The sequence below is a fragment of the Xanthomonas sontii genome (assembly GCF_040529055.1).
GTDB lineage: Bacteria > Pseudomonadota > Gammaproteobacteria > Xanthomonadales > Xanthomonadaceae > Xanthomonas_A > Xanthomonas_A sontii.
The window spans coordinates 57,672-114,595 of record NZ_CP132342.1 but is presented as its reverse complement, the minus strand read 5'-3'; the positions used below and the strand labels follow the sequence as shown (position 1 = coordinate 114,595).

Sequence of the window (56,924 nt, the reverse complement as noted above, 5' to 3'; positions counted from 1 at the left end):
GACACTGCGGGTGGCCACCGCCGGTGGCACCGCGGCGGCGCGGCGTGCGGGCGGCAGCACCGCGAGCTGGCCGAGCAGCCACAGCACCACCGCGCCGACCGGCAGGTACCACAGCGGCAGCCGCGGCAGTTCGTAGGCGCTCATCAGGTACAGGTTGGCGGCGTAGGCCAGCAGCATGCCGAGCACGATGCCGGTACTGGCGAGCAGGAAATTCTCCAGCTGGAAATGCCGCAGGATCTGCGTGCAGGTAGCGCCGAGCGCGCGGCGGATGCCGATCTGCTTGGTGCGCTGCTGCACCCAGAAACTGGTCAGGCCGACGATGCCCAGGGCGGTGACCAACAGCAGCAGGACGCAGACGCCGACCAGGAGCCAGGCCATCGCCTGGTCGTCGCGGTAGTAGTCCGCGCGTGCTTGTTGCAGGGTCTTGCCGCCGTTCACCATCCGCCGTGGACCGTGTTGCGACAGCGTCGCCTTGGCTTGCCGCAACACTGCCTCGCGCTGCGCCGGATCGCGCACGCGCAGCAGGTAGGTGCCGCGATCGTAGGGAACGTTCACCGGGAACAGCATCGTGTCCTCGTAGTGGCCGACGTTCCCTCCTTCGCGGGGTTGCACCAGGCGTTGCACCACGCCGACGATGCGGTGTTCGCCGTAGACGTAGATGGTGCGGCCCACCGCGTTCTGGCCGGGGAACAGGCGTTGCGCCAGCGACTGGCTGAGGATGACCGAGGGCGGGATGCGCTTGGCCACCGGATCGCGCAGTTGCGCGTCGTCGATGAACTCGTCGTCCGCGAAGCGGCGCCCTGCGACCAGATGCAGCCCCAGGGTATCGAGCAGCCGCGCGTCGCCGAAGTACTGCACCGCGTGCAGGGTGCTGCGTTCCTGGCCAGGGCGCAGCGACACGCCGCTGTAGCCGAGCGAGTCGCCGAACAGCGGCTGGTTGATGATGCTGGCCTCGCGCACACCCGGAATGCGTCGCAGCGCGTCCAGGTCGGCGCGAGTCTGCGCGGCGCTGTTGCCGTCGCTGACCACGCTGCGGCTGCGCAGTTGCACCAGTTCCTGCTCGGCGGCACCGCTGGGCCGCTGCATGCGTTCGAGCCGCTGGTCGATCAGGAACAGCGCGTTGCAGACGACGGCGCAACTGAAGGCGATCTCCAGCACGATCAGGCCGGCGGCGACGCGGTGCTTGCGCAGACTGGAGAGGATGGGATGGAGGGACACGGTGGGAGTTCCTGGCGGAGAGGGCGCGCGCGGCGCGTCATTGCGACTTGAGCTGCAGGGCGGTGGACACGCGCATCGCCTGCCAGGCCGGCAGCAGGCCGGCGAGCAGCGCGCTGCCCAGGCTCATCGCCAGGGCGAGCAGCAGCATGCGGCCGTCCAGGTGCGCCAGCGCGGCGTAGTCCGCCGGCTGCTGCCGCACCAGCCAGGTGCCGATCCAGGCCAGCAGCAGGCCGCCGGCACCGCCGGCCAGGCCGATCGCCGCCGCTTCGATCAGGTGCTGGGCGAAGATCGTCCGCCGCGAGGCGCCGAGCGCGCGGCGCACGCCGATCTCGCCGCTGTGGCGCAGGAACTTGGCCAGCATCAGCCCGGCGGTGTTGAGCAGGCAGATGCCCAGGAACGCCAGTGCCAGCCCCACCTGCAGACGCACGTCGGAGGGCACGGCGTGGTTGCGGTCCAGCCAGGTCATCACGTCGCTGAGGCGGATGTCCGGCGGATGGCGGAAGCGTCCCGCGTCGCGCTGCTGCCGCGCATAGGCCTGCAGCGCGTCCAGGTAGGCGGCGCGCTTGCCGGGGCTGTCCAGTTCCACCCAGTACTGGATCCAGGCGCAGGGGGCGTTCGCGCTGGTCCTGTTGCCGGCATGGTCGCCCCAGCAGGACATCGAGCCGCTGACGTCCAGGTCCAGGTCGCGCGCGGTGGAGAACGGCACGAACACGTCCTCGCTGTCGCCATATTCGGTGTTGGTCAGGTCGTAGAAGCGCGGGTTCATGTCCCAGACGTCGATCACCCCGACCACGCGCAGCACGGCATCGCCGAGCTGGAGCTGGCGGCCGACACTGTCCACGTCGCCGAACAGCTGGGTATTGAGCCGCCGCGAAATCACCGCGACACGTGCGCGCCGGGCATCGTCGTCCGCGGTCCAGGCGTGGCCGTAGCGCATCGGCACGGCGAACATCGGGAAGAAGTCGGCGCTGGTGTAGCGCGCTTCGGCGCCGAACGGGGTCAGCTGCGGCTGCGCCGGCACCACCGTCACGCTGCCGGCCGACATCATCGCCTGGCGGTCGCCGCGCCGGTCGCGCAGCAGCGCCTCGGCATCGCGGCGGGTCAGTTGCTGCGGGTCGGTGTCGTTCGGATCGTAACGGTCGTCCGGTTCGACGTTGAGTTCGACGTTGAACAGCTGCCCGCTCTTGCCGGGAATGGGATCGGCCGCCAGCACGTGGAACACGGTCAGCGTGGTCATCGATGCGCCAATGCCGACCGCGATCGCCAGCACCATCAGGGCGGTCAGCAGGCGGTTGCGGCCGAAGCTGTGCAGCGCCAGTTTGCAGTAGTAGCCGAACATCGTGGCGTCCTGGAGAAGGGGGCGGTGGCGGGCGATGGAAGGACGGGATCAGAGGCTGCGGGTGGCCACGGCCGGCGGCACCGCCGCCGCGCGCCGCGCCGGCGCGAGCACCGCGCACTGGCCGAGCAGCCACAGCGTCGCCGCGCCGAGCGGCAGGTAGGACAGCGGCAGCCGCGGCAGTTCGTACCGGCCCATCAGCCACTGGTTGATCGCGTACGCCAGCAGCATGCCCAGCGCGATGCCGGCGCTGGTCAGCAGGAAATTCTCGGCCTGGAAGTCGCGCAGGATCTGGTTGCGGGTGGCGCCGAGGGCGCGGCGGATGCCGATCTGCCGGGTGCGCTGCTGCACCCAGAAACTGGCCAGGCCGACGATGCCCAGCGCGGTGACCACCAGCAGCGCCACGCACACCGCGCCGAGCAGCCACACCATGGTGCGGTCGCCCTGGAAGTAGGCGTCGCGGATCTCGCTGTAGGTCTGCTGATCGAGCACCAGCCGGCTGCTGTCCACCTGCATCAGCGCCGCGGTCGCCGCGGCGAGCACGGCCTGGCGTTGCGCCGGGTCGCGCACGCGCAGCACGTACAGCCCGTCGGTGTAGGGCATGCGCAGCGGAATCAGCAATGCGTAGGGCGCCTGCGCCGGGCCGACCAGGTCCGGGTTGGGGCGGGCCAGGGCGTCGACGATGCCGACCACCTGCGCCGGCACGGTGCCACGGTAGACGGTCCTGCCCAGCGCGTTCTGTCCGGGGAACATCTTCTCCGCCGCCGCCCGGTTGAGGATGACCGCGCCGCCAGCGTTGCGCAGGCGCTCGTCGTTGCGCAGGGCGTCCAGGTCGAGGTATTCGTCGGCGCGGAAATCGCGCCCGGCGATCAGGCGCAGGCCCAGCGTGCGCAGCGTGGCGTCCTCGGCCTTGTACTGCGCGGCATTGAGCGTGGGCCATTCCTGGTCGGGGGTCAGATTCAGGCCGACGTTCCAGGCGGCGTCCCCGAACGGCATCTGGTTGACGACGGTGGCGTTGCGCACGCCGGGCAGCGCGCGCAACGCAGCCAGGTCTTCGCGGGTGCGTGCCGCCGCGTCGACCTGCCGGCCGATGCCGCCGAGGGCGATCGTCACCAGTTCCGCTTCGGCGACGCCGCTGGCGCTGCGCAGGGTCGCGATGCGGTTGCCGATCAGGAACAGCGCGTTGCAGACGATCGCGCAGGCCAGCGCGATCTCCAGCACGATCAGCGTCGCCGCGGTGCGGTGTCGGGACAGCGTCGAGAGCATCGGACCCAGTGCCATGGCGGCGACGTTCAACGGCCGCGCCGCACCGGCGCCGCCAGGCCGATCGGGCACGGCTGCGGCCACGCAGGCGCGTGGCGCAGGAGACCGGAGGACGGCAGTGGGCGATGGTTGCGGGGCATGGCGCGCTCGATGAAAAAAGGCCGGCCGGAGCCGGCCAAGGGGATGGATCAGGTGCTGCGGGTGGCGACGGCCGGCGGCACGTCGGCGGCGCGGCGGGCCGGCGCGAACACCGCCAGCTGGCCGAGCAGCCACAGCGCCACCGCGCCGATCGGCAGGTAGGACAGCGGCAGCCGCGGCAGTTCGTACTTGCCCATCAGCCACTGGTTGATGGCGTAGGCCAGCAGCATGCCGAGCACGATGCCGGTGCTGGCCAGCAGGAAGTTCTCGGTCTGGAAGTAGCGCAGGATCTGCCCGCGGGTGGCGCCGAGCGCGCGGCGGATGCCGATCTGCTTGGTGCGCTGCTGCACCCAGAAGCTGGCCAGGCCGACGATGCCCAGCGCGGTGACCACCAGCAGCGCCACGCACACCGCGCCGAGCAGCCACACCATCGCGCGGTCGCCCTGGAAGTAGGCGTCGCGGATCTCGCTGTAGGTCTGCTGCTTGAGTACCAGGCGGCTGCTGTCGACCTTCATCAAGGCCGCGGTCGCCGCGTTCAGCACTTCCTGGCGCCGCGCCGGGTCGGTGACGCGCAGCACGTACAGGCCGTCGGTGTAGCTCAGGCGAAACGGCAGCAGCATCGCGTAGTCGATCTCGGCCAGGCCGCTGGCGGCGGTGGGCCGCGCCAGGGTCTCGACGATGCCGACCACGCGGGCGCCCACCGGCCCGGTGTACACGGTCTTGCCCAGCGCGTTCTGCCCCGGGAACATCTTTTCCGCGGTGGCGCGGTTGAGGATGATCGCGGTGCCTTTCTCCTGGATCCGCTTGTCGGTCTGCGCCGCTTCCAGATCCATGTACTCGTCGGGCGCGAAATCGCGACCGGCCACCAGCTTCAGGCCCAGGGTCTTCAGCGTGCCCTCCTCGGCCATGTACTGCGCCGCGTTCAGCGTGGGCCGTTCCTGGTCCGGGGTCAGCGACAGGCTGGTGTTCCAGGAGTAGTGCACGAACGGCACCTGGTTGAGCACGGTGGCGTTGCGCACCCCGGGCACCGCGCGCAACGCGGCCAGGTCCTCGCGGGTGCGCGCAGCGGCGTTGACCTGCTGGCCGATGCCGCCCAGCGAGATCGTCACCAGTTCCGATTCGGCGATGCCGCTAGGCCGGTGCAGGGTCTCGATGCGGTTGCCGATCAGGAACAGCGCGTTGCAGACGATCGCGCAGGCCAGGGCGATCTCCAGCACGATCAGCGCGGCGGCGGTCTTGTGCCGGCGCAAGGTGGACAGGATGGGGCGGATATCCATGGCGATGACCTTGTGAGAATGCGTGGAAGGCGCAGGGCGCGCAGGATCAGGACTTGAGCTGCAGGGCGGGCGCGACCTGGATGGCGCGCCACGACGGCAACAGGCCGGCGAGCAGGCTGGCGCCCACCGCCATCGCGAAGGTCAGTGCCAACATGCTCGGATCCAGGTGCGCCAGCTTGGCGTAGCTGGCCGGCTGCTGGCGCACGGCCCACAGCCCGAGCGTGGCCAGTCCCAGGCCGGCCACGCCGCCGGCCAGGCCGATGGCGCCGGCCTCCACCAGGCATTGCGCGAAGATCGCCCCGCGCGAGGCGCCGAGCGCGCGGCGCACGCCGATCTCGCCGCTGCGGCGCAGGAACTTGGCCAGCAGCAGGCCGACGGTGTTGAGCAGGCACACCAGCAGGAAGCCCATCGCCAGCCACAGCTGCAGGCGCACGTCGCCGGGCACCACTTCGTTGTGGTCCAGCCACTGCATGACGTTGCGCAGGCGCACGTTGTTGGGGCGCTGGAAGCGGCCGGCGGCGCGCTGCTGGGCCGAATAGTTCTCGAGGTAGGCCTTGTAGTCGGCGGCCTGCGCCGGGCTCTCCAGTTCCACCCAGTACTGCACCCAGGTGCAGGGCGCATTGAGCGCGGTCTGGTCGCCGTTGCTGTCGCCGAAGCAGTTCATGCTGCCGTTGCGGTCCATCTTCAGGTCCATCGCCACCGAGAACGGCAGATACGCCTGTTCGTCCGACCCATAGGTGTTGGTGACGTCGTAGAAGCGCGGCTTGGCCTCCCAGGCGTCGAGCACGCCGACGATGCGGAAGGTGTTCTGGTCCATGCGCAGTTCGCGGCCGACGCTGTCGGCGCCGTCGAACAGCTTCTCGTTGAGTTTCCGGCTGATGACCACCACGCGGTCGTGGCGTTTGTCTTCGGTGCCGGTCCAGCCGTGGCCGTACTGGAACGGCGTGTCGAACATCGGGAAGAAGTCCGCGGAGGTGAAGCGCACTTCCGACTTGAACGGTTTCAGGCCGCTCTTGGTCGGTTCGATCGCCACGCTGCCACCGGTCATCAGCGCCTGGCGCTTGGCGCGCTTCTCGCGCAGCAGGGCCTCGGCATCGAACCGGGTGTTCTGCGAATCCGGTTCCTCGCCCGGCTGGTAGCCGGACTTGGGCTGCGCATCCACCTGCACGTAGAACAGGCGGTCGCTCTTCTGCGGGATCGGGTCGCCGGAGAGCACGTAGAACACGGTCAGCGTGGTCATGCTGGCGCCGATCCCCAGGGCGATGGCCAGCACCATCAGCGCGGTGAGGACGGTGTTGCGGCGGAAGCTGCGCAAGGCGAGGCGGACGTAGTAGCCGAACATGGGAACTCCGGGGTCAGGCGCTGCGGGTGGCGGTGGCGGGCGGGACGGCGGCGGCGCGCAGGGCCGGGCCGAGGACGGCGAGCTGGCCGAGCAGCCACACCGCGACGATGCCGGTGAGCACGGTCGGCGAGGACAGCCGCTCCAGTTCGAAGCGCTGCATCAGCCACTGGTTCATGACGTAGGCGAGCACCGCGCCGAGCAGCGCGCCGGCGCCGACGATCAGCAGGTTCTCGGCCTGGAAGTAGCGCAGGATGTCGCCGCGGGTGGCGCCGAGCGCGCGGCGGATGCCGATCTGCCGGGTGCGCTGCTGCACCCAGAAACTGGCCAGCCCGCCGATGCCCAGCGCGGTGACGGTGAGCAGGATCAGGATGATCGCCAGCAGCATCCGCGCCACCGCACTGTCGCTCTTGAAGTAGTCGGTCCGCAGCTCCTGCATGGTGCTCACGCGCTGCTGCACGTAGGTCGGGTTGGCGCGCTGCATCGCCGCGGCCGCGCGCGGCAGCACCTGCGCCAGTTGCCCCGGCGTGCTGCGGATCACGTAGCCGCCGCCCCAGCCTTCGCTGCCGATGCGGATCTCGGTGAGCAGTGCATCGGCATCGTCGTCGTGGCCGGTGATGTCGCCGCGCACCGGCGCCATCACCCCGACGATGTCCAGGCGCACCGGCTGGTTGAACGTGCTGGTGTAGAGGGTGCGCCCCAGCGGCGACGTGCCGGGGAACAGTTTGGCCGCCAGCGACGGCGTGATCAGGGCCGGCAGGCGCCGCTCGATCTCCGGTGGCGCACCGAACAGGTCCGAGGCGCCGGTCAGTTCCGCGTCGCGCAGGTCGCGACCGGCGACGATGCGGATGCCCAGCGTGCGGTTCAGGCCCTGGCTGCCGAGGAACAGGCGCGCACGGGCGACCGGTTGCGTGGCCTGCGGCTGCAGGAACAGTTGCGCCTGCGTCGGGCCCCACAGTGGCGGCGTGCCGAACGCCGCCGCTTCCACGCCGGGCACCGCCTGCAGCAGGTCCAGGCTGCGGCCGACGCTGCTGACGCTGCCCGGTTCGCCGACCACGCTGATGCTCTGGATCAGGCCGATGTCCTGCTCCATCACCCCGGTCGGGGTCTGCACGCGCTGGTAGGTGCGGGCGATGATGAACACCAGGTTGCACAGCACCGCCAGGGTCAGGGCGATCTGCAGCGCCATCAGCACCACCGCGGCGCGATGGCTGCCCAATGCGGACAGGATGGGACGCACGGGAGGCAGCGGGGTCATAGCGATTTCACCTGCAGGGCGGGGGCGATGCGCGAGGCGCGCCAGGCTGGCCACAGGCCGGCGGCCAGCGCCGAGAGCGTGGCCACGGCCAGGGCGATGCCGAGGATCGCGGGATCGGCATGCGCCTGCTGCGCGTACGCCACCGGTTGCTGGCGCACCAGCCACAGGCCGATCCAGGTCAGCGGGATGCCGAGCAGGCCGCCCAGGCAGCCGATCAGCGCCGATTCGGCCAGGCACTGCGCGAACACCGCGCGGCGGCTGGCGCCGAGCGCGCGGCGCACGCCGATCTCGCCGGCCTTGCGCATGAACTTGGCGACCAGCAGGCCCACTGCATTGAGCAGGCACACCAGCAGCACGCCGAAGGCGATCCAGGTCTGCATGCGCACCGTGGCCGGCACCACCCGCTTGTAGTCCAGCCAGTCGACCAGGCCGCGCAGGCGGGTGTTGGGGGCGCGTTCGAAGCGGCCGAGCTGGCGCTGCTGCGCGCTGTAGGCCTCCAGCGCCGCGCGATAGCGCCGCGCCTGCTCCGGCGTGTCCAGCCGCGCCCAGTACTGCACCCAGGTGCACTGCGCGGCCTTGGGATCGTGCAGGCCGGCCTCGCCGTCCTTGCCCCAGCACTGCATCGGCCCGTAGCCATAGTCCTGCGGCAGGTCCAGCCAGGTCTCGAACGGCATGTACAGTTCCTCCGGCGGCGTGTACGCGCCGGAGTTGAGATCGTAGAAGCGCGGCTGCGCGTTCCAGGCGTCGATCACTCCGATCACCCGGAACGGGCGTGTGGCGATGGTCAGGGTCTTGCCGACGCTGTCCGCGCCGCCGAACAGCGCGTCGTTGAGCTTGCGGCTCAGCACCACCACCGGCGCGCGCTGGCTGTCGTCGCGCCGGCTCCAGCCGCTGCCGTACACGAAGCGCATGCCGAACATGCCGAACAGGTCGGCCGTGGCGGCACGCGTGGTCAGCATGCGCAGGGGGCTGTTGGGCACGGTCTGGCGCACCGGCAGCCAGTTCGCGCTGGTCATGGTCTGCGCCGGCGCCGCCTGCGCCCGATACAGCGCGGTCGCGTCCTGCCAGGTCAGTTCGTCCGGCGGCTCGGGGTCGGCGCTGGGCAGGTTGCGCGGACGCGGATCCAGCTGCGGATGGAACAGCGTGGCGCTGCGCCCGGGCAGCGGGTCGCCGGAGAGCGTGTGCAGCACGGTCAGCATGGTCATCGACGCGCCGATGCCCAGCGCCACGGCCAGCACCATCAGCCCGGTGAGGATGCGGTTGCGGCCGAAGCTGCGCAGCGCCAGGCGAAGGTAGTAAGCGAACATGCGGGCTCCGGGTCAGGCGCTGCGGGTGGCGATGGCGGGGGCGACGGCGGCGGCGCGCAGCGCCGGGCCGAGGACGGCGAGCTGGCCCAGCGCGCACAGCAGCAGCGCGCCGACCGGCAGGTAGCTGGCCGGCAACCGTTCCAGTTCGAAGACCCGCATCAGCAGCACGTTGCCGCCGTAGGCCAGCAGCATGCCCAGGGCCACGCCGGCGCCGACCAGCAGCAGATTCTCGGTCTGGAAATAACGCAGGATGTCGCGGCGGGTGGCGCCGAGCGCGCGGCGGATGCCGATCTGCTTGGTGCGCTGCTGCACCCAGAAACTGGCCAGGCCGACGATGCCCAGCGCGGTCACCAGCAGCATCGCGACGATGATCGCGACCAGCAGCCCGGTCATCGCCCGGTCGCTCTGGAAATACGTTTGGCGCAGGTCGTCCAGCGGCTTGCTGTTGGCGTTGTCCAGCACCGCCTCGGGCACCGCCCGTGCCACTGCGGCGCGCGCCTGCGCCAACACCCGCGGCAACTCGCGCGGATCGGCACGCAGCACATAGGTGCCGGACTGCGCGGCCTCGCGCACCGGGATCACCACCGACCAGTCGCTGCCGATCACGCCATCCTCGCTGCGGCCCGGATCCGGGCGCGCCAGGTGCGCCAGCGTACCGATCACGCGGAAATGGCCGCCGGACCAGAATTCCTTGCCCAGCGGATCCTGGCCCGGCCACAGTTGCGCGGCCAGCGCTCGCGTGATCCACACGCCGGCCGCGGTCGGGATGCCGTTGTCGAGCGGCTGGTAGTCGGCCTCGCCGAACGCGCGGCCGTTGTCCGGCTGCAGCGCCAGTGCCGCGACGGCGCCCGGGCTGACCATGTAGAAGTGCGGCACGCCGCCGACCCGGGTGCAGTCCTGGTCCAGGCACAGCCCGTTGTTGAACACCGGCGGCGCGAACGGGACGGTGTTGATGGCACCTGCCGCGCGCACGCCGGGCGTGCGCCGCACCGCATCCAGCGCGCGGGCGTTGACGTCGGCGGCGTTGCAGCCGTCGCAGCCGGACAGCGACACCAGGCCCAGCGCGGTCTCGTCGATGCCGCTGCGCAGGTGCACCAGCTCCAGACGATTGCCGATCAGGAAGAAGGCGTTGCACAGCACGGCGCAGGCCAGCGCCACTTCCAGCGCGATCAGCGCCGCGGCGATGCGATGGCGCGACAGCGCGCTGAGGATGGGCGTGATGTGCATCGTCGTGGTGTCCGGTTACAGGCTCTTCAACTGCAGGGCGGGCGCAATACGGCTGGCGCGCAGGGCGGGGAACAGGCCGGCGGCGAGGCTGCAGGCGATCGCCAGTGCGAAGGTGCCGGCGAACGTCGTCGGGTCCAGATGCGCCAGGTCGGCGTAGGCGGTGGGCTGCTGGCGCACGCTCCACAGGCCCAGCAGGGTCAGCAGCCAGCCGCCGGCGCCGCCGAGCAGGCCGATCACGCTGGCCTCGGTCAGGCACTGCGCGAAGATCGCGCGGCGCGACGCCCCCAGCGCGCGACGCACACCGATCTCGCCACCGCGGCGCAGGAACTTGGCCAGCAGCAGGCCGACGCTGTTGAACAGGCACAGGCCCAGAAACGCCAGCGCCAGCCAACTCTGCAGGCGCACGTCGCCCGGCACTACGCGGTTATGGTCCAGCCATTGCGGCAGCGACAGCAGGCGCGCGGTGTCGGCGCGGCCGATGCGCCCGGCGGCGTGCTGCTGCGCGGCGTAGTCGGCCAGCAGCCGGCGGTAGTCGGCGACCTTCGCCGGCGTGTCCAACTGCACCCACAACTGCAGCCACACGCACGGCGCGCTGCGCAGGTCCAGGTTGGCCTCGGGCTTGCTGAAACAGGTCCACGGCTGGATGTGGCCGTCGTTGACCTCCAGGCTGCTGGACAGCGGCATGAACACGTCCTGCGGCCGTCCGTAGAAGCTGGCGGTATCGCCATGGGCGAAGCTGCCGCCGGCCAGCGTGTAGAACAGCGGCGACGGCCGCCACGGTGCCAGCACGCCGACGATGCGCACCGCCGTGCCGCGCACCAGCAGGCTGCGGCCGACGCTGTTGCGGCCCTGGAACAGCTTGGCGTTGAGGTCGGACGAGATCACCGCCACCCGCGCCCGGTCCTGGTCGTCGCGCGCGCGCCAGCCGCTGCCGTAGGCGAACGGCACCTGGAACATCGGGAAGAAATCGGCCTGGGTCATCAACAACTGGGTCATGAACGGCGGGGTGGCGCCATCTGCCGCGTGCACCTTGATCTCGCTCTCGGCGACCATGGCCTGGCGATCGGCGCGCCCGCGCGTCCACAGGTCCATGGCCGAGGGGTAGTCGAGCTTGTCGTACGGCTTCTGGTTGGCGCCGTTGCTGGGGCGCGGATCGAGTTGCGCGAAGAAGATCTGCTGGCTGCGCCCGGGCAAGGGATCGCCGGACAGCAACCGCATCACCGTCAGCGTGGTCATCGCCGCGCCGATGCCCACCGCGATGGACAGCACCATCAGCGCGGTGAGCACCGGGCTGCGGCGCAGGCTGCGTACTGCCAGTTGGATGTAGTAACGGAACATGGGGTCCTTGGCTCAGGCGCTGCGGGTGGCGGTGGCGGGCGGGATCGCGGCGGCGCGCCGCGCCGGCGACAACACCGCGCATTGGCCTAGCAGCAACAGGGCGAGCAAGCCGATCGGCAGGCAGGCGGCGGGCAGCCGCGGCAGCTCGTAGTGCTGCATCAACCAGAGATTGGCGATGTAGGCCAATGGCATGCCCAGGACCACGCCGCTGCCGATGACCACCAGGTTTTCCAGCAGGAAATGCCGCAGGATCTGGCCGCGGCTGGCGCCCAGGGCGCGGCGGATGCCGATCTGCCGGGTCCGCTGCTGGATCCAGAAACCGCTGAGACTGGCGATGCCGATCAGGGTGATGAGGGTGACCACCGCACTGGCGGTGCCGAACAGCCACACTGCGGCGCGGCGCGGCTGGAGCCGTTCGTTGCGCTGGGATTCGTAGTCGTTCGCACGGATCGTGATCCCGCGCAGCAGCGCGTCGCCGAACAACTGCTGCAGACGTTGCGGGATCTCGGCCATCACGGCCGCGCGCCGCTCCGGCGCGGTCCTCACCGCGTAGGTCAGGATCGGCGTCCCGGTGACTGTGCCCGCCGTCAGCATCGTGTACTCGGCCTTGCCGTCGTCCAGCGCGTCGAGCTGGTAGCGCAGCAGGTGGCGGACGATGCCGACCACGACGAAACGCTTGGTCGCGTTCGCCTGTCCGTTGGTGAGCACGCCGCCCAGCGCCGGGCGCGAGCCGAACAGCCGCTGCGCCAGCGCCTGGGTGAGGATGACCGCGGTGGTGCGGTCGGACGCGGTCGCGGCGGGCAGGTCGCCGACCCGCATTTCGTCGGCGCTGAAGTTGCGTCCGGCCACCAGGTCCAGGCCCAACGCATCGATCAGGTCGTCGCCGACCAGCAGGCTCACGCGCTCGGTCGCCGCAGGGCCGGCGACGCGGCCGACCATGACCATGGAGGAACTCATTGGCAGGCCGATCGTCGGCGAGACCGCGGTGACTCCGGGGATGCGGCGCAGCGTGTCGGTGCCGGCGCGGATCTGCGGCGCTTTCCAGCCGCCTTGGCCATTGATCACCTGGTCGACCAGGATGACCTCATCGCGGGCGATGCCGTCCGGGACCAGCATCGGCGCCAGCTTCTGCCACAGCAGGAACAGCACGTTGGTCAGGATCGCGCAGGCCAGGACGGTCTGCACGATCACCAGCAGCGGCATCAGCGGATGCCGCAACAGGGGTGAGAGATAGGGGCGCAGTGGCATCGACGGGCCCTCAGAGGCTTTTCACTTGCAGCGCCGGTTGCAGCAACGCTGCACGCCACGCCGGGAGCAGGCCGACCAGCAGGCCGGTGCCGATCGCCAGCGCCACCATCGCCAGGAACAGGCTGGGCTGGAAGCGTGCCAGGTCACTGTAGGTCTCCGCCTGCATGCGCACGATCCACAGGCCGAACAGCGTGGCCGGCAATGCCAGCACGCCGCCCAACAGGCCGATCGCGCCGGCTTCGGTCAGGCAGCGGACGAACACCGCCGCGCGCGGGGCGCCCAGGACCCGGTGCACGCCGAATTCGGCGGAGCGGCGCAGGAAACGTGCGGCCAGCAGGCCGGCGACATTGACGATGCACAGCCCGAGCAGCGCGAGCGCCAGCCAGACGTTCAGGCGCACGCTGTCCGGGACCACGCGGTTGCGCGCAAGCCACTCGGCCACGCCGTACAAGGCGACCTGCGGCGCGCGCTGGAAAACCCCATCGGCATGGCGCGCTTGCGCGAACGCGGACAGCGCGTCGCGGTAGGCGTTTACCTGCACGGGGGTGGACAACTGCGCCCAGAGCATCAGCCAGCGGCAGGCACCGAGGTCGAGTTCGTTGAAGCGCACGCCGGCGTGGCCGGTGTCGTCGCAGTCCTGGACGAATCCCGGCTTGGCGTCCGCGTCCAGGGCCGCCCGTGCCGGAACGAACACCTCCAGCGGATACTGCTGCCAGGCCGCTTCCGGCCCATTGAGGAAGTAGAAGGCCGGGCGCGGTCTCCAGTCGTCGCTGATGCCGACGACCTGGAACAGCTGCTTGCCCAGTCGGATCTGCCGGCCGACGCCGTTCTCGCTGCCCAGCAGCTTCAGGCTGAGCGCGTGGCTGATGATGGCCACCGGCGCACGGTTGCGTTCTTCTGCGTCCGTCCAGTAGCGGCCGGACCGCAGCGGCAGGCCGAACAGCGCCGGCATCGGTCCCAGCGCGCTGATCGCGTAGGCCTGCTGGTGGCGCGTGCGTGCCTGGTCGCTCACGTCGAACGTGCTCAGCGTAAGCGCCGCCTGCCGCACCTGCGGCAGCGTAGCCATGAATGCCGTGGCATCGTCCAGCTTCCACAGCGCCTGAGGCGGCTCGCCAGCGTCGGGGTCGTCCTGGCGGGCGATCTGCCGCGAGTCCACCCAGCCCAAGTACAGCTGCTGGCTGAGGCCGGGCAGTGGATCGGCGGACAGCATCGCCTGCAAGGTCAGCATCGTCATCACCGATGCCAGGCCCAGGGCGAGCGTGAGCACGGCGAGCAACACCGTGCGCGGATGCCGACGCATTCCACGCAATCCCAGTTCCACGGCATACGGCAGCGACATGGCAGGGCCTGTCTCAGCGGTGATCGTTGGCGGACGCCGCCGCCGCGCCGCCCTGCACCAGCACCGGTTCGCGCTGCAGGTCGGTGGCCTGGCCGTCGACGATGTGCACGTTGCGCTGCGCGCGCGCGGCCAGTTCCGGGTCGTGGGTGACCATGACGATGGTCGAGCCCTGCGCGTTGATCTCCTCCAGCAGTTCCATCACCCCGCGCGCCATCTGCGAGTCGAGGTTGCCGGTCGGTTCGTCGGCCAGCAGCAGGCGCGGGCTACCGGCCAGGGCGCGGGCGATCGCCGCGCGCTGCTGCTGGCCGCCGGACAGTTCGGACGGATAGTGCTTCATGCGCGAGCCCAGCCCGACCCGGCTCAGCGCCTCTTCGATGCGCTGCTTGCGCTCGGCCGCGCCCATGCCGCGGTAGCGCAACGGCACGTCGACGTTGTCGAACAGGTTGAGGTCGGGGATCAGGTTGAAGCCCTGGAAGATGAAGCCGATCTTCTGGTTGCGCATGCGCGAGCGCGCATCGTCGTTGAGGTTGCTGACGTCCTGGCCGTCGAGCAGGTACTGGCCGCTGGTGAAGGTTTCCAGCAACCCGGCGATGTTGAGGAAGGTGGTCTTGCCCGAACCCGACGGCCCGGTGACGGCGACGAACTCGCCCTCGCGGACATGCAGGTCCAGCGAGCGCAACGCATGCGTCTCGACCTGTTCGGTGCGGAAGACCTTGGAGACGGAGCGCATTTCGAGCATGGCGTGAGTTCCTGTGGTGGTGGAGCGGGGATTGGGGATTAGGGATGTCGGGATTCGGAATCAGTGGCCAGGAAAGGAAAACGAGAGAGGCTTGCGAATCCCCAATCCCGATTCCCCAATCCCGGCTTCTAATGCACCGTCACCTGCGGCGCATCGCCGAACAGGTCGCTGCCGGAGACCACGACCCGGTCGCCCGGCTGCAGGCCCGAGCGCACTTCGACTTCGCCCAGGCTGGTGACGCCCAGTTCGACCGGGCGGCGCACCGCCGAGTCGCCGTCCATGACGTAGGCGTAGCGGCCGCCGGACTGCTCGACGAACGGGCCGCGCTCGAGCTTGAGCACGTTCTTGCGGGTATCCAGCAGCACCCGCGCGCTCATGCGCTGGCTCTGGCGCAGGCCCGGCGGCTGCTTGTCGGTGAAGCGGATGCGCGCGTTGACCTCGCCGTTGACCACTTCCGGCGACACCGCCGAAATCGCGCCGGCGAAGGGCTCGCCGGCACCGCTGGTCAACTGCGCCGGCATGCCGATCGCCAGATCGCGGGCGAAGCTTTCCGGCACCTTGATCTCCAGTTCGAACTTGGAGAGGTCGACCACGCTCAGCACCGGTGCGTTGGCGGCGACGTTGGTGTGCTGCGACACCTGCACCTGGCCGACCTGACCGTCGAACGGCGAGCGCAGGGTCAGCAGGTCGACCTGGCGCTGCACCTCGGCCACCACCGCGCGCTGGCGCTCGGCGAGCAGGCGCTTGTTGCGCGCGTCCAGCGAAGCGCCCTGCGCCTGCAGGCCCGAATCCTTCTGCGCGTGGCTCATCGCGATGTCGGCCTTCTTTAGGGTGTCCTGGGCCTTGGCCAGTTCCACTGCCGGCACGGCGCCGCCTTCATAGCCGCGCTGGTAGCGTTCCAGGTCGCGGCTGGCCGCCTGCCGTTCGATCTGCGCCTGGTCGATCAGCTTGCTGGCGTTGGCGCGGGCCAGGGTCGCGTCCAGGTCGGCACGACCGGCCTCGGCCTGCAGGCCGGCCAGGGTGGCCTCTTCCTGGGCGAGCTTGCTACGCAGTTCCGGGCTGTCGATCTCGGCCAGCTCCTGGCCCTGCTTGACCACGTCGCCGGCGACCACCTTCAGGGTCACGGTGCCGCCGGAGATCGCGTACAGGGTGGGGCTGTTGGCGGCGATCAGGCGGCCGTCGGCGGAGATGTCGCGGACCAGGTCGCCGCGGGTCACCGTGGCGATGCGCACCCGCTGCGCGTCGAACGAGCGGCTGCCGGCGATCCAGCCGCGTGCGGCGAAGGCGATGCCCAGCAGCACCAGCGCGGCGATCAGCCCGGGCCACAGCCAGCGGCGCCAGGCCGCGGAGCGGGGGCGGGCGAGAACCTGGTCCTGGGCGGAGGTGTCACGGATCATCGGACGGTCGCAGCGGTGAGGATGGGGACTTCACAGCACGATGCGTGCCAACTGCAAGTCGTTGAATTGCATGGGTGCGGACGGCGCGGACAGGTGTCCGGGTGTCCGCGGACACGTTCGCGGACACTAGGGCGAGGCATGCTCGGGAATGGGTGGCAAGCTCTGGGTCCGGCAGCGGACAGCGGCGAGACATTCAGCGGACTTGGCTAGAATGGCTGACTTTTCGTCGGAGTGGCTGGCTATGTGCGGTATTGTCGGTGCGATCGCAGATCGCGATGTGGTTCCTGTCCTGATCGAGGGGCTCAAGCGCCTGGAATACCGGGGCTACGATTCGGCCGGCATCGCCGCCATCGCCGATGGCGAGGTGCGCCGCGTACGGCGCACAGGCCGTGTGGTGGAAACCGAGAGCGCCGCGCTGGCCGAGGGCCTGCACGCGCCGCTGGGCATCGGCCACACCCGCTGGGCGACCCATGGCGGCGTCACCGAGGCCAATGCGCACCCGCACGTCAGCCACGGCGACCTGGCGCTGGTCCACAACGGCATCATCGAGAACCACGAACAGCAGCGCGAGCGCCTGACCGCGCTGGGCTACGTGTTCGAATCGCAGACCGATACCGAGGTCATCGCCCACCTGATCCACCACTACATCGCCCAGGGCCGCGACCTGCTCGGCGCGCTGCAGGCGGCGGTGAAGGAGCTGACCGGCGCATATGCCGTGGCCGCGGTGAGCAAGTCGCGCCCGGACCTGCTGGTGTGCGCGCGCATGGGTTGCCCGCTGCTGATCGGCCTGGGCGAGGGCGAGAACTTCATCGCCTCGGATGTCTCGGCGGTGATCCAGGCCACGCGCCGGGTGATCTTCCTGGAAGAGGGCGATACCGCCGAACTGCGCCGCGACGGCGTGCAGGTGTACGACGCGCAGGACCAGCCGGTGCAGCGCGAGCCGCACGTGTCCGACGTGTCGCTGGCCTCGCTGGAGCTGGGCCCGTACCGCCACTTCATGCAGAAGGAGATCCACGAGCAGCCGCGCGCGCTGGCCGACACCCTGGAGGCGCTGTTCGACGCCGGCGGCTTCGACACCACGCTGTTCGGCAGCAAGGCCGAGGCGCTGCTGGCCGACGTGGACGGCGTGCAGATCCTGGCCTGCGGCACCAGCTACTACGCCGGCCTGACCGCGCGCTATTGGATCGAAGGCATCGCCGGGCTGCCGTGCAGCGTCGAGATCGCCAGCGAGTACCGCTACCGCGATGCCTGCGCCAATCCGCGGCAGCTGATCGTGACCATCTCCCAATCCGGCGAAACCCTGGACACGATGGAGGCGCTCAAGTACGCCAAGGCGCTGGGCCATACCAAGACCCTGTCGATCTGCAACGTGCCCGAGAGCGCGATCCCGCGCGCCAGCGCGATGGTGCTGTACACCCGCGCCGGCGCCGAGGTCGGCGTGGCCTCGACCAAGGCCTTCACCACCCAGCTGGCGGCGCTGTTCCAGCTTACCTGCGTGCTGGCCAAGCGCCGCGGGCGGCTGAGCGCCGAACAGGAGGCCGAGTACCTGGAGCAGCTGCGCTACCTGCCCGGCAGCGTGCAGCACGTGCTCAACCTGGAACCGCAGATCGCGGTATGGGCCGAGCGCTTCGCCGACAAGCACAACGCGCTGTTCCTCGGCCGCGGCCTGCATTACCCGATCGCCCTGGAAGGCGCGCTCAAGCTCAAGGAGATCACCTACATCCACGCCGAGGGCTATCCGGCCGGCGAGCTCAAGCACGGCCCGCTGGCGCTGGTCGACGCCAACATGCCGGTGGTGGTGATCGCGCCCAACGACACCTTGCTGGAGAAGGTGAAGTCGAACATGCAGGAAGTGCGCGCGCGCGGTGGCGAGCTGTTCGTGTTCGCCGACCAGGACAGCAACTTCAACGAATCGGACGGCGTGCACGTGATCCGCACGCCACGCCACGCCGGCGTGCTCAGCCCGGTGCTGCACACCGTGCCGGTGCAGTTGCTGGCCTACCACACCGCGCTGGCGCGCGGCACCGACGTGGACAAGCCGCGCAACCTGGCCAAGTCGGTGACCGTGGAGTAAGTCGCCGCACCGCTGGCTTGGCAGACGCCATGGCCGGCTGCCAGCGCATTGGCCCGGGTTATGCATAAGCTTCCTGCGAGGGTTCCCACCACGCAGGAGGACGCATGTACGAGTCTTTCAGACAGGGGGCGCCGGCCGAGCTGTGGCAGGCGCTGGTGCACGAGGCCGGGCAGCGCCTGGGCCGGCCGCTGGACGAATCGCGCGAGCACTATCTGGTGTTCGTGCTGCTGCGCTACCAGCGCGACGCGCAGTTGCTGGCGCGCATCCAGGCGCTTGCCTGGCTGCATGCGCAGGAGCAGGTGGGGCGTGCGCGTGCCGACGCCTTGCGTGAGGTCGGCGACGGTTGCCTGCTGATCGCCGGGCTGTTCCCCGGCGTGGCGGCACGGCGTCGGGTCAGCGTGGACTACTTCATCGACCTGGGCCGCGGCGCCTATGCCGAAGTCGCCGAGACCCGCGACAGCGACGCGGGGCTGTTCGCGCAGCTCGCGCGCAGCTATCGCGAACTGGTCGGCACGCTGGGGGCGCTGCGTCCGCCGCGGCACGAGGTGGCGGGGTTGCAGGCGGCGCTGCACGCCTAGCTGAAGCGTTCTTGCAGGAGCCGTGTTGTAGCAGCGGCTTCAGCCGTGGCGGGCATCGCCATGACGCCTGTCGTGGCCGATCCTGGAAACCGCCAGCGCCGCGCTTGCGGGAGACGGCCGCACCGGCGCGCGCGGACGCGTCCAGGCCATCCAGCGCGCTCGCCCGCATGCGCGGGCGCCCCTGGCATCGGCCCGCTGGCTACCGTACCGACGAAGGGGGCGACGACGCGTCCTGCTGCAGTTGCTGTTGGCCATCGGGTACCGCCATCAGCACGCCCGCGATGGTGCCGACGTCGGCGATGAGGCGCTCGGCGGTCTTCCCGGTCGGGACCCCCAACACGATGGCGCCCACGCGGTCGAGCGTGTACAGCAGCGGGGCATGCCAGCCCGCCGCCGCCGCGCTGATGCGGCGCTTGGTCTGCTCGACGTCGCCGCTGCGATCGACGTAGACGATCACTGCCCTGGCCGCGTTGGCGTCCTGCGCGTCGGCAGCCGCGTGGGTGCCGTCCGGCAGCAGAGGGCGTTGCTGCATGGCGGTCGAACATGCGCAAGCGGCGAGCACGGCCAGGCAGGCGATGCCTGCCCGGCCGAGCCACCGGCGGGCCGCGGGAACGGCGGCGTTGGCGGATTCGTGCATCGAGCGGGTCTCCTGGGCGATCGACGGTGACAGCCCCGCGTGCGTGGTGCGCACAGGGCCGCCCGAACCCTCGCATGTACCGGGTGAACTGCGGCCGACCCTGGATGGGGAGAACGACCGTCGACGGACAGCGCCGCGCCGCGTTGCCGTCCGCTCAGAACCAGAACCGCAGGCCGGCGACCCAGCGCGTCTCGCGCGCCGCCTCGCCATCGGCGCGGCGCAGGTCGGTGGTGTCGCCGAAGCTGCGCACGTGCTCCACGCCGACATACGGTGCGAATCGGCGGGTGACTTCGTAGCGCAGGCGCAACCCGCCCTCCACGGTGGTCAGGCCGCTGCCGATGCGATGCGCCGGATCGTCGCGTGCGGCCAGTTCCGCTTCCAGCCGTGGCTGCAGGATCAGGCGATTGGTCAGCAGCACGTCGTACTCGCCTTCCAGGTGCAGGTTGGCATGGCCGCCCTCGCCGACGTACAGCATGGCCGACACCTCGAACTTGTACGGCGCCATGCCTTGCACGCCGAACGCCGCCGAGGTTCGCGCGCGGCCCGGCGCGAATATCTGCCTGGCGCCGATCAGCATGTCCCACCAAGGCGAGATCGCGCGGCCATAAGCCAGTTCCAGCGAGGAGGCCGTGGTGCGGCCGCCCTCGCGTTCGCCGTCGCTGCGCAGCCACAGCCGGTCGATGTCGCCGCCGTACCAGCCGCGCGCTTCCCAGGCCTGGCCGCTGCCGTGGGCGTTGTCCCAGCCCTCCAGGCGATCGACCAGCAGGTAGCCGGTGCGCGCGGCGCCGTGCGCCATGCCGTGCTCGCGCAGCACCGGGAACGCGGCCGCACGGTCGGCGGCGGTGATCGGCGGGATCGGCTCGCGCGGCAGCGATGTGTCGGCGCTCGCAGGACAGTGGCACGCTGTCGGTTCGGGTGCAGGCGGCGTCGCATGGTCCATGCGGTCGTGATGCATACCGTCGTGTGCGGAGTGCGCGTGTTCGCCATGCTCGACCTGCGACGCCGGCGCGGCTGCGTGGTCCATCGTGGCGTGCTCCATGTGCTCGTGCGACGTGGTGTCGGCGTGCTCTGCCGTGGTCTGCATGGCCGGCGCGGCGTGCATGGCCGGCGCGTGCGCGGCATGGCCCAGTGCGGCGTGGTCCACGGCACGGTCTATTGCCGCGTCGGGCTGCGGTGCCGTTGTCGCGTCCGCCATGGGCATGCTGGCGGCGGCTGCCGGGCAGGCGCAGGTCGCGGCAGGGAGATCGGCGTCGCTGTCGGCCACGTGGACATGCTGTGCCTGCGCCACGGCGTGCGCCAACAGCAGCACCATGCCGGTCGCCTGGGCGAGCGGCGAGAAGTGGAGGCGGCTCATGCGTCCACCCGCACTTCGCGCATCATGCCGCCGTCCATGTGGTACAGCAGGTGGCAGTGGTAGGCCCAGCGGCCGAGCGCGTCGGCGCGCACGCGGTAGCTGCGGCGCGTGCCCGGCGGCATGTCCACGGTGTGCTTGCGCACCTGGAAGCGGCCGGCCGCGTCCTCGACGTCGCTCCACATGCCGTGCAGGTGGATCGGGTGCTGCATCATCGTGTCGTTGACCAGCACGATGCGCAGGCGCTCGCCATAGTTCAGCCGCAGCGGCTCGGCGCTGGCGAAGGGAATGCCGTCGAACGACCAGGCGAACTTCTCCATGTTGCCGGTCAGGTGCAACTGGATCTCGCGTCCCGGCTCGCGTCCGTCCGGGTCCTCGAACAGGCTGTGCAGGTCGGCATAGGTCAGCACGCGGCGGCCGTTGTCGCGCAGGCCGATGCCGGGGTCATCCAGTCGCGGCGCAGTGGCGGAGGATTGCATGTCCACCAGCGGATTGCCGCGTTCGCTGCGTGGATGCGCCGGTGCGGCGGCAGCGTGCGCGGCGTGCGACATGCCCGGCATGTGCATGCTCGCGCCGCAACCGCCTTCCATACCGTGCATTGCCGTGCCGGCGCCGTGGTCCATGCCGGCGTGCCCGGCCATCGCATGGCCCATGTCCTGCATGCGCAGCAGCGGGCGCGGATCGTTCGCCGGCACCGGCGCCTGCAGGCCCTCGCGCACGGCCAGGGTGCCGCGCGCGTGGCCGGTACGGCCCATGTCCTGCGCGAACACCGTGTAGGCGTCCTGGCCGCTGGGTTCGACCAGTACATCGTAGGTCTCGGCCGCGGCGATGCGGAACTCGTCCACGCTCACCGGGTGCACGTACTGGCCGTCGGCGGCGACCACGGTCATCTTCAGCCCGGGGATGCGCACGTCGAAGTAGCTCATGCTGGAGGCGTTGATGAAGCGCAGCAGCACCTTCTCGCCGGGGCGGAACAACCCGGTCCAGTTGCCGGCCGGGGTCATGCCGTTGAGCAGGTAGGTGTAGGTGTTGCCGTTGACGTCGGACAGGTCGCTGGGGGTCATGCGCATGCGCCCCCACATGCCGCGGTCGGCGAGGGTGGCGCGCAGCCCGTCCTCGCGCGCGTCGCGCAGGAAATCGCCGACGGTGCGCTGGTACAGGTTGTCGTAGGACGGCATCTGCTTCAGCCGCCGGAACAGCGCCGCCGGATCCAGATCGGTCCAGTCCGACAGCAGCAGCACGTGTTCGCGATCGTAGCGGTACGGCGGCGGCTCGCGCGGGTCGATGACGATGGCGCCGTACAGCCCGGCCTGCTCCTGGTGCAGCGAATGGCTGTGGTACCAGTAGGTGCCGGATTGGCGCAGGGCGAAGCGGTACTGGTAGGTCTCGCCTGGGTAGATGCCGTCGAAGCTCATGCCCGGCACGCCGTCCATGTTGGCCGGCAGCAGCAGGCCGTGCCAGTGCACCGAGGTCTGGGTGTGGCCGGGCAGGCGGTTGGCCACGCGGATGGTGACGGTGTCGCCTTCGCGCCAGCGCAGCAGCGGCGCCGGCACGCTGCCGTTGACGGCGATGGCGGGGCGCTCGCGCCCGGTGAAGTTGACCCGCGTGCTGCCGATGCTCAGGTCCAGGTCGGTGCCGTGCAGCACGTAGGGCGCGGCGCCGTTGCGGGCGAGCGCGCTGGCGTGGGCGCTGCGCAGCGGCAGCCCGGTGAGGCCGGCGGCGGCGCCCAGCGCCAGCCCGGTGACGAAGCGGCGCCGCGACGGCAGCGCCGGCAGGCCGGAAGAAGATGGGTTCATGTGCGATGTCCGTAAGCGGATGCGATGCGCCACGCAGCGCCGATGGGCGCTGCAGGCTCGGACGCGGCAGCGCCTGTGCGCTGCCACCGGGAGACCGCCCAGCAGGCGGCCGTGCGCGCTCAGGCGCTGGGAGGGCGTTCCAGCCGCGGCAGGCCGGGCGCGCCGTGCGCGGCCTGGGGAGCGGCGGCAATCAGGGTGCGGGGCAAGCGTGGCAGCGCCAGCGGCATCGCCAGCAAGGCCGGCAGCGGTTGCGCGTGCGGACATTGGCAGCCGGCCATGCCGCCGCAGCCGCCGTGCTTGCCGGCATGGTCGTGGCAGTGGTCGGCCGGCGGCGGTGGCGGTGCGTCGTGACAGGGCATCGCCGCATGCACCGGCGCCGCGCTGGCGACGATGGCAGCCGCTTCGTGCGTCGCGCTGCCGTGCGCCGGCATGCCGGGCATCGCCATGGCGGCCGCGGTGCCGTTGAGCAGCAGGCTCAGGCACAGCAGCAGGCGCAGCAGGACGGCGAAGGTCGGCACGGACAGGCAGGACGTGGCGGCAGAAGGAACAAGAGGATACCGAAGCCGGCGTGCGCGGCAAGCGACCGCCATCCGGCAAGGCTTGACTCTGGACCCGAGTCCAGGGAGTAGGGTGTGCGCATGCGATCCGACCCCGCAACCGCCTGCTTCACCATCGGCGCGCTCGCCCGCCAGGCCGACGTCGCCATCGACACCGTGCGCTACTACGAGCGCCAGGGCCTGCTGCCGCCCGCCCCGCGCCGCGCCTCCGGCTACCGCGAGTACGACGCCGCGGCGGTGCAGCGGGTGCGCTTCATCCGCCGCGCCAAGGAACTGGGCTTTTCGCTGGAGGAGATCGGCGAGTTGCTGGCGTTGCAGGACGATCGCGTGCATGGCGTGGAGGGCATCAAGCAGCGCGCCAGCGCGCGCCTGCAGGCGCTGGATCGGCGCATCGCCGAACTGACCGAGATGCGCGACACCCTGGCGGCGCTGGTCGAGGATTGCCCCGGCCACGGCGCGCCGGACGCCTGCCCGATCCTGGGCGACATCCGCGGCGATGCCGCCGGCGAGCCGTCGCGATGAGCACGGGCCGCGCCACCGCGTCGCTGACGCTGCCGGTGCAGGGCATGACCTGCGCCGCCTGCGCGGCCGGCGTGGAGAAGGCGCTGCAGCGCCTGCCCGGCGTGGCGGCGCAGGCCAGCTATGCCGGCGCGCGCGTGCAGGTGGACTACGATCCGCAGCAGGTGGATCTGCCGACGCTGCTGCAGCGCATCCAGCAGGCCGGCTACCGCGTGCCGACCCAGACCGTGACCCTTGAACTCAGCGGCCTGCACTGCGCGTCCTGCGTGGCGTCCATCGATGCGGTGCTAGCGAAGACCCCGGGTGTGCTCGCCGGCCACGCCAACCTGGCCTCGGCCAAGGCGCGGGTGGAGATCGTGCCGGGCACGGTCGCGCCGGCGGAACTCATCGCGCGGATCGCCCGTGCCGGGTTCGGCGCGCGCGTCGCGCAGGCCATGGACCCAGAGCAACTGGCCGAGCGCGAGCGCGACGAGCAACGTGCCTGGCGACGCGAGCTGGGCCTGTTCGCCGCAGCGGTGCTGCTGACCCTGCCGTTCTGGGGGCAGATGCTCGGCATGCTGGATGGCGACGCCCTGCGCGGCGCGCACGCCGAGCCGCTGCCGCGCTGGCTGCAGCTGTTGCTGGCGACGCCGGTGCAGTGCTGGATCGGCGCGCGCTTCTACCGCGCCGGCTACCGCGCGCTGCGCAACGGCAGCGCCAACATGGACGTGCTGGTCGCGCTGGGCACCGGCATGGCCTATCTGTACAGCGCCGTGGTCACCGTGGCCGGCCTGCACGGCCAGCACGTGTACTTCGAGGCCAGCACCAGCGTCATCACCCTGGTGCTGCTCGGGCGCCTGCTCGAGGCCCGCGCCAAGCGCCGCACCACCGCGGCGGTGCGCGCGCTGCTCGACCTGGCGCCGACCACCGCGCGGGTCGAGCGCGACGGCGTCATCGTGGAGGTGGATGCGGCGGAACTGGCGGTCGGCGACGTGTTCGTGGTCGCTGCCGGCGAGCGCGTGCCGGTGGACGGCGAGGTGCTCGAGGGCCATTCCAGCGTGGACGAGGCGATGCTGTCCGGCGAGGCCATGCCGGTGGCCAAGGCGCCGGGCAGCCGCCTGCATGCGGCCACGGTCAACCAGCTCGGCCTGCTGCGCGCGCGCGCCACCGGTGTCGGCGCGGACACCCTGTTGGCGCAGATCGTGCGCATGGTCGATGCCGCGCAAGGCTCGCGTGCGCCGATCCAGCGCCTGGTCGACCGTATCGCCGCGGTGTTCGTGCCGGCGGTGCTGGCGATCGCCGCCATCACCCTTGGCGCGACCTGGGCGCTGGGCGGCAGCTTCGCCGAGGCGCTGGTGCACGCGGTGGCGGTGCTGGTGATCGCCTGCCCGTGCGCGCTGGGCCTGGCCACGCCGACCGCGATCATGGTCGGCACCGGTGTCGGCGCGCGCGCCGGCATCCTGATCCGCGACGCCGAGGTGCTGGAACGCGCCCGTGCGCTGACCGCGCTGGTGGTCGACAAGACCGGCACGCTGACCCTGGGCCAGCCGCAGGTGACGGCGGTGCTGGTCGCCGACGCGGCCGAGACCGCGCCGCTGTTGCGCCTGGCCGCGGCGCTGGAGACCGGCTCGGCGCATCCGCTGGCGCGCGCCATCGTGCAGCGCGCCGCCGACTTGGGCGTGCGCGCGGCCGTGCCGGCACCGTCGGCTGAGGCGGTGCAGACGTTGCCGGGGCAGGGTGTGCGCGGCCGCGTGGACGGGCGCGAGGTGGCGCTGGGCGCGCTGGCGTGGCTCGACGGCCTGGTCGCCGCGCCGGCCGACCCGACGCTGCGCCGCCAGGCAGAGACGGCGCAAGCGCAGGGTCAGAGCGTGGTCGGGGTGGCGGTGGACGGCGCCGTGGCCGGCTACATCGCCATCGCCGATCCGCTGCGCGAGGATGCCGCCGAGGCGGTGGCGTTGCTGCAGGCGCGCGGCATCGCGGTGACCATGCTCAGCGGCGACAACCGCCACGCGGCGCAGGCGGTGGCCGCGCGGCTCGGCATCGAGCAGGTGCAGGCCGAGGTGCTGCCGCATGACAAGGCCGCGCATGTGCGCCAGTTGCAGGCGGTGCCGGGCGCACGCGTGGGCATGGTCGGCGACGGCATCAACGATGCCCCGGCACTGGCCGCGGCCGACGTCAGTTTCGCCATCGGCAGCGGTTCGGACATCGCCATCGAGGCGGCCGACGTGGTGCTGATGCACGGCGACCTGGCCGGCGTCGCCGCCGCCATCGACCTGTCCGCGGCGACGGTGCGCAAGATCCGCCAGAACCTGTTCTTCGCCTTCGTCTTCAACGGCCTGGGCATCCCGCTGGCCGCGTTCGGCCTGCTCAACCCGGTGATCGCCGGCGCGGCGATGGCGCTGAGTTCGGTCTCGGTGCTGGGCAACGCGCTGCTGCTGAATCGCTGGCGTGCGCAGTGAGCGCGGGTGCGATTTCTTCACTTTGGAGCATGACATGCACCATCTCGATCTCCTCGTCCACGGCATGAGTTGCGGCGGCTGCAGCGCACGGCTGCAGCGGGTGCTCGACGCCTGCCCGGGCGTGGCCGCCAGCACGGTGGTGCTGGAAGGCGGGCGCGTCGGCATCGACTACGACCCCGCGCGCATCGACGTGGCCGCGCTGAAGCAGGCGATCGCAGACGCCGGCTTCAGCGTGGCCGCTGGCTGAGCGCCGCTCCGACGCCGCGCCACGCCGGGTGAACGCCGGCGTGGCGGCCGCTGCCGCGCATGACCCAGGCGCGTGGCCGGGCGTGTATCGTGGGTGCGATTTCTCCGCTCCCGCATCGCCATGACCCATCGCGCTTGGGTGGCCGCCGCCATCCAGAAGATCGAAGCCGACTTCAACCGCTCGGCCGACACCCACCTGATCCCGCTGGACCTGCCCGGTTTCCCCGGCATCGACCTGTATTTCAAGGACGAGTCCAGCCATCCCACCGGCAGCCTCAAGCACCGCCTGGCGCGCTCGCTGTTCCTGTACGCGCTGGCCAACGGCTGGCTGCGCGAGGGGCGGCCGGTGATCGAGGCCTCCAGCGGTTCCACCGCGGTCTCCGAGGCGTATTTCGCGCGCCTGCTGGGGCTGCCGTTCATCGCGGTGATGCCGGCCACCACCTCGCCGGAGAAGATCGCCGCGATCGAGTTCCAGGGCGGGCGCTGCCACCTGGTTGGGCGCGCCTGCGACCTGCATGCCGATTCGGTGCAGCTGGCGCGCGAGACCGGTGGCCACTTCATGGACCAGTTCCTGTACGCCGAACGCGCCACCGACTGGCGCGCCAACAACAACATCGCCGAGTCGATCTTCCGGCAGATGCAGGAGGAGCCGCATCCGATTCCGGCCTGGATCGTGTGCAGCCCCGGCACCGGCGGCACCGCGGCCACGCTCGGGCGCTACGTGCGCTACCGGCGCCATCCCACCCGCATCCTGTGCGCGGATCCGGAAGTGTCGCTGTTCTTCGACGGCTACCGCGAGGCGCTGGCCGGGCGCGACTATGCCGGCCTGGAAAGCACCGGCGGCTCGCGCATCGAAGGCATCGGCCGGCCGCGGGTGGAGCCGAGCTTCATCCCCAGTTGCGTGGATGCGATGGTCAAGGTGCCCGACGCGCTGAGCCTGGCGGCGATGCGCTACGTCAGCGCGCGCCTGGGCCGGCGCGTGGGCGGCTCCACCGGCACCAACTTCGTCGGCGTGCTGCAGGCGGCCACGCGCATGCGCGAACAGGGCCGCAGCGGCGCCATCGTCACCATCCTGTGCGACAGCGGCGAGCGCTACGGGCACAGCTACTACCGGCCGCAGTGGTACGCCGAGCAGGGCATCGACGTGGAGCAGGCCGATGCGCAGCTGGCCGCGGCGGTGGCCGGCGCCGGCCTGCCGCCGCTGCCTTGTGCTGCGCTGGACTGACCGCCATCTGCTTTTCGTGGCCGGCCGCGCCGGTCTTTCCCCCGCTACCGAGACTTCCGCGATGACCAATCCCCTGCTCGATTTTTCCGGCCTGCCGCGCTTCGATGCGATCCAGCCCGAGCACATCGGCCCGGCGATCGACACGCTGCTGGCGCAGGCCGAGGCCGCCGTGGCCGCCGCCGAGACGGTGGCGCCGGTGCGCTGGGACAGCTTCGTGGCGCCGCTGGACGACGCCACCGAGCGCCTGTGGCGTGCCTGGGGCCAGGTGAGCCACCTGCAGGCGGTGGTCAACACGCCGGCGCTGCGCGAGGCCTACAACGCCAACCTGCCCAAGGTGACGCGCTTCTCCAGCGCGCTGGGACAGAACCTGGCGCTGTTCGCGCAGTACCGCACGCTGGCGCAATCGCCGGACGCGGCCGCGCTCGGCTCGGCGCAGCGCAAGGTGCTGGACAACGCGCTGCGCGATTTCCGCCTGGGCGGCGCCGAACTGGGCGAGGCCGACAAGCAGCGCTTCGCCGCGATCCAGGAAGAACTGTCGGCGCTGTCGGCCAAGTTCTCGCAGAACGTGCTCGATGCCACCGACGCGTGGTCGCTGCTGGTCGACGACCCGGCGCGCCTGGCCGGCCTGCCCGAGGACAGCATCGCCGCCGCGCGTGCGGCGGCCGAACGCGACGGCCAGACAGGCTGGAAGCTGACCCTGCAGATGCCCTGCTATCTGCCGGTGCAGATGTACGCCGAAGACCGCGCCCTGCGCGAGACGCTGTACCGCGCCAACGCGATCCGCGCCTCGGAGTTCGGCGATGCGGCGCTGGACAACAGCGCGGCGATCGGCCGCATCCTAGCCCTGCGCGGCGAACTGGCGGCGCTGCTCGGCTTCGCCAGCTACGCCGAGTATTCGCTGGCGACGAAGATGGCGCAGGATCCGGCGCAGGTGCTGGACTTCCTGCACGATCTGGCCGCACGCGCCAAGCCCTACGCGCAGCGCGACCGCGCCGAACTGGAGGCATTCGCTCGCGAGCACCTGGGCCTGGACACGCTGGAAGCCTGGGATCTGGCCTATGCCGGCGAAAAGCTCAAGCAGGCGCGCTACAGCTTCTCCGAGCAGGACGTGAAGCGCTACTTCACCGAGCCCAAGGTGCTGGACGGCCTGTTCGGCCTGATCCACGACCTGTACGGCTTGCGCGTGGAGGCCGACAGCGCGCCGGTGTGGCATCCGGACGTGCGCTTCTTCCGCCTCAGCGACGCGCAGGGGCGCCTGATCGGGCAGTTCTACCTGGATCTGTACGCACGCGAAGGCAAGCGCGGCGGCGCCTGGATGGACGACTGCCGCAACCGCCGCGAGCGCGCCGACGGCGTGCAGACCCCGCTGGTGTACCTGGTGTGCAATTTCGGCCGCGGCAGCGACGGCAAGCCGGCCACCTTCACCCACAACGAGGTCACCACCCTGTTCCACGAGATGGGCCATGGCCTGCACCAGTTGCTGACCCAGGTCGGCGAACTGGGCGTGGCCGGCATCAACGGCGTGGAGTGGGACGCGGTGGAACTGCCCAGCCAGTTCATGGAGAACTTCTGCTGGGAATGGCCGCGCCTGCAGGCGATGACCGCGCACGTGGACAGCGGCGAACCGCTGCCGCGCGCACTGTTCGACAAGATGCTGGCGGCGAAGAACTACCAGAGCGGCATGTTCACCGTGCGCCAGCTCGAGTTCGCGCTGTTCGACATGCAGTTGCACCACGACTTCGATGCGCAGGCCGACAGCGTGCTGCAGTTGCTCGAGCGCGTGCGCGACGCCGTGGCGGTGAACCGGCCGCCGGCCTGGAACCGCTTCCCGCACCAGTTCAACCACATCTTCGCCGGCGGCTATGCGGCCGGCTACTACAGCTACAAGTGGGCCGAGGTGCTCAGCGCCGACGCCTATGCCGCATTCGAGGAAGCGCCGGATCAGTTGGCAGACACCGGCGCGCGCTTCCTGCGCGAGATCCTCTCGCGCGGCGGCAGCCGCCCGGCGCTGGAGAACTTCACTGCCTTCCGCGGCCGTGCGCCGGAGCTGGAGGCGTTGCTGCGGCACAGCGGCATGGCCGGATAAGCCGGGATTGGGGATTGGGGATTGGGGATGACCAGCCTGCGGCCGTTGAGAACCGGGATTCGAGATTTTCCTGCGCAGGCGTAGTGGTTGCGATTGCATTGTGGGAGGGGCTTCAGCCCCGACGGGCTTTCCCGGGAAAGCCCGTCGGGGCTGAAGCCCCTCCCACAAAAGCAGCTGTTTTTTATCGGCGCACTGGATCGCTTTGCAGCGATTGTGCTCCGCGGACTACGCTGCCGTCCCGGTTCCCGATTCCCGGCTTTCAACAGCCGCAGGCTGGTCATCCCCAATCCCCAATCCCGAATCCCAGCTCCTCTGTGCTAGAACACAGCACAGCGGCACGTCGATCTTCGCCGCCGCGATCGCGGCGCAGGGCACTGCCGCACTGCACAAGGAGGACCGCATGAAGCGAGCAGGGTGGTGGACGCCGTTGCTGTTGGGCATGGCCGCGCCGGCATTGGCGCAGGACGGCAGCGGCACGGTTCGCATCGGCGCCAGTCTGCGCGCCGGCCCGGCGCCGGAGTATCCGCGCGTGGCCACGCCGGCCACCGACGACGCGTTGCAGGTGCATGGCTGCACACGGGACTGGGCCTGGTGCGATGTCAGCTGGCGCGAGAAACGCGGCTGGCTGCCGGCTGGTGCAATCGACTTTCACGAACAGGGGCAGGGCGTCGCGCCCGGTGCCTCGCTCGGTGTGCCCACGGTCGGCTTCGCGCTGGACCGCTACTGGGACACGCACTATCGCGGCCAGCCGTGGGCACGCGAACGCGCGCGTTACCGCCCGCTGGAAAGCGCGGCGACTGCCGCTGGTCCAGCGCAGATCCCGGCACCGCTGCAGCGGCAGTTGGCGCCGCAATGGCGGGCGCCCCCTCCACCGCAGGCGTCCGCGTCCGAGGCCGTGAGCGCCACGCCGGCATGGACGCCGCCGGGCGAACGGATGCATCAGATCCCGCCGCCGGACGCGCTCAATCCCCGCTACAACAAGGAACTGGCGAAGGAGTTGCAACGCCAGGACAGCGACCGCCGCCAGCGCGAATCGATGGGACTGCAGCCGGTGCCGCCGCCTGCGTCTGCGCCATCGGCATCGCCATCCTGGCCGCCGTCGCCGGCGACGATCCAGTGGATCGAGCGGCATCCACCGAAGCCGAGTTCGCCACCACCACCGCCACCACCTCCGCCGCCTCCGCCTCTGCCTCCGCCCTCAGCGCCACCGGCCAAGCCGGAACCGCACAAGAACGAGGCCGCCGGGCGACACGACGTGAAGCAACTGGAACGCTGAGCCGCGCCACGGCGCCCTCAAAGGCGCCGTGCGGCCTGGGTACGGTCAGGTCTTGGCGAACACCAGCGCGGCGTTGGTGCCGCCGAAGCCGAAGCTGTTGGACATCACCGTGCGCAAGTCCGCGTCGCGGCTCTCGCGCACGATCGGGAACCCCTCGGCGCGCGGATCCAGCGTGTCGATATTGGCCGAGCCGGCGATGAAGCCGTCGCGCAGCATCAGCAGGCAGTAGATCGCCTCGTGCACGCTCGCCGCGCCCAGCGAATGCCCGGACAGCGCCTTGGTCGAGGACAGCGGCGGCACCGCATCGCCGAACACCGCGCGCACCGCATCCAGCTCGGTGACATCGCCCAGCGGCGTCGAGGTGCCATGGGTGTTGAGATAGTCGATCGGCGCGTCCACGCCCTGCAGCGCCATGTGCATGCAGCGCACCGCGCCTTCGCCGGACGGGGCCACCATGTCGGCGCCGTCGGAGGTCACGCCGTAGCCGACCAGTTCGGCGTGGATGCGCGCGCCGCGCGCCACCGCGTGCTCGTAGTCCTCCAGCACCAGCATGCCGCCGCCGCCGGCGATGACGAAGCCGTCGCGCGCGGCGTCGTAGGGTCGCGAGGCCACCGCCGGCGTGTCGTTGAAGCCGGTGGACAATGCGCCCATCGCGTCGAACATCAGGCTCATGGTCCAGTCCAGCTCTTCGCCGCCGCCGGCGAACATCACGTCCTGCTGGCCGTGGCGGATCAGGTCCGCCGCCGCGCCGATGCAGTGCGCCGAGGTCGCGCATGCGGCCGACAACGAGTAGCTCACGCCCTTGATCTTGAACGCGGTGGCCAGGCTTGCCGACACCGCCGAACACATCGTGCGCGGCACCATGTACGGGCCGACCTTGCGCACGCCGCGGTTGCGCAGCAGGTCCGCCGCTTCCACCTGCCAATGGCTGGAGCCGCCGCCGGAGCCGGCGATCAGGCCGATCCGCGGGTCGCTGATCGCCGCCTCGTCCAGGCCGGCATCGGCCAGCGCATCGCGCAGCGCCAGGTAGGCGTAGGCCGAGGCGTCGCCCATGAAGCGCTTGAGCTTGCGGTCGATCGCCGCGTCCAGGTCCAACTGCACATCGCCGCCGATCTGGCTGCGCAGGCCGGCCTCGACCGCCTGCGGGTTATGGCGGATGCCGGCGCGGCCTTCGCGCAAGGCGCGCGACACGCTGTCCAGATCGTTGCCCAGGCACGACGTGATGCCCATTCCGGTAATGACCACGCGCCGCATCAGAACGCCTCCGTCGACGTGAACAGGCCCACCCGCATGTCCTTGGCGGTATAGATCTCGCGCCCGTCCACCGACATGCGGCCGTCGGCCACCGCCATCGCCAGCTTGCGGTTGATCACCCGGCTGATGTCGATCTCGTACACCACCTGCTTGGCGGTGGGCAGCACCTGCCCGGTGAACTTCACTTCGCCCACGCCCAGCGCGCGGCCGCGGCCGGGCGCGCCCAGCCAGGTCAGGAAGAAGCCGGTCAACTGCCACATCGCATCCAGGCCCAGGCAGCCGGGCATCACCGGATCGCCGATGAAATGGCAGCCGAAGAACCACAGGTCCGGGCGGATATCCAGTTCGGCGCGGATCACGCCCTTGCCGTGCGCGCCGCCGGTCTCGTCGATGGCGACGATGCGGTCGAACATCAGCATCGGATCGTTGGGCAGGCGCGCGGCGTCGGCGCCGAACAACTCGCCGCGTGCGCTGGCGAGCAATTGCTCGCGCGAATAGGAGGACAGACGACTCATGAGCGGAACATTCCCAGGCGAGACAGTCGAGGCGCGCAAGAGTGCATGAGCTTCGCGCGTTCAATCAAACGTTTTATCCGTACGCACGCGTAGTGTCGGCAGCGGCGGTGGCGCGCGCACTGCGCCGGATCAAGGCGCGCATTCTCAGTCCGTGCGCAGCGCGGGGCTTATCATGCGCACACCGTTCGCAGGCGTAGGGTATGGGGTCGATGCGCAAGATCATTCACGTCGACATGGACGCGTTCTACGCGTCCGTGGAGCAGCGTGACGATCCTGCGCTGCGCGGCAAGCCGGTGGTGGTGGCCTGGCGCGGCATGCGCTCGGTGGTGTGCGCCGCCTCCTACGAGGCGCGCGTGTTCGGCGTGCGCTCGGCGATGCCGGCGCTGCGTGCCGAGCGGCTGTGCCCGGACGCGGTCTTCGTGCCGCCGGATTTCGCCCGCTACAAGGCGGTGTCGCGGCAGGTGCGCGAGATCTTCCAGCGTCATACCGACCTGATCGAGCCGCTGTCGCTGGACGAGGCCTACCTGGACGTCACCGAGCCCAAGGGCGAATTGCGCACCGCCACCGAGATCGCCCAGACCATCCGCGCGCAGATCCGCGCCGAAACCGAACTGACCGCCTCGGCCGGCATCGCACCGAACAAGTTCCTGGCCAAGATCGCCTCGGACTGGCGCAAGCCCGACGGCCAGTTCGTGATCCGCCCGCATCGCGTGGAAGCGTTCCTGACGCCATTGCCGGTGAACAAGGTGCCCGGCGTGGGCAAGGTGATGGAGGCCAAGCTGGCGGAACTGGGCATCGCCACCGTCGGCGATCTGCGCGCGCGCAGCGAGGCGGAACTGGAAGCGCGCTTCGGCAGCTTCGGCCTGCGCCTGTACCAGCGCGCGCGCGGCATCGACGAGCGCCCGGTGGAATCGGACCAGCCGGTGCAGTCGATCTCCTCCGAGGACACCTTCGCCGAAGACCTGGCGCTGGAGGCGCTGGAGCCGGCGATCCGGCAACTGGCCGAGAAGACCTGGAACGCCACCCGCCGCACCGAGCGCATCGCGCGCACCGTGGTGCTGAAGCTGAAGACCGCGCAGTTCCGCATCCTCACCCGCAGCTTCACCCCGGAGCAACCGCCGGACTCGCTGCAGGCCTTGATCGACATCGCCCTGGCGCTGCGCGAGCGGGTGGACCTGCCGGCATCCACCCGCTACCGCCTGGTCGGCGTCGGCCTGTCCGGCTTCCACGAGCGCGAGCCGGGGCAGGCGCAGGGGCGCTTGTTCGGTTGAGGCGGTGGCGTCGCCTGGGATAGTGCCTTCCCGGCTGATTGCATGGGAACGTGTGCCACGGGAGACTGTCGTACCCTCTATCGTCGCGCCCTGAGCGGTGCGTGGATTGAAACACGTGGGGTTACGGTGCGGCGACGGCGGGTCTGTGTCGCGCCCTTGCGGGGGCGTGGATTGAAAGCACATCGAGTCGGTCAGCAGGCACAGCGTCAGCGGTCGCACACTCTCGTGTGCGTGTGTTGAAACAACCATGGGATGTGGGTGCAGGCCGAGAACCTGGCCGTCGCTCCCGCGTCGGGACTGAAGTCCCTCCCACAGGGGCATGCTGCTCGGGTTGCAACAGCGACTTCATCCTCCGGCACGCGGATCGACCTGGTCGCGTCCCCACGGATGCGTGGATTGAAACATGGGTGGGGATCGCCAACCGGTGATGTTCTCGGGTGTCGTGCGCGCGAGCGCAGGGATCGAGCGGTTGACTCGGGTCGGGATGGATCGCGTGAGCGCGGTTCGCGCGCTCGGTCGCCGTCACGGCGCTGCCGCAGCGGGCGTGGCGTGGTCGCAATCGCGTGCCAGCGAAGGCAGGGCACGCGTCGCGCGCGCGCGTCGCAACCGCGTCCGACATTGCGCCACCTACAATGCGCACTTGTCCCCCTGTGTTGGCACGACATGACATTTCCTTATGCATTGGTGGTGTTCGACCTGGACGGCACCCTGGTCGACAGCGGCGCCGACATCGCCGAGGCGTTGAACCGTACCCTGGCCGACTTCGGCCTGCCGCGCGTGCCGGAGGCGACCGTGCTCGGCTGGATCGGCGAGGGCGTGCGCAAACTGGTCGAGAGCGCCTGGCGGCATGCCGGCGACGCCACGCCACTCGAGACGGTGATGCCGACCTTCATGCGTCACTACGCCGAATGCCTGTTGCGCAGTCCGCGGCTGTATCCGGGTGCGGCCGAGGCGCTGACGCAGTTGCATGCGGATGGCGTGACGCTGGCGCTGTGCACCAACAAGCCGTCGGCGATGGTGCCGCCGTTGTTGCGCCATCTGGGCGTGGCCGATCTGTTCTCTGCGGTGCTCGGCGGCGACAGCCTGCCCGAGCGCAAGCCCAGCCCGGCGCCGCTGCTGCACCTGGCGCAGCAGTTCGCGCAGCCGCCGGCGCGCTGCCTGATGGTCGGCGATTCGGGGACCGACCTGCAGGCCGGCCACGCCGCCGGCATGCCGGTGGCGCTGGTGCGTTACGGCTATCCGCGCGATCTGGATCTGGCCACGGCCGACGTGGTGTTGCTGATGGATGATTTGCGCGAGCTGCTGCAGCTGCGCTGATACGACGGCGATCCAAACACTGCGGTGTAGCGCAAAGACCGGGATGCGCTTGCAGGAGCGGCTTCAGCCGATGACGCAGTAAGCCCCTCTCCCCCCGGGAGAGGGGTTGGGGTGAGGGTCCGGGCGCGCAGCGGTCGCTGAACTGTCAGGTTTGTGCCGCGATGCATGAGCACGAGGGAGGCTGTTTGCGTTCGGCAGCCAGCGGTCTTATCGCGAGTGACCACGTGTGCGTGCGTCGCGCATGTCTGCTTTGAGAATGCGCGCATCTATATCCGCTGTGTTCGCACATGCCGCCTTTCGTAGGAACGGCTTCAGCCGCGACAGGCTTTCCCGGGAAAGCCGATCACGGCTGAAGCCGCTCCTACAAAAAAAGACGCGTGGTTTCCGCACTGTCGTCCCGCGCCACGCCATCGGCGCAGCGCGGGACGCCGGCTCAGCGCGCTGCCGGCGCGTAGCGCAGGGTCAGCGCGTATTCGCGACCCGGCTGGTTGTACCAGTTCACCGTCTGGTAGTCGCGGTCGAACACGTTGCTGGCCTTGGCCTGCAGCGTCCAGTCCGGGGTGAACGCGTACTCCACGCGCAGGTCGACGGTGCCGTAGCCCGCCAGGCGCACGCGGTTGGCCGCGTCGTCGAAGCGGTGGCCGCTGCCGAACACGCTGACGCCGAGCTTGACCGGGCCGATGCCGCGGTCCACGTCCAGGCGCGCGGTGTTCTGCGCGCGGCGCGCCAGCCAGTTGTCGCGGTTGCCGCCGTCGCTGCGGTTGCGCGGGTCGGTGTGGCTCAGCTGCGCCGACAGTTCCCAGCCGGCCAGCAACGCATAGCCGGTCAGTTCGGCGCCGCGGATGCGCGCCTCGTCCACGTTGACCGGCAGGAAGCTGACCGCGTCGTAGGAGATCAGGTCCTTCACCCGGGTCTCGTAGGCGTTGAAGGTCCAGTTCCAGCTGTCGGCATACTGCGCAATGCCGAGGTTGCCGCTCTTGGAGCGCTCCGGCTTCAGTTCCGGATTGCCGGCGAACGGGTAGTACAGGTCGTTGAAGGTCGGCGCCTTGAAGCCGGTGCCGACGCTGGCGGTGAGCTTGAGGCCATGGTCCAGCGCCAGGCCCCAGCCGAGGCTGCCGGTGGTGTGCTCGCCGAACTGCTCGTTGTCGTCGCTGCGCACGCTGGCCTGCACCTGCTGCGCGCCGAAACGGCCCTGGTACTCGGCGAACACGCCGGTGTTGTCGCGGCTGTCGACGTCGAAGGCGGTGCTGCTGGCAACGTGCTCGCGCTGCCAGTCGCTGCCGACGCTGAGCAGATGGCCTTCGGCCAGCGTGATGTCGCCTTGCAGCGCGGCGGTGTCGCGGCGGCTGTCGAAGGTGCTGACGAAGCTGCGGGTGCGTGCGCCCGGCGCACGGTAGTAGCTGTCGGCGTCGTCGACGTTGCGGCCCAGTTGCGCGGCCAGGTGCAGGCGATCGGAGGGCGTCCAGTCGAGCTTGCCGCTGAACACCTGCTGGGTGTTGTCGGCCTCGTTGCCGGCGAACAGCGCGTCGCCGTCGTACTCGTTGCGGCTGTCGATGTTCAGCGCCTGGCCTTCGATGCGCAGCGTGTCGGTCAGCGCGTAGCCGCCGCGCGCGCTCAGCGAGACGTTGCGGTAGCCGTCGCGGTCGGGCTGGTCGACGAAGCAGCCGGCGAACAGCGTGGCCGAGCCGTTGCAGGCATTGATGCCGTCGGTCTTCTGGTAGCCGCCCTGCACGGCCAGCCAGCCGCGCTCGCCGCGGTTGCTGAAGCCGGCGCCGGCCTCGCGCAGGCCGTGGCTGCCGCCGCCCAGGCTCAGGTTCTGCTGGAAGCCCTGGCCGCCGCGGCGAGTGAAGATCTGGATGACGCCGCCGATCGCGTCGGAGCCGTACAGGCTCGAGCGCGGGCCGCGCACGATCTCGATGCGCTCGATCTGGCTCAGCGGCAGGTCCTGGAACGCGGCCAGGCCGGCGCTGGCCGAGCCGATGCGCACGCCGTCCACCAGCACCAGCACGTGGTCCGACTCGCTGCCGCGCAGGTTCAGCGTGGTCAGCTTGCCCAGGCCGCCCTGGTTGGAGAAGCCGATGCCGGCGCGGCCCTGCAGCAGCTGCGCCAGCGAGGTGGCCTGGCTGCGCTCGATCTCGGCACGGTCGATGACCTGCGCCGGCACCACGCTGTCCTCCACCGAAATCTGGGTGCGGGTGGCGGTGACCAGGACCTGGTCGAGGTCGGTGGCGGCATCGGCGGCGTGGGCCAGCGCGGGCAGGGACAGGGCGGACGCGATCGCGACCGAAAGCAGGCGGGACGACATGGGTGGCAACTCCGGCGCGCGGCTGCGCGCTGTGACGGCAAGGGAGTCGCGAACGGAAGGTGCAAGCGGACGGCGCCGGACACGGCGCGGCACGCCGCGACGCCCTCCGCATCGCAACCAGTGAACTGCAAGGCCGGTCTCCGGGCTCGCGATCGGGGAGGCGGACCTCCCGGCTGCGACGCCTTCCCATGCCCAGGGCACAGTGGCGCAGGTCGTCAGCGCGGATCGCTTACCGTTGCGGGGGCAGCGCCGGCCTTGTCGCAAGACGCACCGGCTTCCCGTTTCAACCCGCTGGCCGGAGCCGGTGGGTCACCTTGAAGCGGCGCGATTGTACGCGATCGCCGCTGGCTGCGCGGCTCAGTCGGCGTGAGTGCCGTGGCCGTCGTCGTCGCCGTGCCGGTCGCCCATCGGCGTGTCGTGCGTGTCGTGCGCGTAGGCGCCGTCGGCAGCGTCGTCGTCGCGCGTGTCGTCGCGGTCGAAGTGGGTGGTCGCCACCGGCCCGGCGACCGGCAGGCCGCGCTGCGCCGGCAGCGCCGCCGTTGCGATCTCAAGTTCGCCCAGCAACTGCGCGCGGCGTGCCTCGGACAGTTCCTGCCAGTGGCAGCCGCTGAGCGCGCCTTCCAGCGAATACAGCAGGTTGAGGCTGGGCTTGAAGCCGGCGCGCTTGACCCTGACGAAGGCGCCGACCGCGCCGGCCGCCTCCAGGTCCTGCTGCGTGCGCACGCCGACCTGGCGCAGCCAGGCCGCGCTCTTGGGGCCGATGTTGCGCAGCTTGGTGGTACTCATCGCAGGCTGTCGACGAAGACCTGGGCGATCGCTTCCAGGCCGCGCTGGTCGTCGGCGTCGAAGCGGGCGAGGTCGGGGCTGTCCAGGTCGAACACGCCGACCAGCGCACTGTCGCGCAGCAGTGGCACCACCAGTTCCGATCGCGAGGCCGCATCGCAGGCGATGTGCCCGGGGAACGCCTCCACGTCGTCGATGCGCTGGGTCTGGCCGCTGCTGGCGGCCGCACCGCACACGCCCTTGTGCAGCGGAATGCGCACGCACGCGGGCAGGCCCTGGAACGGGCCGACCACCAGTTCCTTGCCGTCGTAGAAGTAGAAACCGACCCAGTTCAGCCGCGGCAGCGCGTGATACACCAGCGCAGCCAGGTTGGCGGCATTGGCGATGCGGTCGGGCTCCCCGGCGACCAGGGCACGGGCCTGGTCGAGCAACTGGGCGTACTGTTCCGGCTTGCTGCCGGTGAGCGAGGACGAGGCGAACATCGCGCGAGTCTAGCAGCGCGCTGCGTCCGCCGGCACCGCGGCGGCTGACGCGCGCGACGCACCCGGCTATCCTGCGCGCCGCCGCGCGTCCCGCCGGCCAACCGACAGGGTTTCGCATGGCTGTTCCCGCCTTCTACGTCACCGGCACCGATACCGGCATCGGCAAGACCATCGCCAGCACCGCGCTGCTGCACGCCCTGCGCGCGCGCGGCCAGCGCGCGGTGGGCATGAAGCCGGTGGCCAGCGGTTGCGCGCGCGAGGCCGACGGCTGGCGCAACGAGGACGCGCTGGCGCTGCAGGAGGCGAGCGCGCCGCGGCCGGCCTATGACGATCTCAATCCGTACGCGCTGCCGCTGCCGCTGGCGCCGGAACTGGCCGCCGCCGATGCCGGCGTGCAGCTGGAGCTGGCGCCGATCGCGGCCGCGTTCGACCGCCTGCGCGCGCAGGCCGACGTGGTGGTGGTGGAGGGCGTGGGCGGCTGGGCGGCGCCGCTGTCGGCGACGCTGGACCAGGCCGATCTGGCGCGCGCGCTGCGGCTGCCGGTGGTGCTGGTGGTCGGCCTGCGCCTGGGCTGCCTCAACCACGCCCGGCTCAGCGCCGCGGCGATCGCCGCCGATGGCCTGCAGTGCATCGGCTGGATCGGCAACGAGATCGACCCGGCGATGGACCGCATCGACGACAACATGGCGATGCTGCGCGCGCGGTTGCCGATGCCGTGCTGGGGGCGCCTGCCGTACCGGCCGCAACCGCAGGCCGAGCAGTTGGCAGCGGAATTCCAGCCGTGGGCGGGCATGTCGCCGGGCTGAGCAACTGCCGGTGGCACTGCGCTGCCGGCTTTTGTGGGAGGGACTTCAGTCCCGACGCCTGACCGATGCCGCGTCGGGGCTGAAGCCCCTCCCACAAGAGCAGGGCGTCCAGGATCCGCAAGATGGGCTGATCCCGAATGCCGGGTTTCACTCCCGAAGCAAGCGCATGGAGAAGCCCGGTCGAAGAGGCGATCTACCGGCTTCTGGCAAAGCACCGGAGCTGAAGCCTCTCTCATCAGGAAAGACAGGAACGCCAAGACGCACGCGATCAACCAATCCTGAATCCCCACTCCCGAATCCCGCCCATAAAAAAGGCCCGGTAGAGGGAGGGATCTACCGGGCCTTGGGTTGCACGGGGGGAGGGACCCATGCAGACCGAGCGTGCGTCGGGCGGCGAACCGCAGCGACGTCGAAAACTAGTGTTACTTGGCGGCGGGCTTGGCCTTCGGCGCGGCCTGTTCGGTCGCCGCTTCGAACTGGTGCTTGGCGAGCTGGCCGATGGCTTCGGAGGCCTTCAGGCCCAGGCCGAACACTTCCTGGTTGGCCGTGGCCAGCCGCTCGAAGTTGTCGCGGGCGATCTGCAGGCCCTTCGGCCACAGCGCCTGCACGGTGCCCAGATCGCGCGCCTCGGTCAGCTCGCCGAGGAAGCCGGTGGTGGCCGACACGTTCTTCTCGAAGGTCTTCAACTGCACGCCGAACACGCTCTCGGCGCTCTCCAGCGCCAGGCGGTTGGCACGCGCCGCGGCGGCGGCGAACTGCTGGGTGTAGCTGCTGAACTGATCGTTGAATTGAGCGGACATCATGCAACTCCGTTGGAATGCCGACTGCTGTTGCAGTGCAACATACGCTCATTCTGCTGCGATGCAACAAAATTTTCTGAAGCCGCTCAGGATTCGTTCAAACTGCTTTTCTGATCAATTACTTGGCGCAATTCCGCCAGCCCTTGCCGGACGCCTCTGCGGGCCTGGAAAGCGCCAGATGCGCAACGACGCAAGGCGGGCAGCACGCGAACCCTCAGCCGGCGCGGTGCCGCCCTTACGATTCCCGAATCCCCATTCCCCATTCCCGGCCTTCTTCAACCCGGCCCGCGATAGCGACAGCCGGAGGTGCAGGTCTCGTGCACCACCACTTCGCTGAGCAGCGGCAACGCCGGCTTGAGCCGGTCCCAGATCCACACCGCCAGACGCTCGCTGGTGGGATTGTCCAGGCCCTCGATGTCGTTGAGGTAATGGTGGTCGAGCTGGTCGTAGAGCGGGCGGAACGCCGCCTTGATGTCGCCGAAATCCATCACCCAGCCGCTCTCGGCGCCGGGTTCGCCGCTGACGTGCAGCTCGATGCGGAACGAGTGCCCGTGCAGGCGCGCACACTTGTGGCCGGGCGGCACGTTGGGCAGGCGGTGCGCGGCTTCGAGGGTGAAGACTTTGAAGATATCCATGGGCGGCATTGTACGGTCAGGGGGCGGAGCGGCATGGCGCGATGCGGGGCGCGCGAAACGGAAGACAGTGGCGTGCCGCAGGGGGCGGCGACAGACGCACGATGTCCGGGTGGAGCGGACAAAAAAGGCCGCCCCGAAGGGCGGCCCGAGTGCGTGCGCAGCGCGTGGCCGCGGACGGATCAGCGCGGCGCGGCGGGGCGGTTGCCGCCGCCGTTGCCGTGGCGGCGGCCCTGGCCCTGGCGGCGGGCGCCGTCGGCGTGGCTGCCGCCGGGCTTCTTGCTGCCGGCGTGCGCATGCGCGTGCGCCGGCGCATCGCCATGGCCGCGACGGGCGTGGCTGCCGCGACGCGGCGGACGCTGGCCGCCCGGACGCTCGTCCGGCGGGTTGTTGTTGCCCCAGCGGATCGGCGTGACCGGCTCGAAGCCCGGCACGTCGCGGATGTCCATCTCGCGCTTGAGCATGCGTGCGATCGCGCGCAGCAGCTTGGCCTCGTCCTGCGCCACCAGCGAGATCGCCTCGCCGGTCGAACCGTTGCGGCCGGTGCGGCCGATGCGGTGCACGTAGTCCTCGGCGACCATCGGCAGGTCGTAGTTGATGACCTTGGGCAGCTGGTCGATGTCGATGCCGCGCGCGGCGATGTCGGTCGCCACCAGCACGGTGATGCGGCCGGCCTTGAAGTCGCTCAATGCGCGCAGGCGCTGGCCCTGGCTCTTGTTGCCATGGATCGCCGCGGTCTTCAACCCGGACTTGTCCAGGAACATGGTCAGCTTGTCGGCGCCGTGCTTGGTGCGGGCGAACACCAGGGTCTGCTTGCGCGAGTCGGCGGCCAGCAGGTGCAGCAGCAGTTCGCGCTTGCGCGCACCGTCCACCGGATGCACGCGGTGGGTGATGGTGTCGGCCACGGTGTTGCTCGGGGTGGCCTGGATTTCCTGCGGGTCGTGCATGAACTCGCGGGCCAGCTGCTTGATGCCTTCCTCGAAGGTGGCCGAGAACAGCAGGGTCTGCCGGTTCTGCTTGGGCAGCTTGGCGAGGATGCGCTTGATCGACGGCAGGAAGCCCATGTCGAGCATGCGGTCGGCTTCGTCCAGCACCAGAATCTCGATGCCCGACAGGTCCACGCTGCGGCGCTCGAGGTGGTCGAGCAGGCGGCCCGGGCAGGCGATCAGCAGGTCCACGCCGCGGCGCAGCGCGTCGAGCTGGTTGCCCATGCCCACGCCGCCGTAGATGGTGGTGCTGGGGATGCGCAGGTACTTGCTGTAGCCGCGCAGGCTGTCGTGGACCTGGGTGGCCAGTTCGCGGGTCGGGGTCAGGATCAGCGCGCGCGGCTTGCGCGGGCCGGGGCCCACCGACTGCGGCGAAGTGCCCAGGTGCTGCAGCAGCGGCAGGCCGAACGCGGCGGTCTTGCCGGTGCCGGTCTGCGCGCCGGCCATCAGGTCATGGCCTTCCAGGGCGACGGGAATGGCCTGCGCCTGGATCGGGGTGGGGGTTTCGTAGCCCTGCTCGGCCAACGCGCGCAGCAGGAAGGGCGCAAGGCCCAGGGATTCGAACGACATGAGAATGCTCCGGATAACGCGCCGACGCCGGGACGGACCCGGCGCGCAGGCGCAAGTAGGTGAGGCTCGGAGCGTTCCCGTGAACCGCGCTGCGAGAGGGTGGATCAACCCGCAGCGCGAGGCTGGGGTTCGTCGGCACCACGAAAGGCGTCGGGCGGGGCGGGCGAGTCGGATCGTTGCGATCCTGGCCTCGCCGGCGGTCCCTGAGGGAAACGGACGGCCGCATGCAGACCGAAATAGTGTACCTGAATTGGCGCGCTGCACAAAATGCGAGTCCGTTTCAGTTGAAACCAAGCCGCCGTCTGGCCGTACAATCGCCGGCTCAGCCCCCAGCACTGGACGGACATGAAGCTAGGTTCTCTGAAGGAAGGCGGTCGCGACGGCACCCTGATCGTCGTGTCCCGCGATCTGACCCGCGCCGTGCGCGCCACCGGCATCGCGCCGACCCTGCAGCGCGCGCTGGAGGACTGGAGCAACCTCGCCCCGCGCCTGAACGCGCTGTCCGAGTCGCTCAACGACGGCAGCGCCGACGGCCAGTTCGACCTGGACATGGCCGCGCTGGCGGCACCGCTGCCGCGCGCCTACGAATTCCTCGACGGCAGCGCCTACCTGCCGCACGTCGAGCGCGTGCGCCGCGCGCGCGGCGCCGAGGTGCCGGAGAGCTTCTACACCGACCCGCTGATGTACCAGGCGGTCAGCGCCGGCTTCTACGGCCCGCGCGATGCGGTCAAGGTGGTCAGCGAGGACTACGGCATCGACCTGGAAGCCGAGATCGTGGTGGTCACCGACGACGTGCCGATGGCGGTCAGCCCGGCGCAGGCCGCCGCGCACATCCAGTTGATCGGCCTGGTCAACGACGTGTCGCTGCGCAACCTGATTCCGCCGGAACTGGCCAAGGGCTTCGGCTTCGTGCAGTCCAAGCCGCGTTCGGCGCTGTCGCCGGTGTTCGTCACTCCCGACGAACTGGGCGAGGCCTGGCAGGGCAACAAGGTGCACCTGCCGCTGCTGACCCACATCAACGGCGCCTGGTTCGGCGCGCCGGAAGCGGGCGAGGACATGCAGTTCGATTTCGCGCAGCTGGTCGCGCACGCGGCCAAGACCCGGCCGCTGGCGGCTGGCGCGGTGGTCGGCTCGGGCACCATCGCCAACCAGGACACCACGCGCGGCGCCTCCTGCTTCGCCGAACAGCGCACCGTGGAAACGCTGCGCGACGGCAAGCCGAGCACGCCGTACATGTCCTTCGGCGACGTGGTGCGGATCGAGATGCTGGACCGTGACGGAGTGAGCATCTTCGGCGCGATCGAGCAGCGCATCGAGCAGGCGCCGCTGCCCTGACCCGGCCGGCGGCGGTGCCGGGGCGACCGGCGGCGGCGCAGCCCGGGTGTCCACCGGTATCGTTGTCGATTGCGCAGACGGAGGCGGGCATGGACGAGGCACTGCAGCTCTACACCTACTGGCGCTCCAGCGCCGCGTACCGGGTGCGCATCGGGCTGGAGCTCAAGCGTCTGGCCTACCAGTCGCTGCCGGTGCACCTGGTGCGCGACGGCGGGCAGCAGCACTCGCCGGAATATGCGCGGTTGAACCCGCAGGAACTGGTGCCGACCCTGTGCCACGAGGGCCAGCCGATCCGCCAATCGCTGGCGATCCTGGAGTACCTGGACGAGCGCTGGCCGGAGCCGCCGCTGCTGCCGGACGCGCCGATCGATCGCGCCCGCGTGCGCGGCCTGGCGCAACTGATCGCCTGCGACATCCACCCGCTCAACAACCTGCGCGTGACGCAGTTCTTCGAGAGCGCCTGGAACGTGCCGCAACCCGAGCGCGAAGAGTGGATGCGGCACTGGATGCAGACCGGCTTCGATGCGCTGGAGCAGTTGCTGGCCGAGTCGCCCGACACCGGACGCTTCTGCCACGGCGAGCAGCCGGGCCTGGCCGACTGCTGCCTGGTGCCGCAGCTCTACAACGCGCGCCGCTTCGGCGTGGATCTGCAGGCCTACCCGACCCTGGAGCGGATCGAGCGCGCCTGCCTGGCGCTGCCGGCATTCGACGCGGCGCGCCCGGAACGCCAGCCCGACGCGCAGTAAGCTGGGACTATCGTCGCAGGAGCGGCTTCAGCCGCGACCGGGCATCCGCTGCTGCCAGTCGGCCACCAGCCCCTGCCGCGCCGGTGAGCATGAGGATGTGGGAGGGACTTCAGTCCCGACTGCAGTTTTCCGGACACTTCGGCCTTCACGCGTCGCAACGGAAGTCGCTTCCACACGCGCTTGCGGCGCACTCGCTGGGCGCACTGTGGGAGGGACTTCAGTCCCGACGGCAGTTTTCCGGACACTTCGGCCTTCACGCATCGCAACGGAAGTCGCTTCCACACGCGCTTGCGGTGCACTCGCTGGGTGCACCGTGGGAGGGACTTCAGTCCCGACGCGAAGTTGCGTGGAAGTGGCGTTTGCCCGCGCAAGGGCGACCCGCGGCGACCGCCGCTGGACCTACGGCCCGTCGTTGCCGCCGTCGCTGCGGGGCCAGTTCGACCAGGCGGCTGCGAACGCCCGGTCGCGGCTGAAACCGCGCCTACGACAACACGGCGACGCCTCAGACGAAGCCGTGGGTGATCCGCGGCGCGGCGCTGGGGCCGCTGTCGTAGTCGGCGTAGGGATCGTGCTCGCCGCTGCCGCCTTCGGACAGGCGGAACTTCAGGGCCAGGCCGTCGCGCGAGTCGGCCGCGCGCAGCGCTTCCTCCTGCTCGATCTGGCCCTGCTTGACCATGCGGAACAGGCACTGGTCGAAGGTCTCCATGCCTTCCTCCAGCGACTCCTCCATCGCCTGCTTGATCTCGTGGACCTGGCCACGGCGCAGCAGGTCGCGGATCATCGGCGTGTTCAGCAGCACTTCCGAGGCCGGCCGGCGGCGGCCGCTGCTGTCCTTGACCAGGCGCTGCGAGATCACCGCGCGCAGGTTCAGCGACAGGTTCATCAGCACGTTCTTGTGCGCGCTCTCGGGGAAGAAGTTGAGGATGCGCTCGATGGTCTGGTCGGCGTTGTTGGAGTGCAGGGTGGCCAGGCACAGATGTCCGGTCTCGGCGAAGGCGATGGCGGCCTCCATGGTCTCCGCGTCCAGGATCTCGCCGATCAGGATCACGTCCGGCGCCTCGCGCATCGCGTTCTTCAGTGCGTTGTGGAAGGCGTGGGTGTCCAGCCCTACCTCGCGCTGGTTGACGATGGACATCTTGTGCTTGTGCAGGTACTCGATCGGGTCCTCGATGGTGAGGATGTGCCCGGTGGTGGTGCTGTTGCGGTAGTCGATCATCGACGCCAGCGAGGTGGACTTGCCTGAGCCGGTGGAGCCGACCACCAGGACCAGTCCGCGCGGGGTCATGATCACGTCCTTGAGCACCTGCGGCAGGTGCAGTTCCTCGATGCTGGGGATCTTGCTGCGGATCGCGCGGATCACCATGCCGACCTCGCCGCGCTGCTTGAACACGTTGACGCGGAAGCGCCCGGCGTCCTGCAGGGCGATGGCCATGTTCAATTCCAGCTCCCGCTCGAACTGCGGCACCTGGCCCTCGTCCATCAACGAGTAGGCGATCTTCTTGACCATGCCCGGCGGTAGGCCGGTGGCGCCGAGCGGATACAGCTTGCCTTCGATCTTGATATAGACCGGTGCTCCTGTGGTCAGGAACATGTCCGAGGCGTTCTTTTCGGTCATCAGCTTCAGGAAATAGCCGATATCCATGCGCAATGGTTCCCCAACGATCCGCAATCGCCCGTTGCAAGCGCGCCACAGGCTTCCGACAATGGCCGTGACCGACGTCTCCGTCCACGGCCCCCCTAGATGAAAACTAGCTTCGCACACTTCCGTTGTCAGCAGTATGTGATGGCCTGCGCATTGGCGTTGTTCGCCGCGCCGGCCGCGTTCGCCCAGGTGGCTTCGCCGGAGCTGCTGTCCGCGCAGCAGGCGGTGCAGCGTGCGGTCCAGGCCGATGCCGACCAGTACGCGCCGGACCTGCTGGCCAGCGCCCGACAGGGCCTGGAACAGGCGCAACAGGCCGCGCTCGACCGCCGCCAGCGCAAGACCGCGCCGCAACTGGCCCTGCGCGTGGCCGCCGATGCCGACCTTGCGCGCGCGCGCAGCGAGGAGGCGGTGGCCAATGCGCAACTGAAGCAACGCCAGGCCGAGGTGGCTCAGTTGCAACAGACCCTGGGCACCGGGGAGGGTCGTCCATGAGCCGCGCCCTGCACGGAATGCGCCGCCTGGCCCTGCTGGCGTTGCTGCTGGCGCCGCTGGGCGCGATGGCCGCGGACGACCCGGAACTGGCCGTGCTCAACCAGCGCCTGGTGGCGCTGCAGGCCGATCCGCTGAACGCCGATGTCGCCGCCTACGAACGCCTGCAGGCGCAGCAGGCGGTGGCCAACTTCGCCAACGCCAAGCGCAAGGAACGCGACGAAGCGCGCTACCTGGCCGAGCGCCGGGTCGAGATCGCCGAGACCATGGCCCGTGCCGAGATCGCCCGTCGTCAGGTCGACCAGTTGGAGAAGACCCGCAGCGACCTGCTGATCGAGGCCAGCCGCCGCGAGGCCGCGCGGGCCCGGCAGGAGGCCGAGCGGCTGCGCGTGCAGGCGCAGATCCAGGCCGAGGAGGCCGAGAGCCTGCGTCAGGCGGCCGAGGCCGAGCAGGCCGCGCGGGCGGATGCGGATGCGGCCCTGGCCAGCGTGGCCGGACAGCAGACCGCCAAGCTCAGCGCCGCGCAGCAGAAGGCGGCCAAGTTGGCGCGCGAGGAGGCCGAGCTGGTCGCCGGCACCAAGCTGCCGGCCTCGCGCTTCGAGACGCGCGGCGAGGTCTTCACCTTCTCCGGCGCGGCCTTCGGCGCCGGCAAGGCGGCGCTGTCGGGCGATGCCACCAACCAGGCCAAGGCCCTGTCGCAGTACCTGCAGATCAGCAAGGGCAAGGTGCGGGTCGAGGCCTACGACACCGACGCCGGGGTGGCGCAGAAGCGCGCCGATGCCCTGCGCGCGGCCTTGGTCAGCGGCGGCGTGCCCGCCAACCGGATGCAGGCGGTCGGCAAGAAGGGGGCGTCGACCAAGGCCCGCTCGGCCGACGTCGTGATCGCGCCCTGAGGTCGGACGGCACCCTGTGCAGGCGGTTTAACGGGGTTTTTCCCTGGGCCTGAGCGCCGAGCAACTGAATGCGGCAAAGCGGGCCTGCTTCTCTTGTCCGCGGCGGTGGGGAGGCGTAGGGTCGGTACTCCAGGTGGCACTCCCGCCGCCTGGTGCCAACGGAGGAGTTCGAGCCGATGACGCAGTGGCGCGCACCGCAATCCGACGTCGCAGGAACCGCGGTTCCAGGCGTTGCAGCGGTGCAGCCGGCGGCTCGCGCGCTTCCGCTCCCAGGCAACGCCCCGTGCCGCAGCGGCCGGGGCGTTCTTGTTTCTAGCTGAAGGAGGCTATTCCTATGTTCGAAGGGCAACCGCAGACCGAAATCGACGCGTTGATCAAGTCCGATCCGGAGTTCAAGCAGCTCTACCAGCGCCACAAGACCTTGGACAAGAAGTGCATGGACGCCGAGCTCGGCGTGCTGCCGATCGACGATGTCACCCTGGCGCAGATGAAGCGCGAAAAGCTCGCCGCCAAGGAAAAGCTGCTGCGCCTTTACGAGCAGAAGCCGCACTGACCGTACTATTCCCTCTTGTCGCGGGCGGTGGCTGGCCTCCTCGTCGGCTTGCCACCGTCCGCGTCATCCCCTCCGAAAGCCGCGACCGCGGCTTTTTTCGTCCCCGCCGCGCGCATTCTCTGACTTTCCACCCCCGAGCGCGGATAATGCCCGGTCCAGCCGCTGCCGCGGCGCGACGCATTCGGACCCGATGGCCATTCACTCCTCCGTACTCGATCTGATCGGCGACACCCCCATCGTCAAGGCCAGCAAGCTCGACACCGGGGTGTGCGAGCTGTACCTGAAGCTGGAGAGCGCCAATCCCGGCGGCTCGATCAAGGATCGGATCGGCCTGTCGATGATCGAGGCGGCCGAGCGCCGCGGCGATCTCAAGCCCGGCGCGGTGCTGGTCGAGGGCACCGCCGGCAACACCGGCATCGGCCTGGCCCTGGTCGCCCAGCAAAAGGGTTACAAGCTGATCCTGGTGGTGCCGGACAAGATGAGCCGGGAGAAGATCTTCAACCTCAAGGCGATGGGCGCCGAGGTGGTGCTGACACGCTCGGACGTGGCCAAGGGCCATCCCGAGTACTACCAGGACCTGGCCGCGCGCATCGCCGCCGAGACCCCGGGCGCCTACTTCATCAACCAGTTCGGCAACCCCGACAACCCGGCCGCGCACGAGTTCGGCACCGGCCCGGAGATCCTGCGGCAGATGGACGGCCGGCTGGACGCGATCGTGTTCGGCTGCGGCAGCTCCGGCACCATGACCGGCCTGTCGCGCGCCTTCGCCGCCGCCTCGCCGCACACCGAACTGGTGCTGGCCGACCCGGTCGGCTCGATCCTGACCGAGTACATCGAGCAGGGCACGGTCAGCGAGAAGTCCGGCAGCTGGCTGGTGGAAGGTATCGGCGAGGATTTCCTGCCGGCGATCTCCGATTTCACCCGGGTCAAGAAGGCCTATTCGATCAGCGACGCCGAGAGCTTCCACACCGCGCGGGAACTGCTGGCCAAGGAGGGCATCCTTGGCGGCTCCTCCACCGGCACCCTGCTGGCGGCGGCGCTGAAGTACTGCCGCGCACAGACCGAGCCCAAGCGCGTGCTGGTGTTCGTCTGTGACACCGGCAACAAGTACCTGTCGAAGATGTACAACGACTACTGGATGCTGGACAACGGCTTCCTGGAGCGCCCGCAGCACGGCGACCTGCGCGACCTGATCCTGCGCCCCTACAGCCAGCGCGACACGGTTGTGGTCGGCCCCAAGGATCTGCTGACCACCGCCTATCAGCGCATGAAGCTGTACGACGTGTCGCAGCTGCCGGTGATGGAAGGCGATCAATTGGTCGGCATCGTCGACGAAAGCGACGTCTTGTTGCATGTATACGGCGATGAAGCGCGGTTCCGCGACCCCGTGGCCACGGCCATGGTCAGCAAGCTCGACCGGCTGGACGTCAAATCGCCGATCGAGGCCCTGCTGCCGGTGTTCGACCGTGGCCAGGTCGCCATCGTGATGAACGAGGGCGCCTTCCTCGGCCTGATCACCCGGATCGACCTGCTCAACTATCTGCGCCGCCGGGTGCAGTAATCCCTGCGGCCGGCACGGCCCCGTGCTGCATGGGGCCGTTCAGACCGCACTGCTAGAATCACGCCCCTTTTCCGGTAACCCCACATGACGGACAACACGTCGAACCCCCATGGCGACGGCCCCGCGCTGGCGTTGGCGACCCTGGCCATCCATGGCGGACAGCACCCGGACCCGTCCACCGGCGCGGTGATGCCGCCGATCTACGCGACCTCCACCTACGCCCAGTCCAGCCCCGGCGAACACCAGGGCTTCGAGTACTCGCGCACCCACAACCCGACCCGCTTCGCCTACGAGCGCTGCGTGGCGGCCCTGGAAGGCGGCAGCCGCGGCTTCGCCTTCGCCTCGGGCATGGCCGCGACGGCCACGGTGATCGAACTGCTGGACAGCGGCAGCCACGTCATTGCGATGGACGACCTGTACGGCGGCAGCTACCGCCTGTTCGAGCGGGTGCGCAAGCGCACCGCCGCGCTGGAGTTCGGTTTCGTCGACCTGACCGACCCGGCCGCGTTCGAGGCCGCGATCCGCCCGACCACGAAGATGGTGTGGATCGAGACCCCGACCAATCCGATGCTGAAGATCGTCGATATCGCGGCGATCGCCGCGATCGCGCGCAAGCACGGCCTGCTGGTGGTGGTCGACAACACCTTCGCCTCGCCGCTGCTGCAGCGGCCGCTGGCGCTGGGCGCGGACATCGTGGTGCATTCGGCGACCAAATATCTCAACGGCCACTCGGACATGGTCGGCGGCATGGCCGTGGTCGGCGACAACGCCGAGCTCGCCGAGCAGCTCGCCTTCCTGCAGAACTCGGTGGGCGGCGTGCAGGGCCCGTTCGACAGCTTCCTGGCCCTGCGCGGGCTGAAGACCCTGCCGCTGCGCATGCGCGCGCACTGCGACAACGCCCTGGCGCTGGCGCAGTGGCTGGAGACGCACCCGGCAGTGGAGAAGGTGATCTACCCGGGCCTGCCCTCGCACCCGCAGCACGCCCTGGCCGGCCGGCAGATGGCCGGCTACGGCGGCATCGTCTCGATCGTGCTCAAGGGCGGCTTCGACGCGGCCAAGCGCTTCTGCGAGCGCACCCGCCTGTTCACCCTGGCCGAATCCCTCGGCGGCGTGGAGAGCCTGGTCAACCATCCTGCGGTGATGACCCATGCTTCGGTGCCGGTCGCACGCCGCGAGCAGCTCGGCATCAGCGATGCGCTGGTGCGGTTGAGCGTGGGGGTGGAGGATGTGGGGGATTTGCGGAACGACTTGAAGGTAGCACTTGAATGATTAGCCAAAACCAGACGGGGACAGCAATACATACGGCCGAAAGTCGCGCCTCGAAACTGTCTTCTTCGCACTATGCGTGCTACAGGGACACTCAACAAAGCCCAATGCGATCGTTGGCTGCCGATGTGGTTGCCGGAATGGGAGCATGGCGTGCTTGGTTCTCCTTGGCTGTGCTGGATACAAAGCATAAGTACCGCCGTTCAATTCTCGGGCCACTTTGGATCACGATAAGCATGTTCGTGCTGATCCTAGGTGTTGGGCTGTTGTATAGCCAGCTTTTCCGAATGAATTTAAGGGATTACCTGCCCTATATTGCGCTTGGCGATATTATCTGGATCTATATTTCTACAACGGTCCAGGAGGGGTGTACCACTTTCACGGCTTCCGAAAACCTTATCCGTTCCATGCGGCTGCCGTTGACTCTGCACTGTATGAGGCTTGTGGTCCGCACTTTTATCGTGTTCTTGCACGGTGCAATTGCTTACATACCGTTCGCCATCTACCTGAAAATAGAGCCGCAAGCAATATGGTGGCTGGCCATTCCGGGCGTGGTTGCTATTCTTTTGGCATCTATTCCTGTAACTGCGCTGTTCGGACTGCTTTCTGCACGATTTCGAGATCTGCAGCCAGCTATCGCAAACTTCATGCAGCTCGGCTTCTTCATGACGCCGATCATTTGGAAGGCCGATATGCTGGGGCCGCATCGGTGGGTTGCGGACTTCAATCCCGTATATCATTTCATCCAGCTTGTGCGTGCCCCGCTTATGGGTGAGATTCCGGCCGCCCATTCCTACTGGGTGGTGATCGGATTCACTATTGGTTGCTATTTGGTCGCAGTGCCGTTTCTTGCTGTGAACAGGCATAAGATCTCCTTTTGGGTGTGAAATGACGTTCATTAGTGTTGTAAATTGCAGCGTAAAGTTACCCATCTATGGCGCCAATAATCGGTCCATGAAAGGTGTCATCATGGCAGCGGTTACTGGCGGAAAGGTCGCGCCCACAAGTCGCAATATCACAGTGGTGGACTCACTTCGGGATGTTTCGTTCGAACTGCGCGAGGGTGATAAGCTTGGCTTGGTCGGACACAATGGTGCCGGCAAGACTACGCTGCTGAAAACACTCGCTGGTATTTATGAGCCCACCTTCGGCTATGTCCGAAGCCAGGGTCGTATCGCGAATCTTCTAGACGTGACGATGGGTATGGATTTCGAGGCGACAGGCCTCGAAAACGTGCGGCTGAAAGGCCTGCTGCATGGATTGTCAAGCCATGAAATCGCAAAAAAAATACCTGCTATTGTTGAGTTTTCTGGGCTTGGCAGCTACGTCGCAATGCCCGTGCGGGCTTACTCAAGCGGAATGCTAGTGCGGCTTGCCTTTGCCATCGCAACCAGCTTCGATGCAGAGATTTTGTTGATGGATGAATGGCTGGGTGTGGGTGATGCTGATTTTAATGCCCGGGCGCAGCAGCGTCTCGCTCATATCGTGAGCCAAGCGAGTATTTTGGTGTTAGCAAGCCACAATCAAGATATTATTAGTGCGAATTGCAATCGCATCATGCATCTTGAGCATGGTCGTGTGATCGCCGACGAGATGCGAAACTAATGACTAGTTCAGATGGCGAGAATCGCGATTATTGGTTGAACAGGGACGGGCGGCTATATGCGGAACAGCAGCGCATTCGTCGCGAGTTAAATAACGTAAATTACGAAATGCAGGAGCGCTGGCTGCAAGATTACCTTAGGAAGCTTGTCGCTGCCAAAGGAGGGCCGATCTCGGTGCTAGATTTCGGTTGTGGATTCGGAAGGATGACATACCTCCTTTCTGAAATTGATGGCGTCCAATACTATGGATTCGACATTTCCACGGCTATGGTGCAGCCGATTTTTGATAGCCCGCCGGCTTTGCTCGCTGATATCATCCATGAGCGGATCGCCGTTGGCGAGGATCTGCCGTGGGGTCCAGAAAGTTTCGATGTGATATTTACTGTTTCTGTATTGATCCACAATAATCGCCAGCAAGCGCGCTCAGCGCTTGAGGCGATGCGGCATGTTTTGCGCAAAGAGGGCGAAATATGCTTGATAGAGAACAAGCCGGTTTCGATCGATATTCTGGGTAATCGGTGGCACGCCGGCTGTTGGACGCATGATTACGCTTTCACGTTGGCGCAGGATTTCGAACTTGACGTTGACGGTGAATCCTTTCCTGATCATGGGCTTTACGTGTTGCGGCCCGCTGAATCCAGCGAAACTCGTTGTTTGCGTTGGTTCACTGGCGGACAGTTCGTGCCTGTGAGCAGAACCGACTATCTTGACAAGGTTCACGAAAATACCATCGCGGCTGTGCGCACAGCGGAGTCTGAATTCGCCTCCAAAGTCGAGGGGGCAGCGCTTGGAAGAGCGCACGATGCAGATGAAATGCTGCATGCTGCTGAGCGCGCAGCCGATAAGCTGCTTGAGAAAGTCAGGGAGACGCGTCCGGAACTATTGGAAGGCGCGGCATCGGATTCGCCCATTTATAGGGTGGTGCAGCTTGGCGAACGGCTTATTGATCGCATTCGCGACGATACAGAAAGGAGTTCTGCCGATGTAGAACGAATTGCGGTCCTGGAGCGGCAGCTCGATTTGAGGGCAAAAATCAGAGCGGCGGTGCTTGGCCGTTCCGAGAAGGAAGGCGTTCCGCATGGCTCCTCAACGTCTGCATCGCTCTCAACGGCTTCCTTGGTGCCCCCGCCGTACGAATTGGATTCTGCGCGGGATACCATGTTCACCCGCTCAGTTCCTGGTTTCGATAAAGTCTGTCACGTATTTCATCAGCAGTGGTTCGGCATCCGCGCGGCGGCCGGGGCGCTGCCTGGTCACAAGCTGGCAATCGATGCTGGCTCCAGTCCAACATCCGCCGATTTGGAGGACGTTTCCCAATGGCTGCAGGCGCGCGCTGTTGAGCGTCTCGTCGTGCATGGATTCTCGCTCCAGATGACTCACTGGATCAGGGGGCTGCGCGAAGCAGGGTTTGATCATGTCTATCTAGTTTGGCATGGGGCACCGGTCATGTGGGTGCATACGGAGGAACGCAAGTTTTTTTCGATGGCTCTCAAAATGGCGCATGAGGGGTTGATCCGGCGGATTCAATGCATGCGTGGGGGGAGCGATGTCACGATCGGTGAGGTTGGCTGGAGGCCGCAGATCTACAACGTTCCGCCTTTTGCCCCGTCGCTCAGGAGGAAGGTCGCCCGGCGCCGGGATGCAGCCACTGCTTTCTCGCCTTCCTGGAACCTTGTACATAAGAACCTGATGACCAATGTGGCAGCAGCCGTGCATTCGCCATCGGTCGGAAAGGTCTGGGTACTTGCGGACGATTTCCATCTACCTTACACACCCGGAAAGCCGATTGAGCGGCTTCCGAAATTGGATGCAAGGCAGATGTTGCAGACCATGTCGCTTGCAGATCTGGTACTTAATGTTTCCATAGTCGACTGCCATCCGATGGTTGAGCTTGAAGCATTGGCCGTGGGAACTCCGAGCATACGTGGACGCCTTGGCTTGGATGCTCTTGAGGATCATCCATACGTAAGATGTACGCAGGTCGACGACCCGCTTTCGGTAATTGGTGTTTCTGAAGCCATTTCTCGGGTGTTGTCCGTAGACAACTCGGAGATGGACGGGATGATGGATTCCTACTGTGAGCAACTCACCGCCTTGGCTGCTACGCGCTACGCAGATTTTCTGGAGATATGATCGATGGGCTTGACAGTTTTTGTGACTCGGGAACTGTATCCCTTTACCGCTGGAGGCATAGGTCGTGTGGTTGCAAATATATTGGCAACCACACCTGCAGAGCAGCGCGCACATATGGCCGTGCTTTACATTGGCGACAATGTGTCTGCAGATAGCTTTTCATCCGTCTATCCCGACGTCGCATTTCTTGCGTTCGCCAGTCCCGATTACCAACTATGCGACGATCAGGGCAGGCGCTATGCTCCGATGCATAGCTATAGCAACACGGTGTTGCATTGGGAGTCGACGCTGGTTCTGCAGGGGTTGAGAAAACTACAGCAGCTCCATGGAAAACTCGATTACGTAGAGTTTATCGACTGGGGAGCGGGTGCATTCGCTTGCACACAGGAAAAGCTGCTTGGTAGCGACTTTGCCGAGACAGTCCTCGCCGTCCGTCTTCATACAACCGACAGCATTCTTTGCGATTTTGAGCCGCGTGCGCCTAGCGTGCATGGTTTGTGTCTTTACGATCTTGAGCGCAAGGCGTTGGCCGATTGCGATCTGATCGTCGCACAGTTGTCGACTGTGTCGCGTGCGTTCCAGTGTTTTTATGGATTCGATCCGATCGAATGGGATAAAAGGGTTTGCTTGCATGCCCCGCCCGTGCTGCTGGATCATCTTGAACCTGTTTCAAGAAGCGTTGAGCTTGGGGTTGAAACGCCTCTGGTTTTTTCCTCTAAACTTCAAGATATCAAACGTCCAGATATTTTTGTGAGGGGCTGTGTGCAGTTCATGCGCTCGGCTCCGAAGTACAACGGGAAAATCGTTTTCCTTGCTCACTCTTTCGACGCAAATTACAGAGAAGCGATCATTTCTCTGATCCCTCAGGATCTGAAGGATCGGGTGTCCTTCAGAGCAGGGGTATCTGGGGCGGCGCGAGAGCAAGCAATCGGTGAGTCGGTATGTATCTTTCCGTCGCCTTGGGAATCTTTCTGCCTTGCCGCCTATGAAGCGTCCCTCGCCGGTGCCGTTTGTGTGCTCAATGAGCGTAATCCCGCATTTGGCGCTGGAACTCCTTGGGTTGATGGTAGGAACTGCGCGAAGTTCGATGGAACGGCAGGCGGGCTTGCCTCAGCTCTACTTCATATATTCTCTGATTCGGGGGCAGCGGAGCGCGTTCCGGTTGAGGTTCCGGACGATGCCAAGCCATGGATGTTTTGTTACAGCGAGCCTCCTGCGAGGCGTGGGGTGCTGCCTAGTCTGTCCGTTGTCATACTGAATCAGGATGGCGGAAGTAACCTCCTAGCGACCGTCGACAGCGTCCTAGGTTCCAACGCGGCTATCAGTAAGATAGTTGTGGTTGACGATGCGTCGAGTGACCCGACGAGTCCGGACGCGCTGCATGCATTGGCTGGGTTGGGCGACGGGATCACAGTCGTCCGCCAAGTCATGCGTAGCGGAGGAGCGGTCGCACGTAATGCTGCAATCGAACTTATCGAGTCGGATACGGTATTCTTCATCCGTTCCGGTGAGTTTGTCAGCGCGGGATTTTTGTCCAGGGGCTTGCATTGCCTTGCTAACCATTCGCGATGCGACGCGGTTACTGCGCAATATGGTGTCGCTTCTAATCTGCCGTCAGCCGTTGATCGCAACGCCAACTTCGATCTGTACAGCATATTTTGCGGAGAAGCTAGGCTTGGCGGGCTGTACGAGAATCGTTTTGGCCCTGAGTCCTTCATGGTTCGGACGGCCGTCGCCCGGACGCTGCGCTTCGATGAAGCATTGCCCGTTTCCG

Annotated in this window: 48 protein-coding genes and 1 riboswitch (2 of these 49 cut by a window edge); of the genes, 22 read left to right on the top strand and 26 right to left on the bottom strand. The window is 68.5% G+C overall.

Annotated elements, in window-relative coordinates:
* The 13 genes from RAB70_RS00460 to RAB70_RS00400 form a co-directional block, all read right to left on the bottom strand.
* On the bottom strand, positions 1–1,218 hold the 5' portion of the coding sequence (locus RAB70_RS00460) for an ABC transporter permease (RefSeq protein WP_148829595.1). The gene continues 3 nt to the left of window position 1, outside the view; the window shows 1,218 of its 1,221 coding nt (coding positions 1–1,218); the start codon lies at positions 1,216–1,218; its stop codon lies beyond the left edge, outside the window.
* 37 nt (positions 1,219–1,255) lie between these two features.
* Positions 1,256–2,557 carry an ABC transporter permease gene (locus RAB70_RS00455; protein ID WP_148829596.1) on the bottom strand — a complete coding sequence of 434 codons (1,302 nt, stop codon included), beginning with the start codon at positions 2,555–2,557 and terminating at the stop codon, positions 1,256–1,258.
* Positions 2,558–2,605: 48 nt separating this feature from the next.
* Complete coding sequence (locus RAB70_RS00450) at positions 2,606–3,835, bottom strand: ABC transporter permease (protein WP_148829597.1); 1,230 nt, start codon at positions 3,833–3,835, stop codon at positions 2,606–2,608.
* 170 nt (positions 3,836–4,005) lie between these two features.
* Positions 4,006–5,232: an ABC transporter permease gene (locus RAB70_RS00445; RefSeq protein WP_148829598.1), complete on the bottom strand. Its 1,227-nt coding sequence runs from the start codon at positions 5,230–5,232 to the stop codon at positions 4,006–4,008.
* Positions 5,233–5,278: 46 nt separating this feature from the next.
* Positions 5,279–6,574, bottom strand: coding sequence for an ABC transporter permease (locus tag RAB70_RS00440; protein ID WP_148829599.1), 1,296 nt, complete (start codon positions 6,572–6,574; stop codon positions 5,279–5,281).
* Between the two features lie 13 nt (positions 6,575–6,587).
* Positions 6,588–7,829, bottom strand: a complete 1,242-nt coding sequence (locus RAB70_RS00435) for an ABC transporter permease (RefSeq protein ID WP_148829600.1) — start codon at positions 7,827–7,829, stop codon at positions 6,588–6,590.
* Positions 7,826–9,136 (bottom strand): ABC transporter permease, encoded by a 1,311-nt coding sequence (locus tag RAB70_RS00430; protein ID WP_148829601.1) that lies wholly within the window; start codon positions 9,134–9,136, stop codon positions 7,826–7,828. Before RAB70_RS00430 ends, RAB70_RS00435 begins: the two co-directional genes overlap by 4 nt.
* A gap of 12 nt (positions 9,137–9,148) precedes the next feature.
* A complete protein-coding gene (locus tag RAB70_RS00425; RefSeq protein ID WP_148829602.1) occupies positions 9,149–10,363 on the bottom strand; it encodes an ABC transporter permease in 1,215 nt (404 codons plus the stop codon).
* A 15-nt stretch (positions 10,364–10,378) separates the two neighbouring features.
* Positions 10,379–11,701 (bottom strand): ABC transporter permease, encoded by a 1,323-nt coding sequence (locus RAB70_RS00420; protein WP_148829603.1) that lies wholly within the window; start codon positions 11,699–11,701, stop codon positions 10,379–10,381.
* Positions 11,702–11,713: 12 nt separating this feature from the next.
* A complete protein-coding gene (locus RAB70_RS00415; protein ID WP_026144633.1) occupies positions 11,714–12,949 on the bottom strand; it encodes an ABC transporter permease in 1,236 nt (411 codons plus the stop codon).
* A gap of 10 nt (positions 12,950–12,959) precedes the next feature.
* Positions 12,960–14,288 (bottom strand): ABC transporter permease, encoded by a 1,329-nt coding sequence (locus RAB70_RS00410; RefSeq protein ID WP_225851692.1) that lies wholly within the window; start codon positions 14,286–14,288, stop codon positions 12,960–12,962.
* A 13-nt stretch (positions 14,289–14,301) separates the two neighbouring features.
* The gene (locus RAB70_RS00405) at positions 14,302–15,027 is read right to left on the bottom strand and encodes an ABC transporter ATP-binding protein (RefSeq protein ID WP_017910317.1); all 726 of its coding nucleotides are present in this window, start codon (positions 15,025–15,027) and stop codon (positions 14,302–14,304) included.
* A 128-nt stretch (positions 15,028–15,155) separates the two neighbouring features.
* A complete protein-coding gene (locus RAB70_RS00400; protein ID WP_017910318.1) occupies positions 15,156–16,424 on the bottom strand; it encodes an efflux RND transporter periplasmic adaptor subunit in 1,269 nt (422 codons plus the stop codon).
* A gap of 241 nt (positions 16,425–16,665) precedes the next feature.
* Between RAB70_RS00400 and glmS the strand changes: the two genes are divergently transcribed.
* Both glmS and RAB70_RS00390 read left to right on the top strand, forming a co-directional pair.
* A complete protein-coding gene (gene glmS, locus RAB70_RS00395; RefSeq protein ID WP_148829615.1) occupies positions 16,666–18,498 on the top strand; it encodes a glutamine--fructose-6-phosphate transaminase (isomerizing) in 1,833 nt (610 codons plus the stop codon).
* Between the two features lie 104 nt (positions 18,499–18,602).
* On the top strand, positions 18,603–19,076 hold the full coding sequence (locus RAB70_RS00390) for a hypothetical protein (protein ID WP_148829604.1): 474 nt from the start codon (positions 18,603–18,605) through the stop codon (positions 19,074–19,076).
* Positions 19,077–19,275: 199 nt separating this feature from the next.
* Here RAB70_RS00390 and RAB70_RS00385 read toward each other — a convergent pair whose 3' ends face one another.
* From RAB70_RS00385 to RAB70_RS00370, 4 genes are all read right to left on the bottom strand, one after another.
* Positions 19,276–19,713, bottom strand: a complete 438-nt coding sequence (locus RAB70_RS00385) for a hypothetical protein (protein WP_148829605.1) — start codon at positions 19,711–19,713, stop codon at positions 19,276–19,278.
* Positions 19,714–19,867: 154 nt separating this feature from the next.
* Positions 19,868–21,067 carry a copper resistance protein B gene (locus tag RAB70_RS00380; RefSeq protein ID WP_148829606.1) on the bottom strand — a complete coding sequence of 400 codons (1,200 nt, stop codon included), beginning with the start codon at positions 21,065–21,067 and terminating at the stop codon, positions 19,868–19,870.
* Complete coding sequence (locus RAB70_RS00375; protein ID WP_148829607.1) at positions 21,064–22,860, bottom strand: copper resistance system multicopper oxidase; 1,797 nt, start codon at positions 22,858–22,860, stop codon at positions 21,064–21,066. Before RAB70_RS00375 ends, RAB70_RS00380 begins: the two co-directional genes overlap by 4 nt.
* A 119-nt stretch (positions 22,861–22,979) precedes the next feature.
* Entirely contained in the window at positions 22,980–23,378 is a 399-nt protein-coding gene (locus RAB70_RS00370; RefSeq protein WP_148829608.1) for a CopL family metal-binding regulatory protein, read from the bottom strand.
* Positions 23,379–23,498: 120 nt separating this feature from the next.
* Between RAB70_RS00370 and RAB70_RS00365 the strand changes: the two genes are divergently transcribed.
* The 6 genes from RAB70_RS00365 (at position 23,499) to RAB70_RS00340 (ending at position 31,207) form a co-directional block, all read left to right on the top strand.
* Positions 23,499–23,939 (top strand): heavy metal-responsive transcriptional regulator, encoded by a 441-nt coding sequence (locus RAB70_RS00365; protein WP_148829609.1) that lies wholly within the window; start codon positions 23,499–23,501, stop codon positions 23,937–23,939.
* Positions 23,936–26,374, top strand: coding sequence for a heavy metal translocating P-type ATPase (locus RAB70_RS00360; protein WP_148829610.1), 2,439 nt, complete (start codon positions 23,936–23,938; stop codon positions 26,372–26,374). Before RAB70_RS00365 ends, RAB70_RS00360 begins: the two co-directional genes overlap by 4 nt.
* Positions 26,375–26,408: 34 nt before the next feature.
* Positions 26,409–26,621, top strand: coding sequence for a heavy-metal-associated domain-containing protein (locus tag RAB70_RS00355; protein WP_192578971.1), 213 nt, complete (start codon positions 26,409–26,411; stop codon positions 26,619–26,621).
* A 120-nt stretch (positions 26,622–26,741) separates the two neighbouring features.
* Entirely contained in the window at positions 26,742–27,845 is a 1,104-nt protein-coding gene (locus tag RAB70_RS00350) for a PLP-dependent cysteine synthase family protein (RefSeq protein ID WP_148829611.1), read from the top strand.
* 61 nt (positions 27,846–27,906) lie between these two features.
* On the top strand, positions 27,907–29,931 hold the full coding sequence (locus tag RAB70_RS00345) for a M3 family metallopeptidase (protein ID WP_148829612.1): 2,025 nt from the start codon (positions 27,907–27,909) through the stop codon (positions 29,929–29,931).
* Positions 29,932–30,331: 400 nt separating this feature from the next.
* Positions 30,332–31,207, top strand: coding sequence for a hypothetical protein (locus tag RAB70_RS00340; protein ID WP_225851489.1), 876 nt, complete (start codon positions 30,332–30,334; stop codon positions 31,205–31,207).
* Between the two features lie 45 nt (positions 31,208–31,252).
* On the opposite strand, the gene fabB is transcribed toward RAB70_RS00340, so the two are convergent.
* Positions 31,253–32,461, bottom strand: coding sequence for a beta-ketoacyl-ACP synthase I (gene fabB, locus RAB70_RS00335; protein WP_148827350.1), 1,209 nt, complete (start codon positions 32,459–32,461; stop codon positions 31,253–31,255).
* On the bottom strand, positions 32,461–32,976 hold the full coding sequence (fabA, locus tag RAB70_RS00330) for a 3-hydroxyacyl-[acyl-carrier-protein] dehydratase FabA (protein ID WP_148827352.1): 516 nt from the start codon (positions 32,974–32,976) through the stop codon (positions 32,461–32,463). The genes fabB and fabA overlap by 1 nt, the downstream gene beginning before the upstream one ends.
* A gap of 200 nt (positions 32,977–33,176) precedes the next feature.
* Here fabA and dinB point away from each other — a divergent pair, with 200 nt between their 5' ends.
* Complete coding sequence (gene dinB / locus RAB70_RS00325) at positions 33,177–34,247, top strand: DNA polymerase IV (RefSeq protein WP_192578888.1); 1,071 nt, start codon at positions 33,177–33,179, stop codon at positions 34,245–34,247.
* Positions 34,248–34,910: 663 nt separating this feature from the next.
* Positions 34,911–35,564, top strand: a complete 654-nt coding sequence (gene gph / locus RAB70_RS00320) for a phosphoglycolate phosphatase (RefSeq protein ID WP_148827356.1) — start codon at positions 34,911–34,913, stop codon at positions 35,562–35,564.
* A gap of 433 nt (positions 35,565–35,997) precedes the next feature.
* On the opposite strand, the gene btuB is transcribed toward gph, so the two are convergent.
* The 3 genes from btuB to RAB70_RS00305 form a co-directional block, all read right to left on the bottom strand.
* Positions 35,998–37,869 (bottom strand): TonB-dependent vitamin B12 receptor, encoded by a 1,872-nt coding sequence (gene btuB / locus RAB70_RS00315; RefSeq protein WP_148827345.1) that lies wholly within the window; start codon positions 37,867–37,869, stop codon positions 35,998–36,000.
* Between the two features lie 113 nt (positions 37,870–37,982).
* Positions 37,983–38,201, bottom strand: a riboswitch (cobalamin riboswitch).
* Positions 38,202–38,226: 25 nt separating this feature from the next.
* Positions 38,227–38,655, bottom strand: a complete 429-nt coding sequence (locus tag RAB70_RS00310; protein WP_148827343.1) for a TfoX/Sxy family protein — start codon at positions 38,653–38,655, stop codon at positions 38,227–38,229.
* On the bottom strand, positions 38,652–39,134 hold the full coding sequence (locus tag RAB70_RS00305; RefSeq protein ID WP_017912553.1) for a GAF domain-containing protein: 483 nt from the start codon (positions 39,132–39,134) through the stop codon (positions 38,652–38,654). The genes RAB70_RS00310 and RAB70_RS00305 overlap by 4 nt, the downstream gene beginning before the upstream one ends.
* Before the next feature lie 116 nt (positions 39,135–39,250).
* Between RAB70_RS00305 and bioD the strand changes: the two genes are divergently transcribed.
* Positions 39,251–39,940 (top strand): dethiobiotin synthase, encoded by a 690-nt coding sequence (gene bioD, locus RAB70_RS00300; protein ID WP_148827341.1) that lies wholly within the window; start codon positions 39,251–39,253, stop codon positions 39,938–39,940.
* 422 nt (positions 39,941–40,362) lie between these two features.
* Here bioD and RAB70_RS00295 read toward each other — a convergent pair whose 3' ends face one another.
* The 3 genes from RAB70_RS00295 to RAB70_RS00285 form a co-directional block, all read right to left on the bottom strand.
* The gene (locus RAB70_RS00295) at positions 40,363–40,740 is read right to left on the bottom strand and encodes a phasin family protein (protein WP_026143664.1); all 378 of its coding nucleotides are present in this window, start codon (positions 40,738–40,740) and stop codon (positions 40,363–40,365) included.
* A gap of 275 nt (positions 40,741–41,015) precedes the next feature.
* Positions 41,016–41,375: a 6-carboxytetrahydropterin synthase QueD gene (gene queD / locus RAB70_RS00290; RefSeq protein ID WP_017916250.1), complete on the bottom strand. Its 360-nt coding sequence runs from the start codon at positions 41,373–41,375 to the stop codon at positions 41,016–41,018.
* Positions 41,376–41,554: 179 nt separating this feature from the next.
* Positions 41,555–42,928 carry a DEAD/DEAH box helicase gene (locus RAB70_RS00285; protein ID WP_043093333.1) on the bottom strand — a complete coding sequence of 458 codons (1,374 nt, stop codon included), beginning with the start codon at positions 42,926–42,928 and terminating at the stop codon, positions 41,555–41,557.
* A gap of 345 nt (positions 42,929–43,273) precedes the next feature.
* Here RAB70_RS00285 and RAB70_RS00280 point away from each other — a divergent pair, with 345 nt between their 5' ends.
* Together RAB70_RS00280 and maiA are read left to right on the top strand one after the other, a co-directional pair.
* The gene (locus RAB70_RS00280; RefSeq protein WP_017908490.1) at positions 43,274–44,263 is read left to right on the top strand and encodes a fumarylacetoacetate hydrolase family protein; all 990 of its coding nucleotides are present in this window, start codon (positions 43,274–43,276) and stop codon (positions 44,261–44,263) included.
* An 89-nt stretch (positions 44,264–44,352) separates the two neighbouring features.
* Entirely contained in the window at positions 44,353–45,009 is a 657-nt protein-coding gene (gene maiA, locus RAB70_RS00275) for a maleylacetoacetate isomerase (RefSeq protein ID WP_017912437.1), read from the top strand.
* A gap of 502 nt (positions 45,010–45,511) precedes the next feature.
* Here the strand turns inward: maiA and RAB70_RS00270 are convergent.
* A complete protein-coding gene (locus tag RAB70_RS00270; RefSeq protein WP_017907532.1) occupies positions 45,512–46,651 on the bottom strand; it encodes a PilT/PilU family type 4a pilus ATPase in 1,140 nt (379 codons plus the stop codon).
* Between the two features lie 99 nt (positions 46,652–46,750).
* Here RAB70_RS00270 and RAB70_RS00265 point away from each other — a divergent pair, with 99 nt between their 5' ends.
* The 9 genes from RAB70_RS00265 to RAB70_RS00225 all read left to right on the top strand — a co-directional run.
* Positions 46,751–47,143 carry a DUF4398 domain-containing protein gene (locus tag RAB70_RS00265; RefSeq protein ID WP_026144112.1) on the top strand — a complete coding sequence of 131 codons (393 nt, stop codon included), beginning with the start codon at positions 46,751–46,753 and terminating at the stop codon, positions 47,141–47,143.
* 17 nt (positions 47,144–47,160) lie between these two features.
* On the top strand, positions 47,161–48,033 hold the full coding sequence (locus RAB70_RS00260; RefSeq protein WP_148827346.1) for a hypothetical protein: 873 nt from the start codon (positions 47,161–47,163) through the stop codon (positions 48,031–48,033).
* A 334-nt stretch (positions 48,034–48,367) separates the two neighbouring features.
* Complete coding sequence (locus tag RAB70_RS00255; RefSeq protein WP_010340228.1) at positions 48,368–48,586, top strand: YdcH family protein; 219 nt, start codon at positions 48,368–48,370, stop codon at positions 48,584–48,586.
* Between the two features lie 190 nt (positions 48,587–48,776).
* On the top strand, positions 48,777–50,147 hold the full coding sequence (locus tag RAB70_RS00250) for a pyridoxal-phosphate dependent enzyme (RefSeq protein WP_148827338.1): 1,371 nt from the start codon (positions 48,777–48,779) through the stop codon (positions 50,145–50,147).
* An 84-nt stretch (positions 50,148–50,231) separates the two neighbouring features.
* Positions 50,232–51,416 carry a cystathionine gamma-synthase gene (locus tag RAB70_RS00245; RefSeq protein ID WP_148827336.1) on the top strand — a complete coding sequence of 395 codons (1,185 nt, stop codon included), beginning with the start codon at positions 50,232–50,234 and terminating at the stop codon, positions 51,414–51,416.
* A 233-nt stretch (positions 51,417–51,649) separates the two neighbouring features.
* Positions 51,650–52,300 carry an ABC transporter permease gene (locus RAB70_RS00240; RefSeq protein ID WP_330997069.1) on the top strand — a complete coding sequence of 217 codons (651 nt, stop codon included), beginning with the start codon at positions 51,650–51,652 and terminating at the stop codon, positions 52,298–52,300.
* A gap of 67 nt (positions 52,301–52,367) precedes the next feature.
* Positions 52,368–53,018: an ABC transporter ATP-binding protein gene (locus RAB70_RS00235; protein ID WP_225851488.1), complete on the top strand. Its 651-nt coding sequence runs from the start codon at positions 52,368–52,370 to the stop codon at positions 53,016–53,018.
* Positions 53,018–55,150 (top strand): methyltransferase domain-containing protein, encoded by a 2,133-nt coding sequence (locus tag RAB70_RS00230; RefSeq protein ID WP_148827330.1) that lies wholly within the window; start codon positions 53,018–53,020, stop codon positions 55,148–55,150. The genes RAB70_RS00235 and RAB70_RS00230 overlap by 1 nt, the downstream gene beginning before the upstream one ends.
* A 114-nt stretch (positions 55,151–55,264) precedes the next feature.
* Positions 55,265–56,924: the 5' portion of a glycosyltransferase gene (locus RAB70_RS00225; protein WP_265530873.1), read on the top strand. It continues 422 nt past the right edge of the window; 1,660 of the gene's 2,082 nt are visible here — the first part of the coding sequence; it begins with the start codon at positions 55,265–55,267; its stop codon lies beyond the right edge, outside the window.

Excerpts from the sequence above, each read along its gene's own strand:
- RAB70_RS00340 (WP_225851489.1), top strand. The coding sequence starts at position 30,332 with ATGAAGCGAGCAGGGTGGTGGACGCCGTTGCTGTTGGGCATGGCCGCG.
- glmS (WP_148829615.1), top strand. The coding sequence starts at position 16,666 with ATGTGCGGTATTGTCGGTGCGATCGCAGATCGCGATGTGGTTCCTGTC.
- RAB70_RS00435 (WP_148829600.1), bottom strand. The coding sequence starts at position 7,829 with ATGACCCCGCTGCCTCCCGTGCGTCCCATCCTGTCCGCATTGGGCAGC.
- RAB70_RS00305 (WP_017912553.1), bottom strand. The coding sequence starts at position 39,134 with ATGTTCGCCTCGTCCTCGCTCACCGGCAGCAAGCCGGAACAGTACGCC.
- RAB70_RS00400 (WP_017910318.1), bottom strand. The coding sequence starts at position 16,424 with ATGATCCGTGACACCTCCGCCCAGGACCAGGTTCTCGCCCGCCCCCGC.
- gph (WP_148827356.1), top strand. The coding sequence starts at position 34,911 with ATGACATTTCCTTATGCATTGGTGGTGTTCGACCTGGACGGCACCCTG.
- RAB70_RS00375 (WP_148829607.1), bottom strand. The coding sequence starts at position 22,860 with ATGAACCCATCTTCTTCCGGCCTGCCGGCGCTGCCGTCGCGGCGCCGC.
- dinB (WP_192578888.1), top strand. The coding sequence starts at position 33,177 with ATGGGGTCGATGCGCAAGATCATTCACGTCGACATGGACGCGTTCTAC.
- RAB70_RS00235 (WP_225851488.1), top strand. The coding sequence starts at position 52,368 with ATGAAAGGTGTCATCATGGCAGCGGTTACTGGCGGAAAGGTCGCGCCC.
- RAB70_RS00265 (WP_026144112.1), top strand. The coding sequence starts at position 46,751 with ATGAAAACTAGCTTCGCACACTTCCGTTGTCAGCAGTATGTGATGGCC.
- RAB70_RS00445 (WP_148829598.1), bottom strand. The coding sequence starts at position 5,232 with ATGGATATCCGCCCCATCCTGTCCACCTTGCGCCGGCACAAGACCGCC.
- RAB70_RS00385 (WP_148829605.1), bottom strand. The coding sequence starts at position 19,713 with ATGCACGAATCCGCCAACGCCGCCGTTCCCGCGGCCCGCCGGTGGCTC.
- RAB70_RS00360 (WP_148829610.1), top strand. The coding sequence starts at position 23,936 with ATGAGCACGGGCCGCGCCACCGCGTCGCTGACGCTGCCGGTGCAGGGC.
- maiA (WP_017912437.1), top strand. The coding sequence starts at position 44,353 with ATGGACGAGGCACTGCAGCTCTACACCTACTGGCGCTCCAGCGCCGCG.
- bioD (WP_148827341.1), top strand. The coding sequence starts at position 39,251 with ATGGCTGTTCCCGCCTTCTACGTCACCGGCACCGATACCGGCATCGGC.
- fabB (WP_148827350.1), bottom strand. The coding sequence starts at position 32,461 with ATGCGGCGCGTGGTCATTACCGGAATGGGCATCACGTCGTGCCTGGGC.
- RAB70_RS00390 (WP_148829604.1), top strand. The coding sequence starts at position 18,603 with ATGTACGAGTCTTTCAGACAGGGGGCGCCGGCCGAGCTGTGGCAGGCG.
- RAB70_RS00365 (WP_148829609.1), top strand. The coding sequence starts at position 23,499 with ATGCGATCCGACCCCGCAACCGCCTGCTTCACCATCGGCGCGCTCGCC.
- RAB70_RS00240 (WP_330997069.1), top strand. The coding sequence starts at position 51,650 with ATGTTCGTGCTGATCCTAGGTGTTGGGCTGTTGTATAGCCAGCTTTTC.
- btuB (WP_148827345.1), bottom strand. The coding sequence starts at position 37,869 with ATGTCGTCCCGCCTGCTTTCGGTCGCGATCGCGTCCGCCCTGTCCCTG.
- RAB70_RS00405 (WP_017910317.1), bottom strand. The coding sequence starts at position 15,027 with ATGCTCGAAATGCGCTCCGTCTCCAAGGTCTTCCGCACCGAACAGGTC.
- RAB70_RS00440 (WP_148829599.1), bottom strand. The coding sequence starts at position 6,574 with ATGTTCGGCTACTACGTCCGCCTCGCCTTGCGCAGCTTCCGCCGCAAC.
- RAB70_RS00450 (WP_148829597.1), bottom strand. The coding sequence starts at position 3,835 with ATGGCACTGGGTCCGATGCTCTCGACGCTGTCCCGACACCGCACCGCG.
- RAB70_RS00355 (WP_192578971.1), top strand. The coding sequence starts at position 26,409 with ATGCACCATCTCGATCTCCTCGTCCACGGCATGAGTTGCGGCGGCTGC.
- RAB70_RS00285 (WP_043093333.1), bottom strand. The coding sequence starts at position 42,928 with ATGTCGTTCGAATCCCTGGGCCTTGCGCCCTTCCTGCTGCGCGCGTTG.
- RAB70_RS00425 (WP_148829602.1), bottom strand. The coding sequence starts at position 10,363 with ATGCACATCACGCCCATCCTCAGCGCGCTGTCGCGCCATCGCATCGCC.
- RAB70_RS00455 (WP_148829596.1), bottom strand. The coding sequence starts at position 2,557 with ATGTTCGGCTACTACTGCAAACTGGCGCTGCACAGCTTCGGCCGCAAC.
- RAB70_RS00250 (WP_148827338.1), top strand. The coding sequence starts at position 48,777 with ATGGCCATTCACTCCTCCGTACTCGATCTGATCGGCGACACCCCCATC.
- queD (WP_017916250.1), bottom strand. The coding sequence starts at position 41,375 with ATGGATATCTTCAAAGTCTTCACCCTCGAAGCCGCGCACCGCCTGCCC.
- RAB70_RS00255 (WP_010340228.1), top strand. The coding sequence starts at position 48,368 with ATGTTCGAAGGGCAACCGCAGACCGAAATCGACGCGTTGATCAAGTCC.
- RAB70_RS00295 (WP_026143664.1), bottom strand. The coding sequence starts at position 40,740 with ATGTCCGCTCAATTCAACGATCAGTTCAGCAGCTACACCCAGCAGTTC.
- RAB70_RS00415 (WP_026144633.1), bottom strand. The coding sequence starts at position 12,949 with ATGCCACTGCGCCCCTATCTCTCACCCCTGTTGCGGCATCCGCTGATG.
- RAB70_RS00345 (WP_148829612.1), top strand. The coding sequence starts at position 27,907 with ATGACCAATCCCCTGCTCGATTTTTCCGGCCTGCCGCGCTTCGATGCG.
- RAB70_RS00350 (WP_148829611.1), top strand. The coding sequence starts at position 26,742 with ATGACCCATCGCGCTTGGGTGGCCGCCGCCATCCAGAAGATCGAAGCC.
- RAB70_RS00245 (WP_148827336.1), top strand. The coding sequence starts at position 50,232 with ATGACGGACAACACGTCGAACCCCCATGGCGACGGCCCCGCGCTGGCG.
- RAB70_RS00430 (WP_148829601.1), bottom strand. The coding sequence starts at position 9,136 with ATGTTCGCTTACTACCTTCGCCTGGCGCTGCGCAGCTTCGGCCGCAAC.
- RAB70_RS00410 (WP_225851692.1), bottom strand. The coding sequence starts at position 14,288 with ATGTCGCTGCCGTATGCCGTGGAACTGGGATTGCGTGGAATGCGTCGG.
- RAB70_RS00260 (WP_148827346.1), top strand. The coding sequence starts at position 47,161 with ATGCGCCGCCTGGCCCTGCTGGCGTTGCTGCTGGCGCCGCTGGGCGCG.
- RAB70_RS00310 (WP_148827343.1), bottom strand. The coding sequence starts at position 38,655 with ATGAGTACCACCAAGCTGCGCAACATCGGCCCCAAGAGCGCGGCCTGG.
- RAB70_RS00230 (WP_148827330.1), top strand. The coding sequence starts at position 53,018 with ATGACTAGTTCAGATGGCGAGAATCGCGATTATTGGTTGAACAGGGAC.
- RAB70_RS00420 (WP_148829603.1), bottom strand. The coding sequence starts at position 11,701 with ATGTTCCGTTACTACATCCAACTGGCAGTACGCAGCCTGCGCCGCAGC.
- RAB70_RS00380 (WP_148829606.1), bottom strand. The coding sequence starts at position 21,067 with ATGAGCCGCCTCCACTTCTCGCCGCTCGCCCAGGCGACCGGCATGGTG.
- RAB70_RS00270 (WP_017907532.1), bottom strand. The coding sequence starts at position 46,651 with ATGGATATCGGCTATTTCCTGAAGCTGATGACCGAAAAGAACGCCTCG.
- RAB70_RS00280 (WP_017908490.1), top strand. The coding sequence starts at position 43,274 with ATGAAGCTAGGTTCTCTGAAGGAAGGCGGTCGCGACGGCACCCTGATC.
- fabA (WP_148827352.1), bottom strand. The coding sequence starts at position 32,976 with ATGAGTCGTCTGTCCTCCTATTCGCGCGAGCAATTGCTCGCCAGCGCA.